A 57,671-nucleotide genomic window follows, 5' to 3' on the forward strand; every position below is an offset into this window, starting at 1 on the left:
TAGTCCCGACGACTTCCCCCGTTTCGCTATCTTCAAGTACAAACAAATAGCCTTCATCAAAAGGAATATCTGTCTGTTTTTTGAAAGACGCCTCAGAGCGTGCAATTTTGTTTTGCAACAACTCTTCATTAACAGGTAATGAAGTAAAACCATGGCCCGATTCATGGGCAATGTTTAAAAGCGCTGGATAATCGCTTTTTTGGATTGGGCGAAGGATCATCATGAGCCCGCTTACTCCTCAAGTTATAACACTAGACGGTAAATCAGGACCAAGTACTACTTGGTCCCACCAAGATTAGGCGTTATTTGCTACAACACTGGCAACCGCTTTTTCAAAGCGCGCCATACCTTCGCGAATATCCGCTTCAGGGATAACCAAAGATGGAGTGAAACGCACTACATCTGCACCCGCTACCAACGACATAACACCTTCTTTGATACCTGCCACTAAAAAGTCCTTTGCACGACCTTTATACTGCTGTGCAACTACACCACCTAATAGTAGGCCTTTTCCGCGAATTTCACTAAATACCTTGTACTTGTCATTAATCGCGCTCAGAAGCTCTCTAAATAGTGCTTCTTTGGCCTTCACACCAGCAAGTACTTCTGGTGTGTTTACTGTATCGAGAGCTGCTTCAGCTACCGCACACGCCAATGGATTACCACCGTAAGTAGAACCGTGCGTGCCAACTTTCAGATGCTGTGCAATTTCATTCGTGGTGATCATCGCACCAATTGGGAAACCACCACCTAGTGCTTTCGCAGTGGTTAGAATATCAGGAGTAACACCCAAGCCTTGATACGCATATAGCTCGCCTGTACGTCCAACACCCGTTTGTACTTCATCAAAAATTAATAACGCATTGTGCTTGGTACATAAGTCACGAACACCTTTGACGAAATCAGCATCCGGTGAAACAATACCACCTTCACCTTGCAGCGGTTCCATCATAACAGCACAGGTTTTATCAGAAATAAGCGCTTCAAACGCAGCAAGGTCGTTATAATCACTATGTACAATGTCACCTGGCTTAGGGCCAAAACCATCTGAGTAAGCAGCTTGCCCACCAACTGTAACGGTGAAGAAAGTACGACCGTGAAATCCTTTGTTAAAAGAGATGATCTGTGATTTTTGCTCACCGTAATTATCAAGCGCAAAGCGTCGAGCTAACTTAAGTGCAGCTTCATTTGCTTCTGCACCTGAATTGGCAAAATAGACTTTGTCAGCGAATGTTGCATCGACGAGTTTTTTCGCTAAACGTAGCGCTGGCTCGTTTGTCATAACATTTGATAAGTGCCAGAGTTTTTCACCTTGCTCTTTTAAGGCCGAAACTAAAGCAGGGTGACAATGACCTAAACAATTAACCGCGATACCACCAGCAAAGTCAACGTATTCACGTCCCTCTTGGTCCCATACGCGCGACCCTTCGCCTTTCACCGGAATCACAGCTGAAGGTGCATAGTTAGGCACCATTACTTGATCGAATAATTCACGATTTATAGTCATTTTAACTCCTCACTTTGTTGAGTACGGCACCGTAAACGGCTGAACTTAAGCGTGCAATTTGCATATTTCAGCCAATACATTTTTTGATTTGGTGCAAAATTCATTCACTTATTATTTCAGAAAAAAATATGAAAGTCTCATAGAAAACTTTCATTGAGGCCTTTATATTCAAGGGATTGAGATAATATTTCAGTCGCAGTGAATAACTATTTGAAGGAAAATAGATAACATAGCAAGCACGCAAGCATCTTAGCCTAATTCTAAGAATTTAGTGCTGAATGAATAGTCGTAAAAAAAATGTCTAAATATTATGAAATTGTTAGCTGCATACCGTGGAATGAACAAGTAGAGAGCATTTTTTGTTCTGCTTTGGTCAATTCCAGATACGAAAACCATAACTTAGTTTCGTCTGGCTCAATAAAATGCTTGTCTGCAAGCAATAGATACAGCGCATAGCCGTGAGCTTTCTTTAAAACCTTCGTAAGTGGCAGTGGGTCAGATAATTTCTTATTCGAGTTTGGTAAATAACTAACCACAAACTCTTCCATCGCGGCTGAAAATGGCAAATATTTGAAGTCCATCTTATCAATAAGCTGTTGAGTCACTTGTGCAGAGCTTTCCAGCAGCAAATTTCTCAGAAATAACGGATCTGGGTCCAACTCAAGCAAAGCGGTATGTAAATCTTTATGTCCCTTATCTCGAGCTTTGCGCACCCTGTCTTGCCACACCTGTTCATGTGTACGCAAATACAAACGAGTCAGGGCGGCTTTACCAATATCCAACATCATTCCTAAAGTGTACGCATGCAGCTCTTTTACACCGTTACTCGGTGCTAACGCTTTAGCGGCTATCGCTGTAGACATGCTCAGCTCTCGCAGCTTTCGTTTCATCAGCGAAAAAGGCTCTGTTGAATAGGGCAGCCAATGCTTCATCGCATAGGTGGGTAACACCCACTGTAAATTTTCCAACCCTAAATAACGTATTGCCAATGCCGGTGTATCAACCTTCACAGCCATGCCTGTTGAGCTTTTCTTTCGATACTGAGGTAAATTCACCAAGGACACCAACTCTCGTCCGAGCCATGACAAATCATTTACTAATGGCTCCAACCTTCCAACCGAAGCTGATTTAACCGCCAATAGATCAAACACAGCTGGCACGCCATCCTGAATGCCCATCACCTCATAGTACAAACCATCTATATCATTAAGTTGCTTAGTGATTGACTCTTCAATAGCTTGATGAATATGCGCGCTAGCTTTAGCGATATACTTATGATGACTTGTGCTATTTTCTTTGCGCTTCGCGGAAGCAGCTATTTCCACTTCCAACATGGTACGCTGTGGGATTTTCTCACCTAAATTCATCTCTAAGGTGTGGATATAACCAATTTGCTCCTGAGCAAAACTGTGGCTAATCAGTAAGTCATGCGCTCGCTCTGTTAGCGCTTGTGCCATCCTTATATGCTTATTGTCTTCTGTCATAGACTCTCTACCAGCTCACAGTTAGTTATATAATTAAAAGATTAGAAGTGACGTATAAAGTTATCAAGTAAGCTTAGACCATGTTCAGTTAAAATTGCTTCTGGATGAAACTGAACCCCTTCCAGGGCCAGTTCGCTGTGACGCATTCCCATGATCTCATCAACGCCGTTGGTTTGCGTCCACGCTGTGATCTCGAAACATTCAGGCAGCGAATGTTTGTCGACAATCAACGAGTGATAACGACATACGGTTAGAGGATTCGGCAACCCAGTAAAAACGCCTTTCCCCGTATGTTGTATAGGTGACGTTTTACCATGCATGACCTCATTAGCCCTTATCACCCTCGCTCCAAGCGCTTGAGCAATAGCCTGATGACCTAAACATATACCTAAAATTGGTATTTTACCCTTGAATTGTTCAATTACCGACAGCGAGATACCTGCTTCGTTTGGAGTGCAGGGACCAGGTGAAATCACAATTTGATCTGGCTTTAGCGCTTTGATTTCAGCGAGGCTGATAGCATCATTGCGCTGAACTAATACCTCTTGGTCCAAACGTTGGAAATACTGCACTAAGTTATAGGTAAATGAATCGTAGTTATCAATCATTAATAACATAGAAATTTCCATAAAAAAGCCAGGCGCGAGCCTGGCTAACTGCAATACATAAACTTATGGACGAGGGATAAAGCCGACTGCATCGTATACAGCTTTCAAGGTTTTTTGTGCTCGTACACTCGCCTTTTCGGCACCTTGTCTCATAATATTATCTAATAGAGTACGGTCTTCGCGAATGGCTCTAAAGCGTGCTTGGATCGGTTCAATCATCGCAACCACCGCATCAGCTGTATCTTTTTTCAAGTGGCCATACATTTTGTCTTCATACTCTGGCACCAACTCTTCTACCGAGCGTTTTGTCGCCACAGACAGCAGAGTCAATAAGTTTGAAACGCCTGGCTTTTCTTCTCTATCGAAATAGATACGCGCCTTTTCATCCGAATCAGTGACCGCTTTTTTAAGCTTTTTCTCGATTTTCTTAGGCTCATCTAAAAGCATAATAAACGCATTTGGATTTTCGTCTGACTTTGACATTTTCTTTAACGGGTCTTGCAGGCTCATTACCCTTGCACCAAGCTCTGGAATGTAAGGTTCAGGTATGGTAAACACTTCACCGTATAAGTTGTTAAAGCGGGTTGCGATATCTCTTGTAAGCTCTAAGTGTTGCTTTTGGTCTTCACCAACAGGGACTTGATCTGCCTGATACAACAAAATATCAGCGGCTTGCAACACAGGATAAGAAAACAGTCCTACATTGACGTTATTTGCGTGTTTAGAAGACTTATCTTTAAATTGGGTCATGCGATTTAGCTCACCCATTTGCGCGTAGCAATTAAGCACCCATGCCAATTGCGCATGCTCTGGCACTTGTGATTGTACAAACAACGCCGCTTTCTCTGGGTCAATTCCACAAGCCGTATACAGTGCAATACCATCTAAAACCCGCTCTCGTAGTAAGTGGGGCTCTTGACGAACAGTGATCGCATGTAAGTCAACTAACATAAAGAAACTTTCATGATCTTGTTGTAAGTTAAGCCACTGGTTAATGGCACCCACATAATTGCCTATTGTCATACCACCGGTTGGCTGAATGCCACTTAACACTACTGGTTTAGTCATGATGTTCCTTTATTTAATATATTATCGCTGAGTTAAAATGGGGATTATATCTAAGAAATCGCCACAGAGGTACTGTGGATCAAGATCTTGTAAATTGACCCCTTGATGATAACCGTAGGTCAAGGCTACCACGTCAATGTTGGCGTTTTGGGCTGCCATAATATCACTTTTAGAGTCCCCAACCATCACTACATCTTGGGGCTGTAATCCCAAAGCCGTGCAGGCATTTAAAAGCGGTTCAGCTGCAGGTTTTTTACTGCCATCATCACCGCAAATCAATACCTCAAAATGTGAGGCTAGTTTGAGTGTATCTAGTAAAGACTCTGTAAAAGACCGATCTTTATTCGTAATCAATGCCTTAGGAAACCCAGCCAGTGCTGCTAGCCCAGTCTCAACATGAGGGTATAAAGTGGCATATTGCCCTGCCAGTTGCCCATAATGACTTCTGAAAGTCTGTATGGCAAGGTCAATTAATGCCGCTGGTAATTCAGGGTTAACCTCTGCACTACCACTGAGGCCTCGTTTAACGAGTGTATCAATCCCGTTCCCAACCCAACTACATACTTGTGTATAACTGACAATTGGAAAGGCTACCTCGGTCAACGTAAGGTTCAATGCAATGTACATATCTTGGGCACTATTAACTAAAGTGCCATCTAAATCAAACAAAATACCTTGATAACGCATTACTGCTATACCTTTGCCAACTCTTCACGCATCTGTGTGATCACCGCTTCATAATCCGGTTGATTAAAAATAGCCGATCCTGCCACAAACATGTCAGCACCTGCTTTTGCAACCTCAGCAATATTTTCTGCTTTAATGCCACCGTCCACTTCTAAACGGATATCTTTACCGCTGGCATCTATCAATGCTCTGACTTGACGAAGCTTGTCTAAAGTTTGTGGTATAAAACTCTGACCACCAAACCCAGGGTTAACGGACATCAATAAAATGACATCTAACTTATCCATAACATAATCTAAGTAGTGCAAAGGTGTTGCAGGGTTGAACACAAGTCCAGCCTGACAACCATGCTCTTTGATTAAGCCAATTGTTCGGTCGATATGTTCGCTGGCTTCTGGGTGGAAAGTAATAATATTCGCCCCTGCTTTAGCAAAGTCAGGAATGAGAGAGTCCACAGGTTTAACCATCAAGTGTACATCAATCGGTGCGGTGATACCGTAGTCTCTCAACGCCTTACAAACCATAGGGCCAAACGTTAAGTTAGGTACATAATGATTGTCCATTACGTCAAAGTGAACGACATCCGCTCCCGCGTTCAATACCTTTTCAACATCTTCCCCTAAACGAGCCAAATCTGCTGATAAAATAGATGGAGCGATTAAATAGTTAGATTTTTGCTGCACAATAAAGCCCTTATTCCTCGGTGTTATCGAGGCTACTTTACCTTATTTTGCAATTTCGACACAGCAAAAGTCTACGTAATGAACACTTGCTTAAATCAAAGTCACAAATCTGGTCACTTTTCGTTTGTTTAGTGAACAATTATTGTGTACTATCTAATGATAACCGTTAGGTGGAGTAATACTATGTTGGGTCGGCTTAAAACACGGATGCTTGTGCTAAGTGCCATTGTGGTTATGTCTGTGGGTGTGTTATCACAAGACGAAAGCACAACAGCATTAACCAATAATTATAATAGTTGCACATGTGAAACCTCACAAAAGAGTGATTCTAGATACTGCAGACAGGAGTCCGAGGTAAACTGGTACTCTTGGTTTAGAGGTGAGAGCGGTAGTGCACAATTTCATTATCTTGATCTGCTCGAATTGCTACTTGGCTCAGATAGAAAGAGCGATAGTAGTTTAACTCCAAACCTATAAACGATATGAACTTGCTTAGGGTCGTACAAAGCGTACTAGCGGCGCTGTTTGGTGTACAAAGTGGCAAGAAGTACCAAGAAGATTTTGAAAAACCCAGAGCTCTACCATACCTCATTGTTGGGATTATCTTAGTAACAACATTTGTGATTGCTCTAAGTGTCATGGTCAACTACATCGTCCCCTAGCGCTTGGGTTTGTTATACATTGCCATTAATTCATTTACTTTATTCCTGCCAGTTCCCTTTGGACTAATTGTTCGCTTAACCTGAATGACATCTAACTGAGCTTGACTGTATATTTTTCGTGTCCATACAGTATCATGATTTGAGATCAATACAGGCGTTTGATGTGAAAAGGCTGTTTGTTCCGCAAGATTAGCCAAGTTGGCTTGATCATCTAAATCAAAGCCACCCTTTGCGTACGAAGTAAATGACGCTGTTTTACTGAGAGGCACATAAGGTGGGTCACAATACACCACAGCATTTTTCGGCAATTGTCGAAAAACATCCGCATAACTTTGGCAAGTAAAGGTCGCTCTCTGCGCTTTGTTAGCAAACGCATATAGCTCTTTTTCTGGAAAGTAAGGGCGCTTATATTTTCCAAAAGGTACATTAAAAATACCTTTTAAATTATAACGACAAAGGCCGTTATAACCATGTCTATTCATGTACAAAAACAGTACTGCACGCTCGTAAATATCAATACTACCGTTGAATTGTAGGCGGTATGAATAGTATGCGTCAGGGTGATTATTCAGTTCAACAAACAACTTCTTTGCATCACTTACAAACTCTTCAGGCTGACGCTTAAGCTCGTTATATAGGTTAATTAGATCAGCATTAATGTCATTTAAATAATAGTGCTTAAAATCTGTGTTTAAAAATACCGATCCGGCTCCAACAAATGGCTCGACTAACGTATCGGCATCTTGACTTGCGACTTTCAATCGTCGAGCAATATCTTCAACCAAACTGTATTTGCCACCTGCCCACTTTAGGAAGGCCCGAGTCTTTTGTTGCATGCTGATTCTATTTATAAAAATTGTGGAGCGATCTTACACTAAAAGTCGATAATTACCGAGTGGACTGGTTAATTTCCTGTTTTATTTTATCCACTTTTTTGAAAAATGGCTGACCGCTCAAGACATCTTCGGAAAGAGTTGCTTTTATCAACTGAGCCTCTTCCAACGAGGCGTAGGGCCCTAGTACAGCAACCCACCAGTGACTGTTGGCTCGCATCATGCGATAAACCTTCACATCAGTTAAGTTGTGTAAGGCAATAAACTCAATGGCCACCTGAGCATCTTTCACGGCTAGCAGCTGGACAACCCATTCATTATCATTTCTAGTCACAAACCACTCACTATCATCTTGAAGTTGCTGCTTTTGTGATGGCTCACTGAGATGCTTATTCGCTGTATCAGTTTGTGTTTCTGCCTTAGTTTCCTTTCGCTGCTCATCTACTGGTGCCAGACTTTGTGGCTCGCTTGACTTGGTATTCACGTCGACTTCAGAGGCAACCGTTAGCTGCTGAGGCAACTTTGTATCGAGCGCAGAGACTATTGCGGAAATATCTTGCTGACTCTCAGGCGCATCGTTTTGTGTGGTATCTAGTTGTTCATCTGCTTGCTCGGGCACAACCGAGTCATAAGCTTGCTTTTGAGGAGCTATTTGTGACACATCAGACTCATTTATCGCTGCTGATTCTATAGGTTCAGCTTGCATTGCCGCTGAACTTGGCAAGACAGTCTCTACCTCACTGTCTTGCACCGCTGTGGGGAGTAGTGCCACCAACTCTTTTTGATATATCAATGCGACCATTAACAAGGCCAACAGCACACTAAACAATGCTAAATGCCATGACGTTCTCATTGATTTGTTTTTTTGGGGTCTCAATTCTACTTGCTGTTCATTTTGCCATTGTAGCAATAACGCTGGATTACCTTGGCATGCTTTCAAGAAGGCTTGGAATACTGGGTCTTCTCGCATAGGTAGTTGCTTGAAAAACATGCTCATTAGCTTTACGGATTCCATCGACGAAAGTGGTTCAAGATGAATATCCAGAGCGTTAGGCAGCATATTTGGCGCTTGTGCGGTAACTAAGATATAAAGTGTTGCTGGAGACTTTTTCGCAAGTAAAGCAAGTTGTACAGCCATTTCTTCTGACAAATGCCTGGCCCCATCGAGCACCCATAAGCACGGGCCACAAGGGTTCTGCCGATACAAATTAAAAAAATTCTGACTTAAAGATAAGTTATGATCAACCAAAGGCCCGCGAAAGCTGTGTTGTAACAGCTCAGTCATTAAGTCTAAATCTTTGGTGGTAGCTGATAACTGGATATAAGCTTTATTAAATTCTGGATACTTATCGGTAATAAAAGACTCAGCAATATAACTTTTGCCTAAGCCTGAGGACCCGACCAAGCAGATAAGGTTCTGCCCATATTCAAACTGCATAGCAATTCGATCTACTAGGGCAGATCGACTAGGTAAAATTTGCGACTGCATCAGCGGCCTATTAGCAAACTCACCGTGTCATCAGACACATCATCCACCAAGGCACATGTACCCAATGCCGTTGGTACGATAAAACGAATGCGCCCCTGCTTATTTTTCTTATCTTTGCGCATGTGCGCTAAAAACTGTTGAGCTGTCATATCCGTAGGCACCTCTGTGGGTAGCTGATAACTGGCTATTAATGCTTCAATTCTAGCAACTTCTGCGCCAGTTAAAGCCTCTCGTAACGCCGCCAGTTTCACCGCTAGCATCATACCCGCGGCAACGGCTTCTCCGTGCAACCAATTACCATAGCCCATTTGCGCCTCGATGGCATGACCAAATGTATGACCAAGATTTAACAATGCGCGCTGTCCTGCTTCAGTTTCATCCTGCGCCACTATCTGTGCTTTGATCTGACAACAACGATATATCACTTGCATCAAAACATCTTGCTGTAAGCTTGATAACTTGTCGCGTTGCTCTTCTAACAAGGTTAAAAACTGAGCATCATAAATCAGACCGTATTTGATGACTTCCGCCATACCAGCTGCAAACTCTCTAGCTGGAAGTGTTGCCAAACTATCCGTATCAATGAATACCGCTTTTGGTTGGTAAAAAGCCCCTATCATGTTCTTGCCCAGAGGGTGATTCACGGCAGTTTTGCCACCGACGGAAGAATCCACTTGTGATAATAAGGTCGTGGGGATCTGAATAAAAGGCACACCTCGTTGGTAACAAGCGGCAACAAAACCGGTTAAGTCACCAATAACGCCACCACCTAACGCAATCAAACAAGTATCACGTCCACAGTTATTCTCTAATAAGAAGGCATTGATCTGCTCAAACGAGCTTAGAGTTTTGTATTGCTCACCATCAGGTAAAATGAAATGTAATGGCTCATAGCCATCAAGTGCTGTTAAAAGACCATCTAGATATAATGGTGCTACGGTGTGATTGGTAATGATGACAGGACGGCATTGGCCAATATACTTGGTAAGCCGCCCAGCATCAGCTAGTAAATTTTGACCTATGTAGATAGGATAGCTTCGCTCGTTTAAATCAACCTTCAACTCAAGCATCTATCCCTCCTAGGTTATCAAAATTAAAAATCTAGCTTTTCTATGATTTGATTTGCAACAACCTTTGCGCTTTGCTCATCGGTGCGTACCACAAAGTCTGCTACTTCTTTGTACAGAGGTTCACGCTCCTCTGCTAAACGCTCTAGTACATCGCGCGGCGCCTCTTCTGTTTGTAGCAGAGGACGACGTTTATCACGTTGAGTACGAGCAACTTGCTTTTCAATCGGTGTTTCCAAGTAAACGACAATACCGCGTGCCGATAACTTGTTACGCACCTCTTTACTTACCACAGACCCACCACCGGTAGCTAAAACTATACCTTGCATTTCTGTCAGATCTGAAATTACGCTTTCTTCACGTACTCGGAAACCTTCTTCGCCTTCAAGATCGAACACCCAGGCAATATCTGCCCCAGTACGGCGTTCAATTTCTTGATCCGAGTCGAAAAATTCAAGGTGTAATTGATCAGCAAGGTGACGACCAATTGTGCTCTTACCAGCCCCCATCGGGCCTACTAGAAATATATTACGTTTCTCAGCCATATCTTTTTAGTACTAACGAACTCTAAAATTTGAAATAAAACCCCGCCTAACGACCTGGCCCCAAAATTAAGGAGGGGATTATCTCAGTAATCCACGAACGATTTCAAGTCAAATAGTATAAAAAGCAACTACAGTACGTAAATTCGTTCAACTATTTAACAATTACTGATTGTCCAGCATTATTTTTGGGGTAACAAAAATCAGTAATTCCTTTTTCTCGTTTATTTCACGTGTATTTCTAAACATTGCACCCAAGTAAGGAATATCACCCAGTAATGGAATTTTACTTACTGCGCTGGTAATTTCTTGTTGATAAATTCCACCTAATACCACCGTTTGACCATTATCAACCAATACTTGAGTTTGAATCTGCTGGGTGTTGATAGCAACAGCAGGACCATTTGGTGTCTGCACGTTGTCTCCCCGAGTATCTTGCGTTATCACTAAGTCTAGAATAATTTTGTTATCTGGTGTTATTTGTGGTGTCACTTCCAAACTTAGCACCGCTTTTTTGAAGCTTACTGAAGTCGCACCGCTGGATGCAGCCTCCACATATGGAATCTCCGTACCCTGCTCAATACGTGCCTTTTTCTGATTGGCCGTAGTAATGCTGGGCGTGGCGATAATTTCCCCTTTATTCTCTTGCTCTAAAGCTGACAACTCAAGATCAATCAACGTACCATCCGCAAGTTTTGCGATATGCATTCCTATGGTACCTGCTGACGTACCTGACACAGGTAGGTTCACATTCAAACGATTTGCGAGATCTGGGATTTGACCATTTGAAAGCTGCTCGGCACCAGTCAAGTTACCAGCAATAGCATCGGTCCCCTGCTGATCACTAAACCCCCAGCGCACACCTAAGTCTTCCTGTACGTTATCTTTAACAGTAACCATGCGAGATTCGATACGTACCTGCTTTACGGGCACATCCAGTGTTTCAACCATCCTGCGAATACTTTCTATACTGCGCGCGCTATCTTTGATAAGTAAAGTATTGGTACGCTTGTCAACCGATACACTACCGCGCTCACTCACAATACTATTGATGTCTGTCTTTAATAAATCAGCAAACTCTTCTGCTTTGGCATAGTTTAGCTGAATATATTCACTATACAGAGGCTCTAAGTCTTCTACCTGCTTACGAGCTTGTAATTCCTTCGCCTCTCGAGCCGCAAGTTCCTCAGATGGCGCAACCATAAGAATGGAACCATCCATCCGCTTATCCAACCCTTTGATCCTTAGAACAACATCCAATGCCTGATCCCAAGGTACACCGTCCAAACGCAAGGTGATATTTCCAGCCACTGAGTCACTTGTCACTAAGTTAAAATTATTGGTATCAGCAATAATCTGTAACACTGAGCGTACTGGTATATCTTGAAAGTTCAGTGTGATTGGTTGGCCTTGATAATTTTTACTCAGACCAAAACTTCGTTCTTCAACATCTTTTTCCACCGTCAGTGTGAAGATATTTCCCAACTGCTGATAGGTGTACTTAAATGCACCATTTGGTTCAATGACCAAACGACTCTTATTGCTTTCTCTGAAGGTTTCTACCCGACTAACAATTGTGCCAAAATCCAGCACATCCAACTCATAAAGAAGGTCATCAGGAATTGCTATATGATGAAAATCAGCGTAAATCTTACCACCACGCTCTTGCACATCTATCGCAGCCTGTGGGTTGTCTAGAAATGCTAGAACTTTAGCTTCACCTTTCTCGCCACGTCTAAAGTCTATAGATTGGATCTGGTTTTTGTGTGTTTTAGCTGTTGCACTGTCCTCAGATGCGATTGGATTGTCTGAAACTTGCAGGTAAGCAATATTATTCTTCACGTACGTTTTATAGAGCTTCAATTGCTCCATATGCACACTAACTGTGAGCCCTTCGTCACTCAAAGCACTCTCGATGATAGTGATACCTGCTTTATTGACTTCCAATGTTTTGAGACTTTCTTCAAACTCAACGCCGGGAAAAAATAACTCCAAGCGAGCAGGGTCGGTTAATGCCTGAACTTCTGGCTGTGCTGTGAGCTGCTCATCAAATACCAATTCCAGTTGTGTTTCACCATCAGGTATTGGGTTATAGCGAACATCATAGAGCATAGGAAGCGCATGGACCCACCCTGTCGTCATCAGTAACAAGCTTAAAAAAACATCTTTAATGCTCAATTTATTCCCTCTAAGGGCCATATTCACACTACCTTTGTTGTTATTCACTCGCGTCGCTCTCTTGTACTTCACGGATTTCTACCCGCGACAAACGCTCTTTCCAGCAACCGCTACCATCGGGGATAAGTTCCAATAATTCTATAAATCCCGGCTGCACATTTATCACCTCTCCATGGTAGAGCCCCATATATTGACCACGTTTAATTTTATATAAACCTTGATCAGAAGCCTTGATCAACGCCCATGTGACATTCTTCGTTGCTATTGTACCTTTCATTGACAAAGTGTCTATGGGGTACTTTTCTAACGGATCCCTCGCTCTGTCAGGGTCCGGATGTAAACAGTTTTGCACCTGAATCATTTTGCTTTCTATAACTTCAGGTTCTGGTGCCACGAATGGACTTCGCAAATTATGTGCCGTGTAAGCAAAGTGAGTGAAATCACGCATATGCGGTACAGGCTCAACCTGTGGTGTTGCACTTGCTTGGATCTGATCGATAAACTCTTTTTGCTCGGCTGTATCATCATTACAGGCTGTTAGTAGCAATACCGTTGCAAGTGCCCAAATGCTGCGCCCTATCATGACTCATCACCCTGCCCATAGCGATAAGTCTTGGCAACCACACTAAATATCAAATTATTATTGCCCGCATTCTCAATTCGGAAATCGTGTAGACTGACAATTCGAGGAAGCTGCGCCACCTTACTCACAAACTCACCGAATTCATGATAAGTGCCAATGACTTCTAATTTTATAGGTAACTCGGTGTAAAACTCTTTTTTATTTTCCGACAACCAACCAATTTTTAAGAATGTTAATCCACTCGATGTTCCAACATAGGTTAAATCGTCCAGTAACCCTGGTGTTTCATTCGATGAGGGTAACTGACGCAACAGCTGCGCAAACTGTGCTTCCATGTCTTTCATCTGCTGACGATACAAATCAAGGTTGTTGGCACGGGCATACTTAACTCTATAACTGTTACGCAACTGAGCCTCTTGCTTTACCGCGTGTTCATAGCGCTTAATTGAAGTAGACACTAATAAGCTATAGCCAACCGCAAATGTGATCACAACCACCAGCACACAACACATCAGCTTAACAGCAAACGGCCATTCGCCTATGTTATCAAGCTCGATCTCATTCCAGTCTATGTTTTGTAAAGATTTTAAATCAAAGTTCACTATGTAGTCTCACTGGTAACGGATTACTGAGCACGTGCATTGGTGTCTATCTCACGAAACGGCTTCACGTAAAAATGCATCGTAAAGTCACTTAATAAGCGAGAATTTTGCTCACCTGTGACAATGCCCTGAATGGTTGGTCGTTCAAGTAGATATGAACTTTCAACCCCGCGTAACATTTGTGACAGACGATTATTTGATTCACTGCGTCCAACCACTTTAATTAAGTTTTCTTTACGTTCCAAACTCGTTAAATAAACACCCGCAGGAACAACCCGTACAACTTCATCGATGATTTGCGTGCCCAAATTTCTATTGCTCTGTAGCTCTTCAATCAAATTTATCCGTCGTTGCAGATTTTCTTTTTGCTGACTCAAATCATTGATCTCTACAATACGACTATCTAATTTCGCCACTTCCGAACTCAAGAAATTATTTTTGACTTGCTGCCCCGCTGTGAGGCTGTCGTAAAACGAACCTATTAAATACAAAATAAACATCACCACGACAATATTCACCGCAATAATGGTTAAAAACTTTTTCTGGGACGCCTGTCTACGTTGCTCACGCCAAGGTAATAAATTTATATGTGGCATGAAGAAAAACTCCTCAATGCTAGTCCTGTGGCAATCGCAAACTGTGGTTTATGGCGCTCCAACACGTTACGATCAACTTTAGGTGCTATCTCCATATCGGCAAATGGGTCAGCAACAATAGTGTGAATGCCTAATTCTTCAATTAACAATCGATCAAGGCCTTCTACTAACGCCGTGCCACCCGTGAGCACAATATAATCAACCTGCTCCTTACCGCTACTGGTCATGAACATCTGCACCGCTCTTCGGATCTGCTGTAACAACGAGGTTTGAAATGGAGCCAATACTTCAAAAATATAGTTAGGAGGTAAATCTCCAGTTGTTTTGGCTATCTCAGCCTCATCAAACGACTTGTTGTAATAAGCTACAATACTGTTTGTGTACTGCTCCCCACCAAACACTTGATCGCGGGTATAAATTGTTTTACCCGACAGTACCACACTCACAAGACTGATCACCGAACCAATATCAAAGATGGCTACTGTTTTATCGAAAGCATCGGCTGGAAGCTGCCCGTACAAAATACTTAATGAACGACTCAAGGCATAGTTTTCAACATCTACTACTTTTGCTTGTAACCCACCTTCCTCTAAAGCACCAACTCGCGCTTCAACACTTTCAGTGCGTGCTGCTGAGAGCAAAACATTCATCTTAGAAGGATCTGCTTCATTGACTGAGATTTTTTCAAAATCAATACTCACTTCATCCAAAGAGTATGGGATCAAGCTGTCTGCCTCGATCGCAATTTGCGACTCCAATTCAGCATCCGTTAATGACACATCCATAAAAATCACTTTCGTGATCACCGTTTGCCCAGACACGGCCACCGCTGCATACTGGGTCAGTCTTGGGATACGCTTTTTAATTTTGCCTATGACTCGACCGATTGCTTCAATATCTTGAATAGCACGCTCTGCCATCGCTCCTTTAGGAACAGGCTCAATCGCTACTGCCTCAACACGGTAGCCAGCCTCCGATTTCGATAACAGCACAGCCTTGACGCAATGAGAGCCGATATCAATACCAATCATCATTGGAGCCTGCTTCTGGAATAAATTACTGAGCATGCGTGTGGTCTTTACCCTTTGTTTTAACTTTGAACAAGTTATAATTATAACGACAAAAAATATTAATCGTTTTTTATTCAAGATATACTAGCAGTGTCTACCTATAATTGGGAGTCTAACTAGGGAACATTCCGTGACTTTATTGAGAAGAGCAACACAATTTTTCATCGTTATGAGCATTTTGGCTCTGCTAACGTTAATCAGTCTTTATTACTATGTCAAATCAGATATACCAAGCGTAGAAGTGCTACGTGACGTACAGCTGCAAACCCCTATGCAAGTCTTCACTCAAGATGGGAAATTAATCAATCAATTTGGTGAAAAGCGTCGAATACCGGTCAAAATAGAAGATATTCCAACTCCCATGTTGCAGGCCTTTTTGGCAACCGAAGATAACCGTTTTTATGAGCACTTTGGTGTTGATCCCATCGGGATTGTTCGCTCAGCATTTGTATTGATCAGCACCGGTCAGAAGAAGCAAGGTGCCAGTACCATAACCATGCAATTAGCACGGAATTTTTTCTTAACCCGTGAAAAAGCTTATATCAGGAAGGTTAAAGAGATTTTTATTGCGCTTCATATCGAACAATTACTGAGTAAAGATGAAATTCTCGAACTGTATTTAAATAAAATAGAACTAGGCAATCGAGCCTTTGGTATAGGCGCGGCGGCACAGGTTTATTACGGCAAACAGTTACATGAACTCACCTTAGCGCAAATGGCGATGATTGCAGGTTTACCCAAAGCTCCTTCAGCACTGAATCCAATTCGCAATCCTACACGCGCAAAGTTGCGTCGTAACGTCGTATTAGGGCGAATGTTTAGTGAAAAGTATATTACCAAAGCACAATATGACGAGGCTCGAAGAGCACCAATCACAGCTCGCTTTCACGGTGCCGAAATTGAGCTTTACGCCCCCTACATTGCGGAAATGGTTCGTAGTTATATGGTGGAGACTTACGGCGAAGATAAAGCTTACAACAGCGGTTTTAAAGTCTTCACGACCGTAGAATCTTCCATACAAAAAGCCGCACAACAAGCATTAATCAATAATTTGCACAGTTATGATATGCGTCATGGCTACCGTGGTCCGGAACGTATCCTTTGGAATACAGAGCAGCCATCAATGAGCACAAACAAAATTTTAGATACGCTGCGTAATGTTAAAGAAATTGACCCGCTTCAAGCAGCTGTTGTGGTAGATGTCGCCGAGCAAAGTGCAACTGCGCTATTAAAGTCTGGTGATTACATCACACTCCCTTGGTCAGGTTTAAAGTGGGCAAGAGCCTACATTTCCGATACCCGTCAAGCTATGCCACCAAAAACGGCAACTGAGATACTCACACCGGGTATGCAAATCTGGGTACGTCACCATGAGCAACAATGGCAACTTAGTCAGTACCCAAGACCAACCAGTGCGTTAGTATCGATGGACCCACAAAGTGGTCGAATAAAAGCTCTAGTTGGCGGATACAGCTTTGCGCAAAGCCAATATAATAGAGCCACTCAAGCCAAAAGGCAGGTTGGTTCTAATATTAAACCTTTTATATACTCTGCAGCATTTGAAAATGGCTATACCTTAGCAACCATCATCAACGATGCCCCTATCAATCAGTGGGATAAAAGTGTTGGCGTAGCCTGGCGCCCAAAAAATAGTCCAGAAGTGTACAACGGGCCTATTCGCATTCGCCGAGCATTAGCGCAGTCTAAGAACGTTGTTTCAGTACGTCTTCTCAAGGGCGTAGGACTTGAGCGCACCGCCGATCACCTACTGAAGTTTGGTTTTCAGGATCAAGACATTAACCGCAGTGAGTCATTGGCACTTGGTAGTGCGGCTATTACCCCTTTAGAGATGGCACGCGGAATGAGTACCTTTGCAAACGGTGGACATTTGATCGAGCCATACTTTATCAAAGAGCTACAGGATGCTTTTGGCAAGACACTAGGTAAAGCAGAGCCTCTCATTGCCTGTGACGAGCAGCAACTGGAGACACATCCACAACGCTGCGCACCTCAAGTGATCTCAGAGCAAAATGCCTTTCTAGTCGCCAGCGCTATGCATAGTGCGATTTGGGGCGGAGGCAGTTGGCGTCATAAAACTGGGTGGACGGGCACAGGCTGGCGCGCACAAGCGTTAAAACGCCGTGACTTGGTAGGCAAGACGGGGACCACCAATGACTCCGTTGATACTTGGTTTAGCGGATTTAATCGCAATGTGCTGACCACTGTCTGGGTTGGTTTCGACGATGCGGGTAAACCACTTGGGCGTGCAGCATACAACGCCAACTTAGGGAGTAATCAAATTGTTGGGGCTGAGTCGGGGGCAACCACGGCGCAACCCGCATGGGTTGATTTTATGCAGGTGGCATTAGCCGACCAACCGGTGGCACCAATTGAGCCACCGCCAGGTTTGATCTCTACTCGTATTGATTTAAAAACAGGGCTTTTAAGTAACAAAAATGATCACACTAGCCGCTTTGAGTACTTTGAATCAGGCACTGCCCCTACAAAATACGCGTTGGATGAGGATAACAGCACACCATTTGACAACGAACCGATACGTGAAGAGTTATTTTAAATACAAAAAAGGCGATAGAAATATCGCCTTTTTTGTATGTTTATATTGCTTACTTAAGCCTTTGTATCAGCCAATATAAATCAGAGTGAATACCGGCTGCAGTGACCTCTTTACCAGCGCCTGGGCCTTGTAATACCAAGGGGTTATGTTCATACCAAACACTCTTAATCACAAAAATGTTGTCACCTGGAGTAAGATGAGCGATGGCTGAGTGCGCGTCTACAAAAGCGATACCTACCTTAGCAGTGACCTTGGCGTGCTCATCCAAGCACAGTGAGCCGGTGTAACGTAGCACTTTATTCTGCGCTTTCGCCTGTTGGTATTGATCAGCATAGAAAATATCAAGTTGCTCGCGACGTGCTAAAAACTCATCCCAGCTGCCATGGGCCATATCAGCAGGCATTAGCGGCTCCAAGGCAATATCTTCTATGTCTAATGTCAGGCCAATGTCACGCGCCAAGATAAGAAGTTTACGCTGCATGTCTCTGCCAGATAAATCTTCACGAGGATCAGGCTCGGTATAACCCATCGCTTGCGCCTGTAAGACCAATTCAGAAAACGCCGTTGAACCATCAAAGCTGCTGCATAACCATGAGAGTGTCCCTGAAAAAACACCTTCAATCTGAGTGATTTTATCGCCACTGTGCTGTAGATCAGCCAAGGCAAAATTGATCGGTAGTCCCGCGCCCACACTGGTATTATAACGCCAATAAAGGTTGCGCTCACTTAGCTGCTCTCGTAGCTTCTGGTACCAAGCATTGTCAGCTGTACCAGCATACTTGTTGGCACTAATCAAATGACAGTCTTGCTTAATAAACTGCGGATAAAGCTGACTAAACGCTTCACTAGCCGTAATATCTATTACCACTTTATGCTCGTAGTCTAATTCACCAATGCGCTCAATTAACTCAGCATTACCATACGCAACGGCTTCATTTTGCCATTGCTGTTGCCAAGTATTAATTGCAATCCCGCTGGCCGAAAACAACATCTGCTTGGAACGAACCAAAGCGACCACTTTTACATCAAACTGCTGTTTTAGCTGTTCGATTTGACGCTGACACTGTTCGACAAACACCTCACCTACATTACCTAAACCAGCAATGATCACTGCAAGCTCTCGACCTTTGTTAACTAATTTGTCATGTAGAATAGCCAGAACATCACTATCAATCGCCTGATCGGTTAGAAATAACACATACTCTTTATCACAATGCAAAAATCTAACAACTACATTTTGCTCACTCAGCAGCTGCGTGGCTTGTAATTGCAACTGAGCTATATCACTCGGTGACGCAACCACTGCAAACCCTTGCAGAGCGCTTTCAACAATATTCGCGCGCCCGGATAACGCCTGAAGCACCGCGTGAGTATAATCAGCAGGTACTAATAGGTAACATTCACCTTGGGCATTAAAGTGATGAATACTATGCTGTATCAGCTGACTTAACTCACCCACCTCTCCTTGCTGCAGAGCATCAACACGAATTAAATCTAAATCTTCGAAAGTCGTGATAAAACGCTTTGCTTTACTGTAGCCTTCTTTGACTATTTCAGTTGGCGCAGCCTCGACATCAAAGCTGCTGCGCACTTGCAGTTTAATCTTTGTATTTTTCAAAGGTGACAAAGTTTTCGCATGCAACACAGGGTTACCCAAACGTGCCAACAAGTGTGCCTGAGACCTGCATACCTTGGGGTATTTTATGGCACTTGCCACTTTACGTGGGTCAGTACTAAAAACCCCTTGTGTATCTGTCCAGATTGATACCTTATCAGCATCAAGATAACTCGCTAGTAGTGTCGCGCTATAGTCACTACCATTACGTCCCAGTGTCACTGTTTTGTGATCTACATCACTGGCGATAAAGCCTGTCACAACAAACAATACATTAGCCTGTAACAGCTCCTTACAAGCTTGCTTATTTTGCTGATGCAACAGCTGACCATTGTGCAAAGTAAATAATCGTCTCGCATCAACGTGCTGAGCTGTAAACCCCTGTTGGCTCAGAAGGTGCGCCAAAACTCTCGCAGACCACAACTCTCCATGAGCAAGCAAAGTAGCTTCATGTAGCACACCTTGTTTAGCCTGCTCTGTTATAGCTTGTAGTTCAGTGTCTAACTGCGCGATTAAGTCTCTTCTATTGTGACCCACAAGCAAGGCTTCAATTAATTCATTCTGATGGTTTTCCAGCTGTAATAAAATATCGCTGAATCCTTGGTTATCGTCTTGCTTATAGCTTTGCCAAAGCTTTACTAGTGTATTGGTAGTTTTACCAGCAGCTGACACCACAACGCAGTCTCCTGCTAGGCATTGACCCAACACTATTTGCGCAACAGCTTGATAACGCGCGGCAGAACTTAAGCTTGAACCACCAAATTTATGCACTACTTTTGTCATCGTCTTACCACAATGCCGTATGAGCCGGCGTTAACTTAAATGCTTTGCCTTCATCTGATGCGTGTGCAGAGCCAGGCTGTACTTTTGCAAAAGCTTGCTCAAGATCGTCAATTAGATCCTGTACATCTTCGATGCCGACTGAAATGCGGATCAAGGTATCACCTACACCAGCCTCTAATCGGGCTTGTGCTTCCATTCCTGCGTGCGTCATGGTTGCTGGGTGACATATTAAACTTTCAACCCCACCCAACGACTCTGCCAATGAAAACTGCTTTAGGCTAGTTAAGAATGCCGCTGAATCTTTAATACCACCTTTAATATCAAAACTCACCATTCCTCCAAACCCTGACTGCTGTCGCTTTGCAAGCTCATGCTGAGGGTGAGATTCTAAACCTGGATAATAAACTTGGCTCACATAGGGTGACTGTTCAAGGTATTTAGCAATAACAAGTGCATTTTCTTGATGCTGCTTTAAGCGAACGTTTAACGTACGCAACCCCCTTAAAGTTAGGTAGCTGTCAAAAGGTGCGCCCGTAATGCCGATATTGTTCGCCCACCAAGCAAGCTCTTCACCTAGTTCAGCTGTTTTGGCAACAACAGCACCACCAACAACATCCGAGTGTCCATTGATATACTTGGTTGTTGAGTGCACTACAATATCTGCACCAAGCTTGATTGGGTTTTGTAACACAGGAGATAAAAACGTGTTGTCAGCCGCAACTAACGCCCCCGCTTGCTTGGCAACTTTTGCCACCGCAGCAATATCGGTTAATCGTAAAATTGGATTACTTGGTGTCTCAATCCAAACCAACTTAGGTTTTATCGCCAAGATCTGCTCATAACTTTGTTCTTGTGTGAGATCTAACACAACCAATTTCAATAAGCCGCGTTTTTGTAGTGACGTAAACAGACGGTAACTGCCACCATAACAGTCGTGCGGAATAACTAAGGTGTCATCGTGATTAAGTAGCTGAGTCACCAAGTGAACAGCTGCCATACCTGTTGCAGTAATAATACCTCGTTCTGCACCCTCTAATTGTGCCAGTGTTTGTGCCAAAATATCTCGATTTGGGTTACCGCTGCGACCATAGTCATAATCACGCTTGGTATCAAAATCAGCAAACGAATAGGTCGTAGACAAATATAGTGGTGGCACAACGGCACCATGATGTTTATCAGCATCAATGCCATAACGTACTGCGATGGTAGACTTTTCACTCTCACTCATATCATCACCTAGATAGTTGGATGTTTAGACGTCTAAAAGGTTAGATGATTAAAAGTTAGAAGTCAAAACATTTATACCTCTACATGGCTATTTAACTAGTATTTGACTATCTTATTTAAACCGATAAAATTTCGCCACTTAACAAATTAGTATTGCTAATAAGACTGCGTTTTTGAATAAACTATCATAGGTACATCTAGTAGTTTATGCCACATAGTTAATAAACGCGTTGACGAACCCAGTCTTATTAGCATTCCCAACACTGAGGCAACAACAACACTATGGCTAAATGGAATGGTGAGTATATTCACCCATATGCAGAGCACGGTAAAAAATCTGAGCAAGTAAAAAAAATTACCGTCTCTATCCCGCTAAATGTATTAAAAGTATTAACTGATGAGCGTACTCGCCGTCAGGTAAATAATCTGCGCCATGCCACCAATAGCGAACTACTATGTGAAGCTTTTTTACATGCTTTCACGGGCCAGCCACTACCCAGTGATGAAGACTTGAGAAAAGACAATCCTGAAAAGGTGCCTGAAGAAGTGCGTAAGATTATGGAAGACATGGGACTTGAAGTGCCGATAATCAACGAAGAATAAAACGCATTAAATGAAGCCCTTGTTCTACCAATAGGGCTTCGTGGTCCCTCGCTTCCTTCAGCACACTAAAATATTTACTCTCTTTTTCAAAGATTATTTTGAGCCACACACGTAGCACAAATAACTACGCTATTTTTACGAGCTACGCAGGCAATCCATATTCATACCTAACGAATTGTGAGAGGCTTAATCCGAAAGCGTTACCAACTTCGCTTTTTAGTAAACAACAGTAGCATTCGCACAAATTTCATACAAACTTAACTGTTCTGCACAACTAAATCAGGACACTTTTCTTAAAGGATTTCGTTCATATCCCGCTGGCGACAAATCACCATTAGCAGTATGCAACCTTTCTAAGTTGTAATAGCGCATATACGCAGTGACGTCTTCTCCCATATGTTCACATGTAGGAGGAGGCACTTTCAACAACCAATCAAGCTTAAGCTACCGAAGCTGTGCTCTACAACCACGTTATCCCAGCAAGCCCACCAATAAATGACGGTAACGCTTACTGGTATATTGTGATCCACGAGCAAAGTGGAACACTAAACCTATCGGTGGTTGACGCAAGTTATACGCTTTTATCATAACTTTACTTACTAAATCAGTCGTCATGCGCTTATCTGTATGCCAACCGATAACTCGCCTGGAGTATAAATCGCTAAATACATCCAGCCTTCAAGCGTTCTAAAGTACGTGACATAACCAGCCCAAACTTGACTTGCTGCAACAGGATTAAACTTTTGATTTAATAGGTTATCAGCTACACTATCACCGCGCTCACGCTTCGTCGTCAGCTTATAAGCAACCCGTTGTGACACGGTTAAGCCGAGTTTTTTCATGGGTTGTTGAATACCATAGTTGCTCACCTAAAAGCCCTCCTTGCATAACCGTTTCTTTAGCTCACGGTAAACCAAGCTATTTCGATACGTTTAAAAATAGCCTTGGCACTTCGATATAAATTAGGCTGCTCAAGTGCAATATGCTTAACTAGCCGCTTCAGCCAAGCATAATAAGCGCTGCGACTCACACCTATTATTTTGCAAAGCTGCGCAACAGGGAACATCGACGAGAGCTGTTTAATTGTTCTAAACGTTACTTGGTTTCCTTTAGCAAGAGGCTATTGCATAGAGCACGACAGGCATATTTTAGGATTTCTTTTTTCATCCTAAGCTCTTTATTTTCTTTGCGAAGTTTCAACAACTCAGCTCATTCCAGATTGCTCTGCTTCAAACTTAGCTTTCCAGCTGTATAGTAACTTGTCAGTGTTCTCCAAAGATACTGCGGCCTTTGCAACGCTATAACCTTGTTCTGTGACCAATGCGACGGCTTCCAGCTTAAACTCAGGGATGGCTTCTATTCGTTCTTTTTGTCATTTTACACCTCGATATTTGGATTATATTCCATTATCAATGGTGTGAGCATACTCAATTTGCACTTGCGGGCAATACAATTCCATCTGTAGGAACTTCTGATTACTCATGGATAGGCATGTTAACTGGCCTTTATGCTGACACATTGGAAGAAATTAAGCAGTTTTCTATTGATACGAGTTTAGGACTCGTCAAACCTGAGTTTGTACTCGCTGACTAAATTTATAAATCTACATAGCTTGCTAACTGAGTCATAGAAATGATTTGAGTCAGCAGCTATTTTGAGCTTTTTTGAAAGAGCATTCACTACGGTGCTCACAACTCTAAAACTGACAGCTAAAGCGAATATTTCAACACAACCGTATTTCTTGAACCTGATGTTCTACGCTGTGGGTCAAAATACGTTTCAACAATATCAAAACCAACCTTCCTCATCATACCCGCAGACGCCAGGTTTTCTTCATGGCGTTCGACAAAAACCGTTTTTACTTTTTGAGCTGATGCGAGTTTAATTGCACCTTTGAGTAACTGTGAGCAAGACCTTTGCCACTATAATCACTATGCACGACAACATCGCCGATATATGCGGCAGCTTTCAAATCATCATATTTTGCCAAGCTTGTAGGGCAGGCATCACCGAATAAAATAGCTGCAAACCCAATAATTAACTCGCCATTTTGTGCTATCACCGCACTAGCCTTGCCTATTGCGATACAATTAAATTGCATATCAATACTATCATCAGCTAGGTAATTCCACTGATTAGGGCCATGTGTTAGTAGCAATGCTCTGATACACTTGAGCTCTTATGACGATAAGGTTTTGGAATGAACTTGCACAGCTCTTTGCTCATCTGCAATCCTATGTATAGGCAAAACACACATAAAAAGCGCAATGCTCAAGACACCCGATAACTGATATGGTCCCCGCCAATTATAAAACGATAGCTACGACCAATTTCATAATTAAAAGGCTAAGATGCAAAAAGCCCCGACCAAGGCCGGGGCTTTTGAAAACAAAGTTAAATTTAGTATAAAACTAAAATTAAGCTTGCTTAGGACGTGAAACTATTTCAACTAAAGTCCATGATTTCTTTTTAGAAATCGGCGCACATTCACGGATAGTAACTGTATCGCCTGCTTTAGCAGTGTTGCTTTCGTCGTGTGCGTGCATCTTAGTTGTACGCTTGATGAATTTACCATAGATAGGGTGCTTCACCTGACGCTCGATAGCAACAACGATAGATTTGTCCATCTTGTCGCTTAGTACACGACCTTGAAGAGTACGGATCTTATCGCTCATTATGCACCTGCCTTCTGGTTGATAACCGTTTTAACACGCGCAATATTGCGACGTACTTTTTTCAGCTCGTGAGTTTGAGCTAGCTGACCAGTGCTTACTTGCATGCGCAGGTTGAACTGCTCACGTAGTAGCTCTAGAAGTTCAGCATTTAGCTCTTCTACGCTTTTGTCTTTAAGTTCGCTAGCTTTCATCACATTACCGTCCGAGTTACAAATGTTGTTTTGAAAGGTAATTTACGAGCAGCTAGGTTAAATGCTTCGCGAGCAAGCTCTTCTGAAACACCTTCCATCTCGTAAAGTACTTTGCCTGGCTGGATTTCAGCAACCCAGTACTCAACAGAGCCTTTACCTTTACCCATACGAACTTCAAGCGGCTTTTCAGTGATTGGCTTATCTGGGAATACACGGATCCAGATTTTACCTTGACGCTTGATGTGACGTGTCATAGCACGACGAGCTGCTTCGATTTGACGAGCAGTCATACGACCACGACCTGTTGCTTTCAAGCCGAAAGAACCGAAGCTTACTTTGTTACCGCTGTTTGCAAGACCACGGTTGCGGCCTTTATGCACTTTACGGAATTTTGTACGTTTTGGCTGTAACATTAATCGCTACCTCTTACTTAGCACTTTTTTTGGCTTTCTTCGGCGCACGTTTAGCTGGCTTCTCTTGCTCTTGAACTAGTGGTAAACCACCAATTACTTCGCCTTTGAAGATCCAAACTTTAACACCGATGATACCGTAAGTGGTTAACGCTTCAGAAGTTGCATAATCGATATCAGCACGTAGAGTATGTAGAGGTACACGACCTTCACGATACCACTCAGAACGTGCGATTTCTGCGCCGCCTAGACGACCGCTTACTTCAACTTTGATACCTTTAGCACCAATGCGCATTGCATTTTGTACCGAACGCTTCATAGCGCGACGGAACATAACACGACGCTCAAGCTGAGATGCGATGCCATCTGCAACTAATTGTGCATCTAGCTCTGGCTTACGTACTTCAGAAATATTGATCTGAGCAGGTACACCCGCAATCTTTGTTACAGCTTGACGAAGCTTTTCAACGTCTTCGCCTTTTTTACCGATAACAACACCAGGACGAGCTGTGTGAATTGTTACACGGATTGATTTAGCTGGACGCTCGATAACGATTTTAGACACAGAAGCTGCTTTCAATTCCTTAGTAAGGTATTGACGCACTTTGTGATCGCCAAAAAGCTGTGCAGAGAAATCTTTTGTATTCGCGTACCAGGTAGAAACCCAAGGTTTAGAGATACCTAGGCGAATACCAGTAGGATGAACTTTTTGTCCCATTACTTATATCTCCTAGCTATCCGAAACCACAACAGTGATGTGGCTTGTACGCTTAAGGATGCGGTCTGCGCGTCCTTTAGCACGTGGCATGATACGTTTCATTGTAGGACCATCGTCCACAAAAATCGTAGCTACACGTAGCTCATCAATGTCAGCACCTTCGTTGTGCTCTGCGTTCGCAATAGCAGACTCAAGTACTTTTTTAACTAATACAGCCGCTTTCTTTGGGCTGTACGCCAGGATTTCTAGAGCGCGATCTACCGGTAGTCCGCGGATCTGATCAGCTACTAGACGTGCTTTTTGCGCCGAACCAGAGGCGAATTTGTGTTTAGCTAATGCTTCCATCATACCCTCCGATTAACGTTTCTTAGCTTTCTTATCCGCAGCGTGACCGCGGTAAGTACGTGTAGGTGCAAATTCACCTAGTTTGTGACCGATCATTTCGTCCGAAACAAATACAGGGACGTGCTGACGACCATTATGGACTGCGATGGTCAATCCGATCATATTAGGGATGATCATTGAACGACGGCTCCAAGTCTTTATAGGCTTCTTGTCACCGCTTTCCAACGCCTTCTCTACCTTCTTCAGCAAGTGTAGGTCAATGAATGGACCCTTCTTGAGAGAACGTGGCATGGCAATTCCTCAACTATTACTTAGTACGACGACGTACGATTAATTTATCAGTACGCTTGTTCTTACGTGTTTTAGCACCTTTGGTAGGCTTGCCCCATGGAGACACAGGGTGACGACCACCAGAAGTACGACCTTCACCACCACCGTGTGGGTGATCAACCGGGTTCATGGCAACACCACGAACTGTCGGACGAATACCACGCCAGCGGTTAGCACCTGCTTTACCTAGTGAACGAAGCATATGCTCAGCATTGCCTACTTCACCTAAGGTAGCGCGACAGTCAGATTCAACTTTACGAACTTCGCCTGAACGAAGACGTAGAGTCACATATTGACCTTCACGTGCTAGGATTTGAACGTATGCACCAGCAGAACGTGCAATTTGCGCACCTTTACCTGGCTTTAATTCTACGTTGTGTACAGTCGAACCTACAGGCATGTTACGCATCGGTAATGTGTTACCAGCTTTGATTGGTGCGTCAACACCAGACTGGATCTGATCACCGGCTTTTAGGCCTTTAGGTGCAATGATGTAACGACGCTCACCGTCTGCATATAATACAAGAGCGATGTTTGCGCTACGGTTTGGATCGTACTCTAGACGCTCAACAGTGGCTGGAATGCCATCTTTAGTGCGTTTAAAGTCAATTAAACGGTAGTGTTGCTTGTGACCACCACCGATGTGACGAACCGTGATACGACCGTTGTTGTTACGACCACCTGATTTAGAGTTTTTCTCTAAAAGCGGAGCGTATGGCTTACCCTTATGTAGATCAGGGTTAACCACTTTAACGACGTGACGACGACCCGCAGAAGTTGGTTTACACTTTTGAAGTGCCATAATTCTAACTCCCCTTATTACTCGGCGCCGCCGACAAAGTCTAGCTCGCTACCTTCTTTAAGAGTAACGTAGGCTTTCTTCCAGTCTGAACGACGACCGAAACGCATACCAGTACGCTTTGTTTTACCCTTAACATTTAAAGTACGAACACCAGTTACTTCTACTTCAAAAAGCTTCTCAACTGCAGCTTTAACTTCAGCTTTAGTTGCATTTTTAGCTACTTTGAAAACAATCGTGTTGTTCTCTTCAGCAGCAATAGTGCTTTTCTCAGAGATGTGTGGAGCAAGAATTACTTTTAAAAGACGTTCTTCACGGATCATGCTAGCGCCTCCTCAAGTTGCTTAACAGCACCTGCAGTAATTAGTACCTTATCGAAAGCGATTAGGCTTACTGGGTCAATGCCAGCTACATCACGTGTGTCAACCTTATAAAGGTTACGTGCAGAAAGGAATAGATTCTCATCTACTTCTTCAGTCACGATAAGCACGTCTTTAAGCTCAAGCTCTTTAAGCTTAGCTACTAGCTCTTTAGTTTTAGGTGCTTCTAAACCGAAGTTTTCAACAACAACTAAACGCTCTTGACGAACAAGCTCAGACAAGATGCTCTTAATCGCACCGCGATACATCTTACGGTTAACTTTTTGGCTGTGATCTTGCGGCTTAGCTGCAAAGCTCACACCACCGCTGCGCCAGATTGGGCTGCGGATTGTACCAGCACGAGCACGGCCAGTACCTTTTTGAGCGAATGGCTTCTTACCACCGCCTCTTACTTCAGAACGTGTCTTCTGAGCACGAGTACCTTGACGAGCACCTGCTGCATAAGCAACAACTACCTGATGTACTAATGCTTCGTTAAACTCACGTCCAAAAGTAGCTTCGGAAACTTCAAGCGCACCAGCGCCTTTAATTGCTAATTCCATCACTAAATCTCCAGGACTTATGCTTTAACAGCTGGTTTAACGATAACGTCACCGCCAATAGCGCCAGGTACTGCACCTTTAACTAAAAGCAGGTTACGCTCAGCGTCAACACGTACTAGTTCTAGGTTCTGAGTAGTTGTTTGCACATTACCCATTTGACCAGCCATTTTCTTACCTTTAAACACCTTACCAGGTGATTGGTTTTGACCGATTGAACCAGGAGCACGGTGAGACAAAGAGTTACCGTGTGTAGCGTCTTGCATGCTGAAGTTCCAGCGCTTAACACCACCTTGGAAACCTTTACCTTTTGAAGTACCAGTTACATCTACTTTGCTTACTTCGCTGAATAGTTCAACAGTAAGTTCAGTACCTACTTCAAAATCGCCTTCACCACCATTTAGGCGGAATTCCCACAGGCCACGACCCGCTTCAACACCAGCTTTAGCGAAGTGACCCGCTGCAGCTTTGTTTACACGGCTTGCTTTTTTCTCGCCTGCAGTAACTTGAAGCGCTTCATAACCGTCTGTTGCGTCAGATTTGATCTGAGTAACACGGTTAGGCGTCGCTTCGATAACTGTCACAGGGATAGATACACCATCTTCAGTGAAGATACGTGTCATACCCACTTTACGACCGACTAGACCTAATGCCATTTTCCTAAAACCTCTCTAATCTTCCGATTAACCCAGGCTGATTTGAACATCAACACCAGCAGCAAGGTCTAGGCGCATTAGAGCGTCTACAGTCTTATCTGTTGGTTCTACGATGTCGATCAGACGTTTGTGGGTGCGGATTTCATACTGATCACGCGCATCTTTGTTTACGTGCGGAGAGATCAATACAGTAAAACGTTCAAAGCGCGTTGGTAGTGGGATTGGACCACGTACTTGAGCACCAGTGCGTTTCGCAGTTTCCACGATTTCCGCCGTTGATTGGTCAATCAAACGGTGGTCAAAAGCTTTTAGGCGAATACGAATGCGTTGATTTGACATTCTTTAACCTCAATTAAAAGAGCATTTAAAAAGAGCATAAAAAAACTACCAGAACGAAATAAATATTAAATCGCCGGTTGTCTTCTTATTTCTACCATTGAATTCCAAATCGGAATTCCTGTTTTATAGGCTTGAAATCCAAGCCCTATATTGCTTTCAAACTACATTATAGTAGTAAGAAAGTCCGCACATTATAATGATATTGGTGATAAATGCAACAACTAATGCTAAGTTATTTTAAGTAAGTAGATTACTAAAATAATCCGCACGGGTAAGCGAGGCTACTAGAAATGGTCAGTCCAGTTAAAGCTTGCTATGCTATCGCAAATTTTTTGATGTGGTGTTGCCATGGGAATTGTTTCTCGAACCTTAAACTTGTTCGCTCATTGGGCTAATTTATTATTTGTAAAAACAAAATTATTACCAGACAACCCAATAGCACAATTTGATCTCAATCCAAACTTACCGACCTTTTATGTGGCCAGACTCAACTCACGTGCCGATTTGGCCGCATTAGACGCGGTCTGCAAAAAATTAGGATTACCTAGACCAACCCAACCTCAAGTATTGGGTGACACAGAAATAGATAGATTCCTTGGCTTGCAAAACCCGACCCCATTGTTCGCCAAAGTCGCAGCGCCAAGCAATGTATTAAGTACCGGAAGAGCTATTTTTACCGCATTACATGGCGATCCTCAAATCCAGGCGCAAATTATCCCTGTTACAATATTGTGGGGCCGTAACCCTGGTAAAGAGAAAGCGGGTATCGGTACATTATTTTCTCACTCACTGACGCCTAGCTGGCTACGTAAGTTTTTCGTTCTGATGTTTTCAGGTCGAGACAACTTGGTAAGATTTAGCCAGCCAATTGACTTAAAACAGTTAATTAACGACAAATCTGATGTGGATGAACTTCCGCAAAAGCTTGTGCGAGTGGCTCGCGTGCACTTTCATCGTCAAAAACTTGCAGCCACAGGCCCCAAACTACCTTCTCGTGATAAGCTATTTAGTTCATTACTGGCTGCCCCAGCTATCAAAAAGGCAATTGCTGATGAAGCCAAAAGCAAAGGACTTAGCTATGAAGAGGCGCGCCTGAACGCACAAGAGCTGCTTGATGAAATCGCTGCAAACTATTCAGATGCGATGGTACGTGTTGGTGATCGTATACTCACTTGGCTTTGGACCAAACTCTACAATGGCATTGAAGTTAAGTATGCAGATCGGGTGCATCAACTTGCCGACAAAGGACATGAAATCATCTACGTTCCTTGCCATCGTAGTCACATGGACTACCTATTATTGACATATGTTATATATCATCAAGGTCTCGTGCCTCCTCATATTGCCGCTGGGGTTAACCTCAACTTCTTCCCTGCCGGAGGCATCTTCCGACGCTCGGGGGCTTTTTTTATTCGCCGTTCATTTGCAGGCAATAAACTCTACTCGGCGGTATTTAAAGAGTATTTAAGCCAACTCTTTATAAAAGGTTATTCTGTCAAGTTTTACACCGAGGGAGGCCGTAGCCGCACAGGTCGTTTATTGCCTCCAAAAACCGGGATGCTCGCAATGACATTGCAATCTATGCTCAGAGGTATTGACCGCCCCATTTCTATCGTGCCAGTTTATATCGGGTATGAACATGTCATGGAGATCAATACGTATCTAAAAGAACTGGCAGGCAACCACAAAAAGAACGAGTCCATTTTTGCAGTTTTTAAAGCCATCAAAAACCTCAAAAACTATGGTCGTGGTTATTTAAACTTTGGTGAACCAATCAATGTTAATCATTATTTGAATGAGCACCAAAGTGACTGGCGTGATTCAATTCACCCAACCGATGTGCAGAAACCACAATGGTTAAACACACAAGTGGCTGAATTGGCTGATGAGATCATGACCAATATTAATAGCGCAGCTGCACTCAATGCCATCAATCTATTGGCCACCATACTGCTCAGCAATAGTCAATTTGCATTAAGTAAACGTAAGTTGCTTACACAATTATCGTTTTACCTGACACTACAACGTAGCGCCAAATACAACGCGCAGGTCACCGTGCCAGAAGACAGCGCAGAGCAGCTACTGACACATGCATTACAGCTCAACAAGTTAGATGTCATTGCCGATGAACTGGGCGAAATCATCGCCATTAAAGAAAAAGAACGCACCCTTTTTAACTACTATCGCAATAACATCTTACATCTGTTTGCAGTACCTAGTGTCATCGCACAACTGCTGTTTAATCGCTTCAACGTAAACATAAGCGAGTTCAAAGAGTTATTTACGACTCTTTATCCGTTGTTTGCAAAAGAATGGTTTCTAACACCACTAAGAGACGGCTATATTGAAGAAGTGTTAGCCAGCTTTGCTAAGCAGGGGCTTATTGATTTTGACGGCCAAACCGCTCAAGTCAATAAAGAAAGTAGTGCCATGGCTCAACTTGAAATGCTCGGTAAAGTCTGTCACTTAACACTGGAGCGATACGCTATTACAGTGAGCCTCATTCAAAATAATCACGGCATCACCCGCAAAAACCTTGAGGTTGAAAGCGATGTAATAGCCAACCGCCTAGGCACGCTGCACGGTATCAAAAGCCCTGAGTTTTTCGACAAAAAAGTCTTGATTGGATTTATCAGCAGCTTAAAAGAGAACCATTTTATCAAAATTTCTGATGAGCAGTGCATTCACGCTGAAGGTAAATTGGAACACTTACAGCATTATTTGAACGAGTTACTACCTGCCAGTATTTCCCATTCTATTCAAGATACACTATAACCAAAGCAACTTGGCCGCCTGAGCGGCCAAGGTTTTTAACTTCTCTGACGCATCACGCCTTCTTGGATAGTTGATGCCACCAGCTCTCCTTGACGATTGAAGAATTGACCGCGTACCAGCCCTCTCCCATTTGATGCGCTGGGACTATCAACACTATACAAAATCCAATCATCCATTCTAAACGGACGGTGAAACCACATTGCATGATCTATCGTTGCAACTTGCATATTGGGCTGCATAAACGACAAGCCATGAGGCTGTAAAGCGGTTGGTAGGAATTCAAAGTCGGATGCATATGCAAGCAGATAATTGTGGATCCGCCTGTCATCCGGTAGCGGCCCATTTGCCTTAAACCACACATGACGCTGTGGCTCAGTTACCTCTGGCTGAAACGGGTTTTGAAATTCAACAGGTCTGGTTTCAAGTGGCATATCGCACGTAAACTTATGGCGAAGCTTTTCTGGAATTAATGCTTTATTTTCGCGATAAAAATCCAACGAAGATTTTAATTCTTCAGGGCCAGGAACATTAGGCATGGTACTTTGGTGAGACAAGCCTGGTTCATCGCCCTGAAAAGATGCGGTCATGTAAAAGATAGGCTTACCATATTGAATCGCACGTACCCGGCGGGTACTAAAACTGCGCCCATCTCGGATCACTTCAACATCATAGACAATCGGCTTTTTGGCATCCCCTGGGCGTAAGAAGTATGAGTGTAGTGAGTTAACATATCGCCCTTCTGGCAAGGTATATTTCGCAGCGGACAAAGCCTGCCCCATAACCTGACCACCAAACACCTGTGGGAATCCTAAATCCTGACTTTGTCCTCGATAAATACCCTGCTCTATCTCCTCAAGCTTTAATAAAGACAATAAATCGGTAAGAACTTGACTCATCGAGACCTCTTATTTCATCAGTTTAATTAAATAATCATAGTATAATAGTAACCTAAGTGAGTCACTCAAGCCCAAGCTATTGCATAAAATAGTGGGTGATCCACAACAAAGTTATTTTTATTTTTGCAACATGATTAGGTAAAGCATGGCATATTGGTTATTCAAAACAGAACCAGATACTTTTTCGATTGATGATTTAAAGTCCGCAGGCGAACAAGGTAGCTTCTGGGATGGGGTAAGAAATTATCAGGCAAGAAACTTTTTGCGCGATGAAGTGCAGCTTGAAGACCGAGTGTTTATTTACCACTCCAGCTGCAAAGTACCCGCTATTGTAGGCATCGCCAAAGTGATCAACGCAGCACAGCCTGACCCTTATCAATTTGACCCTGACAGCGACTATTTTGACGCTAAGTCAACTCCTGATGCCCCTCGTTGGTTTGGAGTTACATTGCAATACGTGCAACACCTTAGGCCTATTAGTCTTGCGTCGATCAAAGCCAATCCAGCCATCATAGATCTCGCGTTAAAAAAGGCCAATCGCCTTTCTATCATGCCAGTAACTGAGCTAGAGTGGAATTTACTAACGCAAAATTAATGTCGACGCCGAGAACGCGGCTTCTTCTCTTTTTCTAACTGCACCCCTCCTTTGGGCACAATAGAAAAATACAGCAACAGCGTAAGCCATGAAAAAAGTAACGTGCCGATTAACCAGCCGTTTTTTTCATGGCCCTTAGTACGTTTACTACCAGAAATGATCGCCAGCGGTATTAAATAGCCGCATACTGCAATAAATAATAGTATTAGCTCATTCATGACAACCTTTGCCACGCCACTTCATCAGGCAACACCCGTTCAGCAGCTATATAATGTAAAATATCCCCAGCATTGACTGGATAGTCCAAGGGTGGGTTCAAATCCATATTCTGTGCACTTAAATCATGGGCTACACCGAGCAAAATTGCATCATGCTTTTCTTTAAAATAATGAAACAAAGCTCCAAACTGGCAAGTTTTCACATCTGCAGGCAACTTTAAACTAAATTGTGTATCGCCATGTAACGTCGACAATAATTCTTCTTGCACTCGGCTGGAACCTGGATCTTGCATTGCTCTAACCAGTATTTCTGCTGACTTACTTGAAGAACACTCCACGTTTTGGCAATGTGCTCGCAGCAGCGCAACTTTACTCTCATCTACAAAATGCGCACTGATATGAGCACCTTTTTGTATCATAGGGCTTAGTTTTAGAGCTGTGGTAAAGGTTTGATCATCATCCTGACCATCTATAATTATTTTATCGGCCGCAGTGATTGCGATACGTGCCAATTCATCATCATCGGTAAAGCTTGATAACCGTGCAAAGTCCACCTCAGAGTAACTTAACAAGGGGTGTTCAATTTCATCGACAACTGCCAAAACAATTCGCCTGTCCTGTCTTTTTGTATCGGCTAAAATATAGTCGATCATTTTTCTGGTGCGTATTGAGTGCCAGCCAAAAATGATGATGTGATTGCGTAGATGGTTAAAATTTTTATCGCCTGTCATTGCTCTTCTAATCCAAAATGTCATGAACTGACCTGCCTTACCTAGTAAAATACCAAATAAAGCGAGGCCGAACGGAATTTGCACCAATGCCACTATCCAGCGCCCCAAGTTGGTTGTCGCGCTGAAGTCTCCGTAGCCAACGGTTGATGTAGTCACTATGTAGTAATAAATAAAAGTGTCAGGCGCAATCAGTGCCTGCTCACCTGCGAAATACAGTAACCACCATACTAATAACAAGTGGCAAGTGGTAACCGTGATTAACAGTTGCCAGCTCGCTTTATCAACGTGTGCTCTTAGCAACACCATAAAACGTTTAAAAATTAAAGGCATAATCTAATGCTATGTATTGTTCCATAATGCCACCTTACTCTATCTCTACTAGCTTGAAAACCTTAAAAAATAAGCATTTATAAACCGTATCACCAAGAGTAAAACTTTTAATACAAAAGTAGCTATAATGCTATGTAATGCAAGACTCGTATTTTACTTCAACTTCAGTATACTGGAGTGAAGTAATTGGGAGAGAAAGGTGAAGTATGGCTGGCGTATTAGCTTCTGTTGATCAAAGAACACAGTTAGTGGGTGAAAACCGCTTGGAACTTTTGTTGTTTCATCTTCATAGTCGTCACTTCTTTGCCCTCAATGTATTTAAAGTGAAAGAGGTAGTTAAGCTGCCACACTTAAATATTATGCCCAATGCCCACCCAAAAGTCTGTGGTGTTACAACCATTCGCGGTGAGTCTATTCCCGTTATCGATTTACGTAGCGCTATCTGTATGCCCGAGTGTGAAAAAGACTCTGACAGTAATCTTGTGATCACTGAGTATAATCGCTCGGTACAGGCTTTTTTGGTCGGTAAGGTCGATCAAATCGTTAATACCACATGGCAAGATATTATGCCCACGCCAAGTTCAGTGGGTAAAAACCATTACCTTACAGCGCTGACTAAAATAAAGCGTGAAGGTATTGAGCATATCGTTGAAATAATTGACGTCGAAAAAGTACTGGCCGAAATTGTTGCATACGACGTAGTAATATCAGAGGATGTTCTGGATAAAAGCATCATCGACGAGTTTCAAGGTCGTAAAATTCTCCATGCTGATGACTCACCCACCGCGCGCCGACAAGTATCGGATACGCTGGCACAATTAGGCATTGAAATTATTCCTGCAACCGATGGCCAAGAAGCTCTCAATTTACTCAAACACTGGGCTGATGAAGGGATAGACGTTAACAAAGAACTCCTAGCCGTGATCACTGATGCCGAAATGCCGGCAATGGATGGCTACAGGCTCACCTACGAAATTCGTAATGACTCACGCTTAAAAGACCTATACGTCATTTTAAATACTTCACTCAGTGGTAGCTTTAACCAAGCAATGGTTGAAAAGGTGGGTTGTAATGCTTTTTTATCAAAATTCCAGCCCGATTTACTAGTAGAAGAAGTTCAAAATAGATTAAAGGCTGTACTCGATCACGAATAACTGTTTATTTATACAGTTCACTATTTTCTATTTATTCAATAAATTCAATTTGATAGCTTCTAGCGGTTCAGTTTTTAACACGTGTAACTGGGCAACGCCCCCCTAACACGGGTATACTTTGCGCTTATTTTACTGAAATAGGCGCGATAATGGACGTTTCTGAATTAATCGATGGCTTAAACGACAAACAACGTGAAGCGGTTGCAGCCCCTCTAAGCAATATGTTAGTTCTGGCGGGCGCAGGCTCAGGGAAAACCCGTGTACTTGTACATCGCATAGCCTGGTTAATGCAAGTAGAACACGCCTCGCCTTACAGTATATTTGCCGTTACATTTACGAATAAAGCAGCTAAAGAAATGCGTACGCGCGTTGAAGAAACATTGCGTATGCCTGTTGGGGGGATGTGGATTGGTACTTTCCATGGGTTGTCTCATCGAATCTTACGCGCTCACCATCGCGAAGCCAATTTACCTGAAGCGTTTCAAATCCTAGATACGGACGATCAAGTCCGCATGATACGCCGCCTACTCAAAGCAATGAATATTGATGAGAAAAAGTGGCCACCAAAGCAAGTTGCTTGGTATATCAGTGCTCGCAAAGATGAAGGGCAAAGACCAAAAGACATTCAAGCCTATGATGTGAATGAACAGCTACTACTGCGCGTTTACACCGCCTATCAAGATGCCTGTGACAGAGCGGGCTTAGTCGACTTTGCCGAGATACTGTTGCGCTGCTATGAATTATTGCGACAACAACCGACGTTATTAAGGCACTACCAGCAACGTTTTAGACATATGCTTGTGGATGAGTTTCAAGACACCAATAGTATTCAATATCAGTGGTTGAGACTGCTTGCAGGGCAAGAAAACAATATGATGATTGTCGGCGATGATGATCAGAGCATCTATGGTTGGCGTGGTGCAAAAGTCGAGAATATCAAACGCTTTTTAGACGATTTTTCTGCCCAAACCATTCGTCTTGAGCAAAACTATCGTTCAACAGCAAATATTCTTAATGCTTCCAACGCCTTAATTCAGAACAATTCAGAGCGAATGGGAAAAAGCCTGTGGACCGATGGCAATCAAGGTGAACCTATTTCAATTTATGCGGCGTTTAATGAACTAGATGAGTCTCGCTTTGTGGTTAGTAAAATTCGCTCTTGGCTCAATGCAGGTAATGCATTACAAGACTGTGCCATCCTATACCGCAATAATGCACAGTCACGAGTATTAGAAGAAGCCTTGCTACAAGAAGGTCTTAAATACCGAATTTATGGCGGTATGCGTTTCTTCGAGCGTCAAGAGATCAAAGACGCATTGGCGTATCTAAGACTACTTAGTAATCGTCAGGATGATGCTGCTTTTGAGCGGGTGATCAACACGCCTGCCAGAGGCATTGGTGATAAAACCCTTAGCCATATCCGCGACTGTGCTCGTAATGAGTCAATGCCACTTTGGTATGCAGCTAAAGCCGTACTTGAGCAAAAACATTTAGCAGGAAGAGCCGCCACCGCAGTGGCTCGCTTTATTGAGCTGGTCGAGCAATTAGACGACAAAGTCACTGAACTGGAGCTTTCTGAGCAGGCTAAAACAACCATTGAATATTCAGGCTTAATGGCAATGTATCAGGCTGAAAAAGGTGAAAAAGGTCGCGCACGGGTAGAAAACCTTGAAGAATTAATCAGTGCCTGTGGTCAGTATGAGCCACCCATTGACGAAGACTTTAGCTCTGCGCTACAAGGCTTTTTAGCTTATACCTCTTTGGAATCAGGAGAAGGTCAGGCTGATGAACATGAAGATGCGGTGCAAATGATGACTTTGCACTCAGCAAAAGGGCTAGAGTTTCCATTAGTATTTATGGTCGGCGTTGAAGAAGGCATGTTTCCATCGCAGCAAAGCCATGAAGAATCAGGTCGCTTAGAAGAAGAGAGACGCCTATGTTACGTCGGAATGACCCGAGCGATGGACAAGCTTTACATTAGCCATGCTGAGAGTCGTCGTTTATATGGCCAAGAAAAACATCACAGCCCTTCTCGCTTCTTGCGAGAACTTCCCGAAGAGTGTATCGAAGAGATCCGCATCAAAACGCAAATATCTCGACCCGTCAATAGTGGCCGTTTCAGTGCGTCAGTTACCCATGCAGCCTTTGAGGACAGTGGCTATAATTTAGGTCAGCGCGTATTACATGCAAAGTTTGGTGCCGGCACTGTACTTAATTATGAGGGCAGCGGCGCGCAATCTCGTATTCAAGTAAACTTTGATGATGTAGGAACCAAGTGGTTGGTCACAGCCTATGCCCGTTTACAAAGTCTCTGAGTTAGCACCGCTATTTTCCGAACTGGAAAATAATCAGCACCGCCAATTATTTTTGATATGTGGTGAGCATGATTGGGCTATTAACCAAGTTGATGAGTTATTTCAGTTAGCCGATGATGCTCTAGTGCTATCGAAACACAAAACGCTGAGTAACGCTTGTTGGCCAGAACATCTCCATCAAATCTTAGGCCAAGAATTTAAGTTAGCCGTCTACGACGGCTATGCTGGCATCCTTCCTAACAAACTAGCTGCACTTAGCGGGACAGTTAAAGCCGGCGGGCTGTTAGTATTACTTTTGCCTGAACTGGAAGAACTGACAGGCTGGTTGGACCCCAGCGTTTCCACTTGGTGTTCTTTTGGCTATACCGCCACTGTCAGCCCTTTCCTAAAACGCTGGCAGCATATATTAAGTTGCACTGACATATCTTGCTGGTCACAACGTGATGGCCTGAAACTAGCATTAAACGGTCTAAATCAACACTTACCCGCGACCTATGCTCAGCAACAAGAAGCTGTCTCAAGCATCTGCCATAGTCTAGATAATCAGACCCACATGCCCATCTTACTTAGCGCCGATAGAGGCCGAGGAAAATCAGCATCGCTAGGATTGCTAGCAGCTAATATGGGCCATAAGCAGTTTATTATTTGTGCTTTGCAATATAGTGCAGTTAAAAATAGCTTTAAGCATTTAGCACAGGCATTAGGCCTAGATTACCTTGGCCATGAGAAACAATTGGCAAACCTAAAGTTTGTGCCGCCAGATCAACTTCTGCCCCAAACTTTGGATGGGCAAGTGTTACTGATTGACGAAGCAGCATCTATTCCCGTACCAATATTAATCGCACTATCTAGCAAAACCGACCAATGCGTGTTTTCCAGTACCATCATTGGCTATGAAGGTAACGGACGCGGCTACACATTAAGGTTCCAAAGTTATCTGAAGAAGCACTACCCTCATCATAAGTCACTGAACTTGCGCCAACCCATTCGTTATCAAGACCATGATCCGTTGGAGTTGCTGACCAACCAGTTGTTTGCACTAGATTGCCAATACCCTAAGGTCGAGCATATTGAACAACACGAGTGTTACCAACTCGACAGAATGTCGCTTGCCCATGATGAACCTATGCTACAACAGGCCTTTGCTTTATTGGTATTGGCGCACTACCAAACAACAGTCAATGATTTACGCCAGCTTCTAGACAGTCCATCCAATGTCATTTTTGCCATGCGCAATAAAAATCAATTACTAGGCTTGTGCTTAGTCAATCTGGAAGGACAACTTCCGGATGAGTTACATCATGACATAGCTGCAGGTATGCGCCGCCCACAAGGTCACTTGCTAGCACAACAACTTTTCACTGCGCAAGGAAATAGTCACTTTCTTAAGGCAAAGATTGCTCGAATTGTAAGAATTGTCATTACCCCTGAGTCCCATAAAAAAGGGCTAGGTAGTGAGCTACTAAGCTATGTGGAGCAACAACTAGGCAAACAGGTTGACTATTTTGGTAGCAGCTTTGGCGCAACTTCTGGTTTGCTCAACTTTTGGCAGCAAAACAACTATGAGTTGGTCAAGTTGGGTTTTAAACAAGATAAAGCCAGTGGTGAATACGCAGCTATGGTCTTGAAAAGTAGTCATAACAATTCTCACATTGAAGAGCTTGGCGCTTATTTTAGAACTAATTTTAGCTACCAATTACTCAACCATTATCAGCGCTTACCGTGGCAACTCGTTAAGCAAATTCTCATAGTAATGCCCAGCCAACCTATTAAAAAGCCCTTGCTCGCTCAACTCAAACTCTTAGCAAACAGAGGGTCTATGCTTGAGCAAGATAGCGCTACGATATGGCAGATACTCCTCCTATCACCTAAATTATTAGTAAATATATCAGATATTTCACAACAATTAGGGATTAGACTATTATTACAAAACAATACTAAAGCGTGGCTTGAAAACGATTTAAATTTAACCTCGAAAAAGCAGTTTGCTCAAGCTCTTAACACTCTGGTGCATGAACTATATGGACAGCTCAAAACGCTACATTAAGATTATCTTTGCTCTGCTCCTACTAAGTGTTAGCGCAGTTAGCATGTCTGAGCAAAGCAGCATTAAGCTAGGAATGTCCATTGCACTTACAGGACCTGCCCAAGGTATTGGTAAACAACTACACGATGGCGCCTTACTGCACTTCGACGCCATTAACAGTGAAGGTGGTATCGCGGGGAAAGAGATCGAACTAATAGTGATGGATGATGGGTATGAACCTAATCGAACCGTCCACAACACACGACAATTTATCTATACACACAACGTTGATGCGTTATTTGGTTTTATGGGTACTCCTACTACAGCAGCGATCCGCCCTCTTTTAACCCACAGTAAAACCCCCCTGCTTATGCCGTTTACTGGCGCTGACTTTTTGCATCAAGTTGCGAATTACCATGTCTTTAATCTACGAGCCAGTTATCGTGATGAAGCAAACGAGCACATCAAGTTTCTAACCTTTGAAAAAAATCATCAAAATATCGCGTTGCTCATCCAAGCTGATGAGTTTGGTATCACCGTAGAAAAAAGCCTAACACAGGCGCTGGCACGACAAGGTCTCAAGCCCAGCATTATCTCTCGCTTTAAACGCAACACCACCGACGTAGAACGCGCTCATGAGCAAATCAAAGAGACTAATGCCACCGCCGTTATTATGATTGGCACATATGAACCCCTCGCTACTTTCATAAAGTTAGCTAATGACGCCAAACTCAACCTTGAATTTACTAGTGTCTCATTTGTTTCTAGTAAGGAGCTCTTTGCTAGGGTAGAGCCAGGTCAAGCCATTATGGTTACCGAAGTAGTGCCCAACCCAATCACCTGCCAGGCTAAATTATGTAAACAATTTCGCCAACGTGTAAAAAAGCATCCCGAGCTAAAAGTCGATCATATTCTGTTTGAGGGCTACCTTAATGCCGTGGTTTTTAGTCGTGCTGCCAAACAATGCCAAACAGATTATTCTCAGCAATGTTTACTCAACAGCTTACCTAGTGTGTTAGAGCATGATAGTGATTTGAAAGCCCTTTTTGGGCTAACCCCACAACAAAAGAAATTACCGGTGTATCGCTCATATTCACCATAATGTTCTATCCTTAAACAAAACCAATGCGCAAGTTGAGGAAAGTATGGATTTAATCAATTTCCGAGTCGGACAAAAAACAATTTCACTAAAGATTCTGGATATTCTGCTCACGGAACGTTACGAAGGAGATTTAACCTCATTACCCAATGAAAACCCGAGCTTTTTGGGTGTAAAAGACTATATGGGCACACCAACTCCCATATTCGACTTGGGTATTATTCTTAACAAGAAGTCTTCTTACGATACAAACAATGCGCTGGTTGAATTACTAAAGAACAGAGAAGATGAGCATAGACAGTGGTTACAAGCACTTGAGCGCAGTGTTGTTAAAGGGCAAGACTTTGATAAAGCAAGAGACCCAAAGCAATGTACCTTTGGGCAATGGCTGTCTAATTTCAAAACGGAAAATGAAGACTTAAAAGCCATATTAAGTCGCTTTGAAGAGCCTCATAATAGACTGCATGCATTGGCCGACAAACTGCTAACCTTGTGTGAGCAGGATAAAAAACAGCAAGCCATTACTATGTTGGAGAAAGAGCGTGCGACCACATACATTAAGTTAATGCGTTTATTTGAATCCGCACGGGAGCAGATAAGCCTAGATCATAAACCCATTATTGTGTTTACCACACAAGACGGTCAAAAACCACACATTGGGTTGTTGGTCGATCAAGTAGAAGACAACATTCACTGCGAAGAAGACGAAATAAAGTCATTAAGTGAAATTACCAATATCGGCTTTGAAATCGATCCGCAAACCAAAAAGATGATGCAAGGACTAATTAAGCGTGGCAATACGCATAGCGTACTCATCGACCCCAGTTCGATTTTCCGACCCGAGCACCTACAAGGATATGAACCAGAAGAAACCGAAAGCTACGGGTTATTTTAAAAAGGTTATTTTAGTGAATGCACGCATAAAAAAACGCCGCTAAATAGCGGCGTTTTTTTATTCACAATAGAAATTAATCTTTTGCTTGACGGCTCGCACGTTTACGCTCGCTTTCAGTTAGTAACTTCTTACGAATACGAATATTCTCAGGAGTTACTTCTACCAGCTCATCATCATCAATGAACTCAAGTGCTTGCTCAAGTGACATTCTGATAGGTGGTACAAGTGTTTGTGCTTCATCAGTACCTGATGCACGTACGTTGGTTAACTGTTTACCCTTCAATGCGTTAACAGTTAGGTCGTTATCACGGCTATGAATACCGATAACCATACCTTCGTACACTTCAACACCGTGGCCGATGAATAACTTACCACGCTCCTGTAGGTTAAATAGCGCGTTAGTTAGCGCTTTACCAGTAGCATTAGCAATCAATACACCGTTCTTACGCTTACCGATTGTGCCGCCTTTATGAGGGCCGTAATGATCAAACGTGTGGTACATTAGGCCAGATCCTGAAGTCAACGTCATGAAATCGGTTTGAAAACCGATCAAACCACGGCTAGGCATCATAAAGTCCAAACGTACACGACCTTTACCATCTGGAGCCATGTCAGTCATTTCTGCTTTACGTAAACCAAGCTGCTCCATAATTGAACCTTGGTGCTCTTCTTGTACGTCAACCGTTACCGTTTCAAATGGTTCTTCTAACTGACCATCTACATTACGTAAAATTACTTCTGGACGTGATACAGCTAGTTCATAGCCTTCACGACGCATGTTTTCAATCAAAATACCTAAGTGTAACTCACCACGACCTGAAACACGGAAGCTATCAGGGTTGTCAGTCTCTTCTACGCGTAACGCTACGTTATGAACTAGCTCATTTTGTAAGCGCTCAAGAATGTTACGAGAAGTAACAAATTTACCTTCTTGACCCGCAAACGGTGAAGTATTAACAGAGAAAGTCATGGTTACTGTCGGCTCATCAACAGAAAGCGCAGGTAGAGCTTCAACCGCATTCACATCACACACAGTATCAGAAATTTTCAACTCACCTAAACCTGTAATAGCAATGATGTCGCCCGCTTGCGCTTGTTGCGCCTCATGACGATCTAGACCTAAATAAGTCAATACCTGGCCTACTTTACCGTTACGCTTGCTACCATCAGCACCTACAACAGTCACTTGTTGATTCACTTTGACCGTACCGCGCTTGATACGACCTACACCGATTACACCAATGTATGAGTTGTAATCTAGCTGCGAAATCTGCATCTGGAAGCCGCCATCTGGATCCGCATCCGGTGCAGCAACCTGCTCTACGATTGCTTCAAACATTGGTTGCATGTTGTCAGACGGTGTGTCTAAATCTAGTGTTGCCCAGCCATTGATTGCTGATGCATAAATAACTTGGAAATCTAACTGGTCATCAGTTGCACCTAGGTTATCAAACAGGTCGAAAACCTGATCCATTACCCAATCAGGGCGTGCGCCTGGCTTGTCGATTTTGTTAATAACAACGATAGGCTTCAGTCCCAACGCGAACGCTTTTTGCGTCACGAAACGCGTTTGCGGCATTGGACCTTCTTGTGCATCAACCAGTAGTAATACTGAGTCAACCATTGACAGAACACGTTCTACTTCACCACCGAAGTCGGCGTGTCCCGGAGTGTCTACGATATTAATGTGGTAGTCGTTCCACTCAATCGCCGTATTTTTAGCTAGGATAGTGATACCGCGCTCTTTCTCGATATCGTTTGAATCCATTACACGTTCTTCGTTACCGCCGCGTGTTGCTAGTGTACCAGATTGCTCTAGCAGCTTATCAACTAGGGTGGTTTTACCGTGGTCTACGTGGGCGATAATCGCGATATTACGTAATTTTTCAATACTCATGTCTATAACTCAGATAATTACTCGAAAGAGTGGGTTAATCCTGTGCACCAAATTGCACAAAACAGTCCATAAAAGTAGACCGCCAGGATTTAAAGTGGCGTATTATCCCCTAATAACGCGGTAGATGAAAGTTTATGCAGCATTATTTTTTAATAGCCGAGCATAAACTGTGTATTTTATGGTCAACATTCAGTTTAGCATAGACTGACTTTGCCGTAATCGAAGCGCTTTAAGAGGCATTTTGTGTACAATTAGATTGCTACCATAAAATATAAAGATGTCTAAGATATGACAACACAAAAGCCCCTCCTAATGGACACCCATAAACTGGGAATATACCCAAGTTGCACTATAATCAAAACGCACCAATGCTGTGCATTTATGGATCATTTTGGTGCATAACTACGGTGCACCTCGATACACAGAAAATTAAAAACAATAAAAATCAATAAATTGCAAAAATGGCACAGATTAAGCTTACAAGAAGCGCAATCGCATTAGAATGCAGCAAGCTTACAAAACCCAACGAGTCGGAGGACACATGTCAAAATCGGTTTTAAATTTTATTAAAGAAAACGACGTTAAATTTGTTGACTTACGTTTCACAGATACAAAAGGTAAAGAACAACACGTATCTATTCCTCACCATCAAGCCGATGAAGACTTTTTTGAAGACGGCAAAATGTTTGACGGTTCGTCAATCGCTGGCTGGAAAGGCATCAACGAATCAGACATGGTACTAATGCCAGATTCAGAAAGTGCAAAACTGGATCCATTTGCTGAAGAAACAACACTTATCGTTCGTTGTGATGTTGTTGAACCAAACACACACCAAGGGTATGAGCGTGACCCACGTTCTGTTGCTAAGCGCGCTGAAGAATACATGCGTTCAACTGGTATCGCTGACACAGTATTATTCGGTCCAGAGCCAGAGTTCTTCCTATTTGACGATGTTAAATACAAAACAGATATGTCAGGTTCGATGTACAAAATCGACGCACAAGAAGCATCTTGGAACTCTGACAAAGACTACGAAGGTGGTAACACTGGTCACCGTCCAGGCGTTAAAGGCGGTTACTTCCCTGTTGCTCCTGTTGACTCATCACAGGATTGGCGTAGTGCAACTTGCTTAGTTTTAGAAGAAATGGGCCACGTGGTAGAAGCGCATCACCATGAAGTAGCAACAGCGGGTCAGAATGAGATCGCCACTCGCTTCAACACAATGGTAATCAAAGCTGACGAAATTCAGGAAATGAAGTACGTTATCCACAACATGGCACACTTATACGGCAAAACAGCAACATTCATGCCTAAGCCAATCGTCGGTGATAACGGTTCTGGTATGCACTGTCACCAGTCTCTTGCTAAAGATGGCAAAAACATCTTCGCAGGCGACAAATACGGTGGTCTTTCTGAAGAAGCACTTTACTACATCGGTGGTATTATCAAACATGCGAAAGCTATCAACGCATTTGCTAACGCGTCTACCAACTCATACAAGCGTTTAGTACCTGGCTTCGAAGCTCCTGTAATGTTGGCTTACTCAGCTCGTAACCGTTCAGCTTCTATCCGTATCCCTGTTGTACCGTCAGAAAAAGCGCGTCGTATTGAAGTACGTTTCCCTGACCCTACAGCTAACCCGTACCTTGCATTTTCAGCAATGCTTATGGCTGGTCTTGACGGTATTAAGAACAAGATCCACCCTGGCGATGCAATGGACAAAGATTTATACGATCTACCAGCTGAAGAAGCAGCTGAGATCCCAACGGTTGCGGCTTCGTTAGATGAAGCATTGGCATGCCTTGACGCTGACCGTGAGTTCTTAACTCAAGGTGGCGTTTTCACTGACGACTTAATCGACGCTTACATCTCACTTAAGTCTAAAGAAGTGGAAAAACTGAACATGACAACTCACCCTGTTGAGTTTGAAATGTACTACAGCGTTTAATCGCGCAATTAAATCATATGTGTTCTCAAGCCCGCTTCAGCGGGCTTTTTTATGGTAAATCTTTATGTTTCATACTAGAGTATTACCAAGCGAGTCGAGAGTGTGGGGTCTGATTAATGATACGGATTTTGTTGGTATTGAGTATGATACTGACGTTCTGCGCAACAGCTTCACAACCTCAAGTTTACCGCTGGAAAGACGAAAACGGTAATTGGGTTTTTTCTGACGTACCTCGTGCAGGCTCAGAAAAAGTGAGTTTAAATAAACCCTTGAGTATGCCAATTACCGATACCTCAATCCTTGAGCCTCGCAAAGTAAAAAAGGCTGTACAATACCAGTTGAAGATTTCATCTCCTGGACATAAACAAACGATCAGAGAAAACACCGGAACCGTATATGTGAGCGGACAAGTCAAACCTGTTTTTAGCAAAGGTTTGACGGTACAACTATCACTCAACGGTCAACTGGTCAGTGAAAAGCAAACCAACACCACCTTTGCCTTACGAAATCTAGAACGTGGAGAACACCATCTGGTTATGTACCTTTTTGACGAGCAGGGTACGAGAATTGCTACTAGTCCACAGAGTACATTTTATTTGCATAAAACCAGTCGTATCAACCCATAGCCCAATCAGACAGTGCATGTTATAGTGCACCAAATTGGTGCAAAAGATTCTACAGGTGACCCAATATGGTACAAAGTACCCACCCTATGCTGAGTGCCCTATGGCATAACCTATCCACATGTGTGTTAGTGTTAGACAAAGAGTTTGTGATCCATTATGCCAATAACAGCAGCAGTGAATTATTCGGGCTGGGCATTAAGCGGTTAATAGGCCAACCTATCAACGACATATTTAGCCATCATCACATTGACTTTGAACGCCTCAGTCAATATGCGCTCAACGATGGGGTTGATTGCCAACAGCACAGGGTAGACGTGGTGTTCATAGATAATCGCGCTGCCACATTGAACCTCCATGCAAGACGAATTAACCACCAGCAGCAAACCTATATTCTACTCGAATGTCGTCGTATCGATGATGAAGTACGCTTTGATCAAGCCTCCAATCAAATGCATCAATATCAGGCTGCACGAACACTGATACGCGGATTGGCACACGAAATAAAAAATCCTTTAGGCGGAATTAGAGGAGCGGCGCAATTATTGCAGTACGAGAGCTGTCAGCAGGAACGCGATCAATGTGCACAGTTGATCATAGAGCAAGCGGACCGATTAACCGAGTTGGTGGATAGGCTGCTTGGGCCCAATCAGTTGCCCAAAAAAGCGCCGTGCAATATTCACCAAACACTCGAGTCCGTTATCAAGTTGAGTATGTTGGACAACGCCAGTCAAATAACATTATTAAAAGACTATGATCCAAGCATACCCGATATCGTGATCGACCAAGCGAAAATACAACAAGTTGTGCTTAACATCGTGAGAAACGCTCAACAGGCGCTCGAAAGTTCAGGCAGCATCACCTTGACTACGCGGATCAAACACCGCATGAGGCGGGGTGAACGCTTGATGAAAAAAGCGTTGTTGGTAAAAATTACGGATGATGGACCGGGTATCGCCGAAGAACTCAAAGATACCCTTTTTTACCCCATGATCACCAACAAAGAAGGTGGTTCTGGATTGGGTCTATCCATTGCACAAACTATCGTCGAGCAACATGGTGGCATGATCGACTGTGATAGCTGGCCCGGACACACAGAATTTAATATTTACTTGCCGTTTGACGACGACGGCACGGGGAGCAAGTAATGAAAACAGTTTGGCTAGTTGATGATGATGCTTCAATACGCTTTGTTTTAGACAAGGCATTATCACGAGCGGGATTTAACACCGAGAGTTTTGCCAACGGTCAAGATGTACTAACAGCTCTACAATACAGCCAACCGGCTGTATTGATTTCTGATGTAAGAATGCCAGGATTGGATGGCATGGCTTTGCTCGAAGAGATAGTCACACAATATCCAAACCTGCCCGTGATCATCATGACGGCACACTCCGACTTAGACTCCGCAGTGAATGCATTTCAAAAAGGTGCTTTCGAATACCTAGCAAAACCATTCGATTTAAACGAAGCCACTTCCTTAGTTGAAAGGGCCTATCAAGCCAGCCAACAAGCTCGTAAGACTAAACGCCAAGCTCAAGAACAAAAACACCCCGATATTATTGGTGAAGCACCTGCCATGCAGGAGGTTTTTAGGGCTATAGGCAAGCTTTCCGCGTCGAGTATGAGTGTGCTAATCAATGGCGAGTCTGGTACTGGTAAAGAGCTAGTTGCCGGTGCACTGCACAATCATAGCCCACGCAAAGAAAATGCATTTATCGCACTTAACATGGCCGCTATTCCCAAAGACTTGGTTGAATCAGAGCTTTTTGGTCATGAGAAAGGCGCATTCACTGGAGCTGACAGCATGCGCCGTGGTCGCTTTGAGCAAGCTGATGGGGGCACATTGTTTTTGGATGAGATTGGCGATATGCCTCTGGATGTACAAACTCGTCTACTACGGGTGTTAGCTGACGGGGAGTTTTATCGAGTAGGCGGACATCAAAGTGTTAAAGTCGATGTACGTATCATCGCAGCTACACACCAAGACTTAGAGCAGTTGGTTAAAAAAGGCCAATTTAGAGAAGATTTGTTTCACCGCCTCAATGTGGTGCGATTAAAGCTCCCTGCACTTAGAGAACGCCCTGAGGATATCGCAAAACTTGCCCAACACTTTTTAGGCCGTAGTGCCAAGGAGCTACAGGTAGAGTGTAAGGTCCTCAATGACGACGCTATTAATGTTATGAAGCTGTACCATTGGCCTGGGAACGTACGTCAGCTGGAAAATACCTGTCGTTGGCTCACGGTAATGGCACCTGGTGACCTTATTGGGCCACACGACTTGCCCGATGAACTCAACCATACGGCAATCACCGATGAAACAACAGGTGACTGGTTAGATGCTTTTCAACAATGGTTAAATCAAGAATTGAAACAAGGTAAAGAAAATATCTGGCCCGCTGTGCAAGCTCAGCTAGAAGTACGCTTGATAAAGACCGCGCTAAGTGCCTGCCATGGCCACAAACAAGATGCCGCTTTGAAAATCGGTTGGGGCCGAAATACACTAACTCGAAAGCTCAAAGAGAGAAATATTCAAGATTAGAAGAAGTCGACTGGCACCTTAGTGTCAGTCTATGCCGACCTCTTGAAGTACCCAAATTGAATAATATTTGATTGAAAAGCATACAGTGGTTTCGTAGTTTAATATGTGCCGAAATACTCGGTCTAACCTACATTTGTAAAGGATTTCACATGAAAATTAAATTACACAAGAAACCGTTAAAAAAACTCAGCGAAAGCTCCACTTTACCACGAGAGCTTACACCTCAGGCCGCAGGTGGTATGTATGCAACTTCTCCCCATAATAAGGGTTGTATCAGCTACCTGGGGATGACCTGCCCAACATCTCCATATGATCCTGCCTGCTAATTGAGTATGTAGTTGGTCGCTCGCAGTATCAGCGACCTAGCAAAATATCGTTGACCCTGCCTATAAAAGTCGCCACTATTAGTGATAAACCATAAGGCGACTGAAACCCATGAAATTACTTGAGAATGTGCCTCTTATTAAGCAATTGGAGATCATTAATCGGCTCGATTTTTTCAAAGGCTTTAGCCTATCTGAACGACAAATTTTGTTAGAATCATTCGGTCGATTGTATTTGGTGAACGCGAATCGCCACGCTTTCAAACGCTTTGAGCTCGATAACCGCCTGTTTATCGTGCTCAGTGGCGAGCTGGTGATTTTTAAAAGTAGTCAGCTGCATGAATTAGGTCGGATCCGACCCGGTGAATTTATTGGGGAAGGAGCGTTTATTTGTCACCGTGAGCACTCAACTAGCGCCAAGGCGGTAAAAGACAGTATTTTATTAGCCATTACACCCGATGCGATGACACGCCTTCCTTCTGCCATAAGAGAAAAAGTCAAAGATCAAATTATTGAAGGGATGAGTGTGAGGATAAGCAACCTTAGTAGCTTTATTGAAGATAATATGTAGTTATCGGGCCTGCAGGAAAACAAACTGGCTGTGTGACTCATCACTTCCTATACAGTTAAAATAGCGTCTCAAAGCAAAAACAGAAGCAAAGATCGAAACCGCTTCGATCTTTGCTTTATATGATAGATATAGCAGTTAAGCTACAAGTAGTTGCTTAAAGGCACTAAACAACCTATCCAACTCCTCAATGGTATTGTAATGCATACAACCAATGCGTACCACGCCGCCTTTATCCATCACACCGAGTTGTTCACACAAGCCCTGAGCATAAAAGTTTCCATCCCATACACAGATATGTTGCTTAGCCAAAAATTCGGATACGGCTCGTGGCTCAAATCCCTCAAATGTAAGTGCAAAGGTAGGTGTTCGATCCGCCAGACGGGTTTTGTCAGAAATGCCAAACAATGAGATCTGTTCAAACTCAGCTAATCTCGTTAAGAAATGCTCACTGAGTGCCATTTCATGTTGCTTGGTTTTAGCAAACGCAACAGCCAAACGCTCACGACGTGGCGTATCTTCTGTCATGCCACTTAATTGAGCAATATAGTCAATTGCCGCGATAACTCCAGCAAGTCCCTCAAAACTCTGTGTGCCTGTTTCCCAGCGACCCGGTATTACATCCTTTGCTGGCTCCACCTTATAAGGAGTGAAGTTTTCCAGATGCTCGCGCTTGCCATACACAATCCCAACATGTGGGCCAAAGAACTTATACGCTGAACATGCCAAAAAGTCACAGTCCAGTGCTTGTACATCCACCAACTCGTGTGGCGCATAGTGTACGGCATCAACATATACCAATGCACCAAATTGGTGCGCCAGTTCAATTATCTGCTTTATATCGTTGATAGAGCCCGTGGTATTAGACGCGTAAGTTACTGCAACTAACTTGGTGTTTTCGTTGAGAAGGCTTTTGTAATGAGCAAGATCAAGTGTGCAATCGGCTTCGTTGATGCGCACCGCGTGTACTGTTGCCCCTTTATCTTCTGCCGCTAAGCGCCAAGAAGATACGTTAGAATAGTGATCCGCATTGGTTACAATCACTTCATCACCCGCTTGCCATTGACGAGAAATCGCACGGCTAAAACTAAAGGTTAGGCTGGTCATGTTAGCACCAAACACTATCTGCTCTTTGCTGGGTGCATTAACTAAATCAGCAACAGCCTGGCGAGCGGTGTCCATCAAAGTGACTGTTTTCTCACTTGAGAAAAATGCGCCACCCAAATTGGAATTAAAGTAACCTAAATATGCTGACATCGCACTCAGTACTGACTGAGGCACTTGTGAACCTCCTGGACCATCTAAGAACATGGGCGATTGGCCATTCACCTGTTGCATCAGGGCTGGAAATTGGCGACGAATTTGATTGAGTTCCATGTTTTGCCCTACGCTGTGAATACAAAACAATCTAGATAGCCTACTTTCTCGGTATCCAGCTTATTCATTGGAGTTGCATTGTGCCATACCTGACGGTCATTGATCAGGGCAAACAAGCCATCTTTGATCTCCATTTTAAAGCATGGCTCTGACTCTTTGTTTTCATAAACCAGTAGCTCACCACCGGCGATATTTTCATGAGAAACGCCACACACACACACATGATCGAAACCATCTTGATGAATTCCCTCTGGAGCTGGAGGTGTATCAGATTCAATGGCCAGCATACGGAATTGATGCACTTCAATATGGCGCTCATCTTCAATACCTGTCATCTGTTTGAACTCAGTCAGTAAATGTTTGAAGCCATCACTGCTGATCAAGTCTGCTTCTAGATTTTCATAAACACGCTCAACATTACCTTGGAAAGTGTTTATTGAATCATCCTGAACAAATGCCTTCGTTGGTTGCAAACTCACTACATCATCAACAAATTTAAGCACCGAATATCGACGCTTACGAAATGCACCATCTGCATAGGGATTGTCTGGAAGTTGGTTAAATGAGGGCTTAACTGCTTCGATATGCGCCTGTTGGATAAAACGCAGTTGAAGCAGATTCTGGTTGTTTACTGCTGTCATTTCGCTGTCGCCTATTAATGTAAAATTAGCGACAATTCTAATCGAAATTAAAATAAATTCTGTTTAATTTACCTATGATTTAGCGATAATATTGAATTAACAAACCTATTAGACATCATAATACAGCTATTTAATTCAAAAATCACTGCGCAAAATTCAACCTACTTATAGACACAAAAAAGCCGGTGATAACACCGGCTTTTTTAAGCAACTACCGCAATTAAACAGCTTGCTGGATGATTACACCATCAGCTTTTTTAGTATACTGAGGCATTTTGTGGAAGTTCAAGTAACGGTATGTATCAGCTGCCGTTGCGTTGATCTTCGCCGCGTATTCTTGGTACTCAGCTGGTGTAGGTAGCTTACCTAAGATAGCTGCTACTGCTGCAAGTTCTGCAGAAGCTAAGAATACGTTTGCACCTGTACCTAAACGGTTAGGGAAGTTACGTGTAGAGGTAGACACAACCGTTGCTTTGTCAGCAACACGTGCTTGGTTACCCATACATAGTGAACACCCTGGAGTTTCGATACGCGCACCAACACGACCAAAGATACCGTAATAACCTTCATCAGTAAGTTGGTCTTTATCCATCTTAGTCGGCGGAGCAACCCAAAGTTGAGTTGGGATACGACCTGTAAAGCCATCTAATAGTTTACCCGCTGCACGGAAGTGACCAATGTTAGTCATACAAGAGCCGATGAACACTTCGTCTATCTTCTCGCCAGTTACATCAGAAAGAAGGCGTGCATCATCAGGGTCGTTTGGTGCACAAAGAATTGGCTCTTTGATGTCAGCAAGGTCGATTTCTAGTACGTGCTTGTACTCAGCATCTTGGTCCGCTTCCATAAGCTCAGGGTTTGCTAACCACTCTTGCATCGCTGTGATACGACGCTCAATAGTACGCACATCGCCGTAACCTTCAGAGATCATCCACTTAAGCATTACAATGTTTGACTCAAGATATTCAGAGATAGACTCTTTAGAAAGCTTAACTGTACAGCCTGCAGCTGAGCGCTCAGCTGACGCGTCTGATAATTCGAACGCTTGCTCAACCGTTAAGTGTTCAACACCTTCGATTTCTAGTACGCGACCAGAGAATTCGTTGATCTTACCTTTCTTCTCAACCGTTAGTAGGCCTTCTTTAATACCGTAGTAAGGGATAGCATGTACTAGGTCACGTAATGTGATACCCGGTTGCATTTCACCTTTAAAGCGTACCAAAATTGACTCTGGCATATCCAATGGCATAACACCCGTTGCCGCTGCGAATGCTACCGCACCTGAACCAGCTGGGAATGAAATACCTAGAGGGAAACGTGTATGCGAGTCACCACCAGTTCCTACCGTATCTGGTAATAACATACGGTTTAACCAAGAGTGGATTACACCGTCACCAGGGCGAAGCGATACACCGCCACGGTTCATGATGAAATCAGGAAGCGTATGGTGTGTATTTACGTCAATCGGCTTAGGATAAGCTGATGTATGACAGAATGACTGCATGGTTAAATCAGCAGAGAAACCTAGACAGGCTAAGTCTTTTAGCTCATCACGTGTCATCGGGCCCGTCGTATCCTGAGAACCAACCGTTGTCATCTTCGGCTCACAGTATTGACCAGGACGAACACCAGGCATGTTACATGCCTTACCAACCATCTTCTGAGCAAGCGTAAAGCCTTTACCAGAATCGGTGATAATTGCAGGTTTACGGAAGATATCTTCTGCTTCCATACCCAAAGATGCACGCGCTTTGTCAGTTAAACCACGACCGATGATCAGTGGAATACGACCGCCAGCACGTACTTCGTCAAGAATTACGTCTGACTTAAGTGCGAAAGTAGAGATCACTTCATCAGTACCGTGACGCTTCACCACACCTTCGTATGGGTAGATGTCAATTTGGTCACCCATGTTGAACTCATCAACATTTAGCTCAATTGGTAACGCGCCAGAATCTTCCATTGTATTGAAGAAGATAGGTGCAATTTTACCACCTAAGCAAACGCCACCAACACGTTTATTTGGTACGAATGGGATGTCGTCACCCATGAACCAAAGTACTGAGTTAGTTGCTGATTTACGAGAAGAACCAGTACCAACAACATCACCAACATAAGCCAGTGGTAAACCCTTTGTTTTCAATTCATCAAGCTGTGAGATTGGACCGATTTCACCGTCTTTATCAGGCGTGATACCATCTCGTGCGTTTTTCAGCATTGCTAAAGCGTGTAGAGGAATATCTGGGCGTGACCATGCATCTGGTGCTGGTGATAGATCATCAGTATTAGTTTCACCCGTTACTTTAAATACAGTAACAGAGATTTTCTCTGCAACAGCTGGTTTGTTAAGGAACCACTCAGCCTTCGCCCATGATTCAATAACTTGCTTAGCAAATTCGTTACCTGCTTTAGCTTTTTCTTCTACGTCATAAAACGCATCAAACATTAATAATGTATTTGAAAGACCTTTAACAATGATAGGCGCAAGTGCTGCATCATCAAGTAATTCAATCATAGGTGCGATGTTGTAACCACCTAGCATAGTACCTAGCAATTCTGCCGCGTACTCTTTGCTCACTAGTGGTGATTCAGCTTCTCCCTTAGCAACCGCCGCTAAAAAGCCAGCTTTAATATAAGCTGCGTCATCCACACCAGGTGGTACACGGTTAACTAAAAGGTCTAGGATAAATTCTTCTTCACCTGCTACTGGTGACTTTACTAATTCGATAAGATCTGCAGTTTGTTGTGCGTCTAACGGCTTAGGTACGATCCCTTGCTCTGCGCGCTCTTCTACATGTTTACGATATTCTTGAAGCACAATTTTGCCCTCTTGGTGACGTGAATCGTCTGGTCTATGTGATTGTTCATACAGACAAGACCGATAAATTCCGGTGGTTAATTATAAGGCCTTTGAGTATAGATGAAAATCTTGCAACTGAAACTGGCGCTTAATAGTGACTATAAATACTATGAATGGCCCTATTGAAACAAGTATATCTCCATGAATGTTTAGTAAGTAGGAATCATTTGCAATTACAAGTTACCAAATTCGGGCTTATTGTGTGTGGGAAATTAATAACTCCGCTACGCGCTGTTTGACCGCGCGCTTGTCATCTGCATCTACACCAAAACGCTCAGCGAGTAATGCGATTTCTTCGTTACTGAGATTAAAAGATAAACGTTGCCGAGTCTTTTTTGATTTCACTTCCAAGTTGAGGATTTTACGGATCATATCTGATGGAGTCAGTTCCTGATCTATCGCCTGCTTCTTAATAGATTTTTGCACTTCACTACTGAGATCAAACGCCATTTGCGTCGCTCTGACAGCTTGCTCTTGGCGTTGCCATTTAGCTTTTGCATCACTCACTTAGTCACTCCCAGGGAACAGTTCTACAATATCAGATATCGGTCTGCTAAGGGTTAGTGAAACATCGGTTTCTCCACCATCCCAAATCTCAATGTTAAGGCTGTGTTTGTCATCATCTGAAGCCAAAGTAATTATTTCACAAGGCTCACCACCTTCTTGCTCAAACTGCGGCAACGTCTGCTGGCGAAAATCACGCTGATGAAAGTAACACACAAAAGGTGCTTGCGTTTGCTGATAGCTGTTTCCTAGAAACTGACTAAATCGCTCAGGTGCGTTGACAACACTGATTTGCGTCAATGAGTCTTCGTCAAATATTCTCGCAAATTCATCCAGTGTGAAAATGTCGTCCACGTCTTCACGTTGAACCTTTATTGAGAAGTTTGCCCATTGCTCACCATCTTCTTGCTCTATTTGCAAAAACACAACTTGCCCTGACTGATTTTCTAACACCATTTCATACTCAGCACCATATTGATATTGGTAAGTATGCACGGCGACCACTCGCAAGCTCTGTCCTTTGAGCCATTTTGGATAAGCAAACGAGTCAATGAGCGTGAGCATATCACCAACCTTTAACTGTGAAGGTTCAGTTAGTTGGCGTGTCGGCACTGTTTTTTTCTTAAAAAAGTTAAACATATCTCACCTAAAAAAATGGCTGGGGCTAACTCAACAACCAGTTCACCCCCAGTTGGATCACTTACCCTGTTTCGCTTTGATACGAGCCAGAATATCTTCACCTTTTGGGTTACTTGCACCTATTCCTGCTTGGGCCAATTTCGCTTTCAGATCCTCTCCATTGGTCTCTGCTTCAAGGGCCTTTGCTGCACCGAGTTGATCTTGACGATCTTGCTGGCGCTGTCTAATTCGCTCCAATGAAGCTTTCGCCGACGTCATCGATGAGCTGTTGGTGTTTAATGTACTGTTCACCGCCATTGTTGCTTGCTGAACACTCTCGGTAGTTTTAACCATACTTAATTGACGTTGATTTTCTTTTATCGACTTTTCCGCATCTTTAACTTGCTGCTTTAAGCTCACGATATGCTGACTAAAGCCATTAAGCACGTCTTCATGCTCAGCTTTTTCCGTTTCGAAATCACCAATTTTTTCTGCAATTTCTAATGCTAATGTTTCATTTCCTTGCTCTAGAGCTTGCCCTGCATAACCTTCATGCTCTGCAATTGAATCCTCTAGCGCTTTGATTTTTCGCGATGTTTGCATTTCTTTGGCCATCACTTCAGTCAGGCTACGTTTCGCTTTTTGTAGGGCGTTTTTCGCATCGGCAATTTCTTGTTCAAAAATGCGAATGCCGTTGGCATCAACGATTGCTTCGCCGGCTTCGCGCGCGCCACCACGGACAGCAGTGAATAATTTTTTTAAAATACTCATAATCTTAACTCCTAAAAACTTATTTAATCATTTAAATAAGGGGTAACGGCATCTAGCGCTTCTATCGCATTATCTGCAAGTGTCACTAACTCGTGAGTGATATCATCGAATGAAGAGTTAA

57 protein-coding genes and 1 pseudogene (2 of these 58 running past the window's edge) are annotated in these 57,671 nt (G+C 43.2%); 16 read left to right on the forward strand and 42 right to left on the reverse strand.

Annotation, left to right across the window (positions count from 1 at the left end):
- From astA to rpe, 7 genes are all read right to left on the reverse strand, one after another.
- A protein-coding gene (gene astA, locus BIW53_RS07055; RefSeq protein WP_070991159.1) for an arginine N-succinyltransferase crosses the window boundary here: on the reverse strand, positions 1-223 show its start. It extends 794 nt beyond the left edge of the window; 223 of the gene's 1,017 nt are visible here — the first part of the coding sequence; its start codon is at positions 221-223; its stop codon lies off the left edge, out of view.
- A gap of 72 nt (positions 224-295) precedes the next feature.
- Positions 296-1,507 carry an aspartate aminotransferase family protein gene (locus tag BIW53_RS07060; protein ID WP_070991160.1) on the reverse strand — a complete coding sequence of 404 codons (1,212 nt, stop codon included), beginning with the start codon at positions 1,505-1,507 and terminating at the stop codon, positions 296-298.
- A 308-nt stretch (positions 1,508-1,815) separates the two neighbouring features.
- Entirely contained in the window at positions 1,816-2,991 is a 1,176-nt protein-coding gene (locus tag BIW53_RS07065) for an HDOD domain-containing protein (RefSeq protein ID WP_070991161.1), read from the reverse strand.
- 41 nt (positions 2,992-3,032) lie between these two features.
- Positions 3,033-3,608 carry an anthranilate synthase component II gene (locus BIW53_RS07070; RefSeq protein WP_070991162.1) on the reverse strand — a complete coding sequence of 192 codons (576 nt, stop codon included), beginning with the start codon at positions 3,606-3,608 and terminating at the stop codon, positions 3,033-3,035.
- 54 nt (positions 3,609-3,662) lie between these two features.
- The gene (gene trpS / locus BIW53_RS07075; protein ID WP_070991163.1) at positions 3,663-4,667 is read right to left on the reverse strand and encodes a tryptophan--tRNA ligase; all 1,005 of its coding nucleotides are present in this window, start codon (positions 4,665-4,667) and stop codon (positions 3,663-3,665) included.
- Positions 4,668-4,688: 21 nt separating this feature from the next.
- On the reverse strand, positions 4,689-5,354 hold the full coding sequence (locus BIW53_RS07080; protein ID WP_070991164.1) for an HAD family hydrolase: 666 nt from the start codon (positions 5,352-5,354) through the stop codon (positions 4,689-4,691).
- A gap of 5 nt (positions 5,355-5,359) precedes the next feature.
- Positions 5,360-6,037: a ribulose-phosphate 3-epimerase gene (gene rpe / locus BIW53_RS07085; RefSeq protein WP_070991165.1), complete on the reverse strand. Its 678-nt coding sequence runs from the start codon at positions 6,035-6,037 to the stop codon at positions 5,360-5,362.
- 482 nt (positions 6,038-6,519) lie between these two features.
- Between rpe and BIW53_RS07095 the strand changes: the two genes are divergently transcribed.
- The gene (locus BIW53_RS07095) at positions 6,520-6,699 is read left to right on the forward strand and encodes a DUF2970 domain-containing protein (protein ID WP_070991167.1); all 180 of its coding nucleotides are present in this window, start codon (positions 6,520-6,522) and stop codon (positions 6,697-6,699) included.
- Here BIW53_RS07095 and BIW53_RS07100 read toward each other — a convergent pair.
- From BIW53_RS07100 to BIW53_RS07140, 9 genes are all read right to left on the reverse strand, one after another.
- Positions 6,696-7,535: a Dam family site-specific DNA-(adenine-N6)-methyltransferase gene (locus BIW53_RS07100; RefSeq protein WP_070991168.1), complete on the reverse strand. Its 840-nt coding sequence runs from the start codon at positions 7,533-7,535 to the stop codon at positions 6,696-6,698. The two genes, BIW53_RS07095 and BIW53_RS07100, sit on opposite strands and share 4 nt — an antisense overlap.
- Before the next feature lie 52 nt (positions 7,536-7,587).
- Positions 7,588-9,021: an SPOR domain-containing protein gene (locus BIW53_RS07105; protein ID WP_070991169.1), complete on the reverse strand. Its 1,434-nt coding sequence runs from the start codon at positions 9,019-9,021 to the stop codon at positions 7,588-7,590.
- Positions 9,021-10,091, reverse strand: coding sequence for a 3-dehydroquinate synthase (gene aroB / locus BIW53_RS07110; protein WP_070991170.1), 1,071 nt, complete (start codon positions 10,089-10,091; stop codon positions 9,021-9,023). Before aroB ends, BIW53_RS07105 begins: the two co-directional genes overlap by 1 nt.
- 23 nt (positions 10,092-10,114) lie before the next feature.
- The gene (gene aroK / locus BIW53_RS07115; protein ID WP_070986397.1) at positions 10,115-10,633 is read right to left on the reverse strand and encodes a shikimate kinase AroK; all 519 of its coding nucleotides are present in this window, start codon (positions 10,631-10,633) and stop codon (positions 10,115-10,117) included.
- A gap of 162 nt (positions 10,634-10,795) precedes the next feature.
- The gene (locus tag BIW53_RS07120; RefSeq protein ID WP_084228093.1) at positions 10,796-12,829 is read right to left on the reverse strand and encodes a type IV pilus secretin PilQ; all 2,034 of its coding nucleotides are present in this window, start codon (positions 12,827-12,829) and stop codon (positions 10,796-10,798) included.
- A gap of 19 nt (positions 12,830-12,848) precedes the next feature.
- Entirely contained in the window at positions 12,849-13,391 is a 543-nt protein-coding gene (locus tag BIW53_RS07125; protein WP_070991171.1) for a pilus assembly protein PilP, read from the reverse strand.
- Positions 13,388-13,993, reverse strand: coding sequence for a type IV pilus inner membrane component PilO (locus BIW53_RS07130; RefSeq protein ID WP_070991172.1), 606 nt, complete (start codon positions 13,991-13,993; stop codon positions 13,388-13,390). The genes BIW53_RS07125 and BIW53_RS07130 overlap by 4 nt, the downstream gene beginning before the upstream one ends.
- Positions 13,994-14,016: 23 nt before the next feature.
- Positions 14,017-14,589 carry a PilN domain-containing protein gene (locus BIW53_RS07135; RefSeq protein WP_070991173.1) on the reverse strand — a complete coding sequence of 191 codons (573 nt, stop codon included), beginning with the start codon at positions 14,587-14,589 and terminating at the stop codon, positions 14,017-14,019.
- Positions 14,577-15,656: a pilus assembly protein PilM gene (locus BIW53_RS07140; protein WP_070991174.1), complete on the reverse strand. Its 1,080-nt coding sequence runs from the start codon at positions 15,654-15,656 to the stop codon at positions 14,577-14,579. The genes BIW53_RS07135 and BIW53_RS07140 overlap by 13 nt, the downstream gene beginning before the upstream one ends.
- A 133-nt stretch (positions 15,657-15,789) precedes the next feature.
- Between BIW53_RS07140 and BIW53_RS07145 the strand changes: the two genes are divergently transcribed.
- Positions 15,790-18,234, forward strand: a complete 2,445-nt coding sequence (locus BIW53_RS07145) for a penicillin-binding protein 1A (protein ID WP_070991175.1) — start codon at positions 15,790-15,792, stop codon at positions 18,232-18,234.
- 49 nt (positions 18,235-18,283) lie between these two features.
- Here the strand turns inward: BIW53_RS07145 and metL are convergent, their stop codons facing one another.
- Entirely contained in the window at positions 18,284-20,632 is a 2,349-nt protein-coding gene (gene metL / locus BIW53_RS07150) for a bifunctional aspartate kinase/homoserine dehydrogenase II (RefSeq protein ID WP_070991176.1), read from the reverse strand.
- Positions 20,633-20,636: 4 nt separating this feature from the next.
- Entirely contained in the window at positions 20,637-21,860 is a 1,224-nt protein-coding gene (gene metB / locus BIW53_RS07155) for a cystathionine gamma-synthase (protein ID WP_070991177.1), read from the reverse strand.
- 281 nt (positions 21,861-22,141) lie between these two features.
- Between metB and metJ the strand changes: the two genes are divergently transcribed.
- Positions 22,142-22,462, forward strand: a complete 321-nt coding sequence (metJ, locus tag BIW53_RS07160) for a met regulon transcriptional regulator MetJ (RefSeq protein WP_070991178.1) — start codon at positions 22,142-22,144, stop codon at positions 22,460-22,462.
- A gap of 279 nt (positions 22,463-22,741) precedes the next feature.
- On the opposite strand, the pseudogene BIW53_RS07165 reads toward metJ, so the two are convergent.
- From BIW53_RS07165 to rpsJ, 13 genes and pseudogenes are all read right to left on the reverse strand, one after another.
- Positions 22,742-23,822, reverse strand: a pseudogene (locus tag BIW53_RS07165) (IS3 family transposase).
- A gap of 498 nt (positions 23,823-24,320) precedes the next feature.
- Positions 24,321-24,563 (reverse strand): GNAT family N-acetyltransferase, encoded by a 243-nt coding sequence (locus tag BIW53_RS07175; protein WP_139158794.1) that lies wholly within the window; start codon positions 24,561-24,563, stop codon positions 24,321-24,323.
- Positions 24,564-24,879: 316 nt separating this feature from the next.
- A complete protein-coding gene (gene rpsQ / locus BIW53_RS07180) occupies positions 24,880-25,137 on the reverse strand; it encodes a 30S ribosomal protein S17 (RefSeq protein WP_070991181.1) in 258 nt (85 codons plus the stop codon).
- Complete coding sequence (gene rpmC, locus BIW53_RS07185; RefSeq protein WP_070986408.1) at positions 25,137-25,328, reverse strand: 50S ribosomal protein L29; 192 nt, start codon at positions 25,326-25,328, stop codon at positions 25,137-25,139. Before rpmC ends, rpsQ begins: the two co-directional genes overlap by 1 nt.
- Entirely contained in the window at positions 25,328-25,741 is a 414-nt protein-coding gene (gene rplP, locus BIW53_RS07190) for a 50S ribosomal protein L16 (RefSeq protein ID WP_070986409.1), read from the reverse strand. The genes rpmC and rplP overlap by 1 nt, the downstream gene beginning before the upstream one ends.
- A gap of 13 nt (positions 25,742-25,754) precedes the next feature.
- On the reverse strand, positions 25,755-26,456 hold the full coding sequence (gene rpsC, locus BIW53_RS07195; RefSeq protein ID WP_070986410.1) for a 30S ribosomal protein S3: 702 nt from the start codon (positions 26,454-26,456) through the stop codon (positions 25,755-25,757).
- Between the two features lie 12 nt (positions 26,457-26,468).
- A complete protein-coding gene (gene rplV / locus BIW53_RS07200) occupies positions 26,469-26,801 on the reverse strand; it encodes a 50S ribosomal protein L22 (protein ID WP_058031283.1) in 333 nt (110 codons plus the stop codon).
- A 12-nt stretch (positions 26,802-26,813) separates the two neighbouring features.
- Positions 26,814-27,092 carry a 30S ribosomal protein S19 gene (rpsS, locus tag BIW53_RS07205; RefSeq protein ID WP_010561269.1) on the reverse strand — a complete coding sequence of 93 codons (279 nt, stop codon included), beginning with the start codon at positions 27,090-27,092 and terminating at the stop codon, positions 26,814-26,816.
- 16 nt (positions 27,093-27,108) lie between these two features.
- A complete protein-coding gene (rplB, locus tag BIW53_RS07210) occupies positions 27,109-27,933 on the reverse strand; it encodes a 50S ribosomal protein L2 (RefSeq protein WP_070991182.1) in 825 nt (274 codons plus the stop codon).
- A gap of 17 nt (positions 27,934-27,950) precedes the next feature.
- On the reverse strand, positions 27,951-28,253 hold the full coding sequence (rplW, locus tag BIW53_RS07215; protein ID WP_070991183.1) for a 50S ribosomal protein L23: 303 nt from the start codon (positions 28,251-28,253) through the stop codon (positions 27,951-27,953).
- Entirely contained in the window at positions 28,250-28,852 is a 603-nt protein-coding gene (gene rplD / locus BIW53_RS07220; RefSeq protein ID WP_070991184.1) for a 50S ribosomal protein L4, read from the reverse strand. Before rplD ends, rplW begins: the two co-directional genes overlap by 4 nt.
- 17 nt (positions 28,853-28,869) lie before the next feature.
- The gene (rplC, locus tag BIW53_RS07225; protein WP_070991185.1) at positions 28,870-29,505 is read right to left on the reverse strand and encodes a 50S ribosomal protein L3; all 636 of its coding nucleotides are present in this window, start codon (positions 29,503-29,505) and stop codon (positions 28,870-28,872) included.
- A gap of 27 nt (positions 29,506-29,532) precedes the next feature.
- Complete coding sequence (gene rpsJ, locus BIW53_RS07230; RefSeq protein WP_005495349.1) at positions 29,533-29,844, reverse strand: 30S ribosomal protein S10; 312 nt, start codon at positions 29,842-29,844, stop codon at positions 29,533-29,535.
- A gap of 348 nt (positions 29,845-30,192) precedes the next feature.
- Between rpsJ and plsB the strand changes: the two genes are divergently transcribed.
- Positions 30,193-32,619, forward strand: coding sequence for a glycerol-3-phosphate 1-O-acyltransferase PlsB (gene plsB, locus BIW53_RS07235; RefSeq protein ID WP_070991186.1), 2,427 nt, complete (start codon positions 30,193-30,195; stop codon positions 32,617-32,619).
- 35 nt (positions 32,620-32,654) lie between these two features.
- Here the strand turns inward: plsB and tesB are convergent, their stop codons facing one another.
- Positions 32,655-33,515, reverse strand: a complete 861-nt coding sequence (gene tesB / locus BIW53_RS07240; RefSeq protein WP_070991187.1) for an acyl-CoA thioesterase II — start codon at positions 33,513-33,515, stop codon at positions 32,655-32,657.
- A gap of 145 nt (positions 33,516-33,660) precedes the next feature.
- Between tesB and BIW53_RS07245 the strand changes: the two genes are divergently transcribed.
- Positions 33,661-34,110 (forward strand): EVE domain-containing protein, encoded by a 450-nt coding sequence (locus BIW53_RS07245; RefSeq protein WP_070991188.1) that lies wholly within the window; start codon positions 33,661-33,663, stop codon positions 34,108-34,110.
- Here BIW53_RS07245 and BIW53_RS07250 read toward each other — a convergent pair.
- A complete protein-coding gene (locus BIW53_RS07250) occupies positions 34,107-34,328 on the reverse strand; it encodes a hypothetical protein (protein WP_070991189.1) in 222 nt (73 codons plus the stop codon). The two genes, BIW53_RS07245 and BIW53_RS07250, sit on opposite strands and share 4 nt — an antisense overlap.
- Positions 34,325-35,389, reverse strand: coding sequence for a potassium channel family protein (locus BIW53_RS07255; protein ID WP_070991190.1), 1,065 nt, complete (start codon positions 35,387-35,389; stop codon positions 34,325-34,327). The genes BIW53_RS07250 and BIW53_RS07255 overlap by 4 nt, the downstream gene beginning before the upstream one ends.
- Positions 35,390-35,595: 206 nt before the next feature.
- Between BIW53_RS07255 and BIW53_RS07260 the strand changes: the two genes are divergently transcribed.
- The 5 genes from BIW53_RS07260 to BIW53_RS07280 all read left to right on the forward strand — a co-directional run bounded on the left by BIW53_RS07260 (position 35,596) and on the right by BIW53_RS07280 (position 42,878).
- On the forward strand, positions 35,596-36,543 hold the full coding sequence (locus tag BIW53_RS07260; RefSeq protein ID WP_070991191.1) for a chemotaxis protein CheV: 948 nt from the start codon (positions 35,596-35,598) through the stop codon (positions 36,541-36,543).
- 149 nt (positions 36,544-36,692) lie between these two features.
- Positions 36,693-38,858 (forward strand): DNA helicase II, encoded by a 2,166-nt coding sequence (gene uvrD / locus BIW53_RS07265; protein WP_070991192.1) that lies wholly within the window; start codon positions 36,693-36,695, stop codon positions 38,856-38,858.
- Complete coding sequence (locus BIW53_RS07270; protein ID WP_070991193.1) at positions 38,836-40,905, forward strand: tRNA(Met) cytidine acetyltransferase TmcA domain-containing protein; 2,070 nt, start codon at positions 38,836-38,838, stop codon at positions 40,903-40,905. Before uvrD ends, BIW53_RS07270 begins: the two co-directional genes overlap by 23 nt.
- Before the next feature lie 43 nt (positions 40,906-40,948).
- Positions 40,949-41,986: an ABC transporter substrate-binding protein gene (locus BIW53_RS07275; RefSeq protein ID WP_245699377.1), complete on the forward strand. Its 1,038-nt coding sequence runs from the start codon at positions 40,949-40,951 to the stop codon at positions 41,984-41,986.
- A gap of 43 nt (positions 41,987-42,029) precedes the next feature.
- A complete protein-coding gene (locus tag BIW53_RS07280) occupies positions 42,030-42,878 on the forward strand; it encodes a CZB domain-containing protein (RefSeq protein ID WP_070991194.1) in 849 nt (282 codons plus the stop codon).
- Between the two features lie 73 nt (positions 42,879-42,951).
- Here BIW53_RS07280 and typA read toward each other — a convergent pair whose 3' ends face one another.
- The gene (gene typA / locus BIW53_RS07285) at positions 42,952-44,775 is read right to left on the reverse strand and encodes a translational GTPase TypA (protein ID WP_070991195.1); all 1,824 of its coding nucleotides are present in this window, start codon (positions 44,773-44,775) and stop codon (positions 42,952-42,954) included.
- Positions 44,776-45,316: 541 nt separating this feature from the next.
- Here typA and glnA point away from each other — a divergent pair.
- From glnA to BIW53_RS07310, 6 genes are all read left to right on the forward strand, one after another.
- Positions 45,317-46,723, forward strand: a complete 1,407-nt coding sequence (gene glnA, locus BIW53_RS07290) for a glutamate--ammonia ligase (RefSeq protein ID WP_070991196.1) — start codon at positions 45,317-45,319, stop codon at positions 46,721-46,723.
- A gap of 116 nt (positions 46,724-46,839) precedes the next feature.
- Positions 46,840-47,349, forward strand: a complete 510-nt coding sequence (locus BIW53_RS07295; RefSeq protein WP_070991197.1) for a DUF4124 domain-containing protein — start codon at positions 46,840-46,842, stop codon at positions 47,347-47,349.
- A 65-nt stretch (positions 47,350-47,414) separates the two neighbouring features.
- Positions 47,415-48,494: a nitrogen regulation protein NR(II) gene (gene glnL, locus BIW53_RS07300; RefSeq protein ID WP_070991198.1), complete on the forward strand. Its 1,080-nt coding sequence runs from the start codon at positions 47,415-47,417 to the stop codon at positions 48,492-48,494.
- Positions 48,494-49,888: a nitrogen regulation protein NR(I) gene (gene ntrC / locus BIW53_RS07305; RefSeq protein WP_070991199.1), complete on the forward strand. Its 1,395-nt coding sequence runs from the start codon at positions 48,494-48,496 to the stop codon at positions 49,886-49,888. Before glnL ends, ntrC begins: the two co-directional genes overlap by 1 nt.
- A gap of 149 nt (positions 49,889-50,037) precedes the next feature.
- Positions 50,038-50,214, forward strand: coding sequence for a hypothetical protein (locus BIW53_RS20860; protein WP_175442102.1), 177 nt, complete (start codon positions 50,038-50,040; stop codon positions 50,212-50,214).
- Positions 50,215-50,323: 109 nt separating this feature from the next.
- A complete protein-coding gene (locus BIW53_RS07310; RefSeq protein WP_070991200.1) occupies positions 50,324-50,782 on the forward strand; it encodes a cyclic nucleotide-binding domain-containing protein in 459 nt (152 codons plus the stop codon).
- A 135-nt stretch (positions 50,783-50,917) separates the two neighbouring features.
- Here the strand turns inward: BIW53_RS07310 and BIW53_RS07315 are convergent, their stop codons facing one another.
- The 7 genes from BIW53_RS07315 to BIW53_RS07345 form a co-directional block, all read right to left on the reverse strand.
- The gene (locus BIW53_RS07315) at positions 50,918-52,156 is read right to left on the reverse strand and encodes a cysteine desulfurase-like protein (protein WP_070991201.1); all 1,239 of its coding nucleotides are present in this window, start codon (positions 52,154-52,156) and stop codon (positions 50,918-50,920) included.
- A gap of 8 nt (positions 52,157-52,164) precedes the next feature.
- Positions 52,165-52,797, reverse strand: a complete 633-nt coding sequence (locus BIW53_RS07320; RefSeq protein ID WP_070991202.1) for a 2OG-Fe dioxygenase family protein — start codon at positions 52,795-52,797, stop codon at positions 52,165-52,167.
- Between the two features lie 220 nt (positions 52,798-53,017).
- Positions 53,018-55,615 carry a bifunctional aconitate hydratase 2/2-methylisocitrate dehydratase gene (acnB, locus tag BIW53_RS07325; protein ID WP_070991203.1) on the reverse strand — a complete coding sequence of 866 codons (2,598 nt, stop codon included), beginning with the start codon at positions 55,613-55,615 and terminating at the stop codon, positions 53,018-53,020.
- Between the two features lie 237 nt (positions 55,616-55,852).
- Complete coding sequence (locus BIW53_RS07330) at positions 55,853-56,164, reverse strand: hypothetical protein (protein ID WP_070991204.1); 312 nt, start codon at positions 56,162-56,164, stop codon at positions 55,853-55,855.
- Positions 56,165-56,800 (reverse strand): hypothetical protein, encoded by a 636-nt coding sequence (locus BIW53_RS07335; RefSeq protein WP_070991205.1) that lies wholly within the window; start codon positions 56,798-56,800, stop codon positions 56,165-56,167.
- Positions 56,801-56,857: 57 nt separating this feature from the next.
- Complete coding sequence (locus BIW53_RS07340; protein WP_070991206.1) at positions 56,858-57,550, reverse strand: PspA/IM30 family protein; 693 nt, start codon at positions 57,548-57,550, stop codon at positions 56,858-56,860.
- A 23-nt stretch (positions 57,551-57,573) separates the two neighbouring features.
- Positions 57,574-57,671: the 3' end of a DUF2170 family protein gene (locus BIW53_RS07345; RefSeq protein WP_070991207.1), read on the reverse strand. It continues 316 nt past the right edge of the window; the window shows 98 of its 414 coding nt (coding positions 317-414); its start codon lies off the right edge, out of view; it ends in the stop codon at positions 57,574-57,576.

The organism is Pseudoalteromonas byunsanensis (assembly GCF_001854475.1).
In the GTDB taxonomy this organism is placed as follows: Bacteria; Pseudomonadota; Gammaproteobacteria; order Enterobacterales; family Alteromonadaceae; genus Pseudoalteromonas; species Pseudoalteromonas byunsanensis.

Bases quoted from the DNA above. Each gene is read 5' to 3' on its own strand.
- BIW53_RS07060 (WP_070991160.1), bottom strand. From the start codon at position 1,507: ATGACTATAAATCGTGAATTATTCGATCAAGTAATGGTGCCTAACTAT.
- BIW53_RS07065 (WP_070991161.1), bottom strand. From the start codon at position 2,991: ATGACAGAAGACAATAAGCATATAAGGATGGCACAAGCGCTAACAGAG.
- BIW53_RS07070 (WP_070991162.1), bottom strand. From the start codon at position 3,608: ATGTTATTAATGATTGATAACTACGATTCATTTACCTATAACTTAGTG.
- trpS (WP_070991163.1), bottom strand. From the start codon at position 4,667: ATGACTAAACCAGTAGTGTTAAGTGGCATTCAGCCAACCGGTGGTATG.
- BIW53_RS07080 (WP_070991164.1), bottom strand. From the start codon at position 5,354: ATGCGTTATCAAGGTATTTTGTTTGATTTAGATGGCACTTTAGTTAAT.
- BIW53_RS07095 (WP_070991167.1), top strand. From the start codon at position 6,520: ATGAACTTGCTTAGGGTCGTACAAAGCGTACTAGCGGCGCTGTTTGGT.
- BIW53_RS07100 (WP_070991168.1), bottom strand. From the start codon at position 7,535: ATGCAACAAAAGACTCGGGCCTTCCTAAAGTGGGCAGGTGGCAAATAC.
- BIW53_RS07105 (WP_070991169.1), bottom strand. From the start codon at position 9,021: ATGCAGTCGCAAATTTTACCTAGTCGATCTGCCCTAGTAGATCGAATT.
- aroB (WP_070991170.1), bottom strand. From the start codon at position 10,091: ATGCTTGAGTTGAAGGTTGATTTAAACGAGCGAAGCTATCCTATCTAC.
- aroK (WP_070986397.1), bottom strand. From the start codon at position 10,633: ATGGCTGAGAAACGTAATATATTTCTAGTAGGCCCGATGGGGGCTGGT.
- BIW53_RS07120 (WP_084228093.1), bottom strand. From the start codon at position 12,829: ATGGCCCTTAGAGGGAATAAATTGAGCATTAAAGATGTTTTTTTAAGC.
- BIW53_RS07125 (WP_070991171.1), bottom strand. From the start codon at position 13,391: ATGATAGGGCGCAGCATTTGGGCACTTGCAACGGTATTGCTACTAACA.
- BIW53_RS07135 (WP_070991173.1), bottom strand. From the start codon at position 14,589: ATGCCACATATAAATTTATTACCTTGGCGTGAGCAACGTAGACAGGCG.
- BIW53_RS07140 (WP_070991174.1), bottom strand. From the start codon at position 15,656: ATGCTCAGTAATTTATTCCAGAAGCAGGCTCCAATGATGATTGGTATT.
- metL (WP_070991176.1), bottom strand. From the start codon at position 20,632: ATGACAAAAGTAGTGCATAAATTTGGTGGTTCAAGCTTAAGTTCTGCC.
- metB (WP_070991177.1), bottom strand. From the start codon at position 21,860: ATGAGTGAGAGTGAAAAGTCTACCATCGCAGTACGTTATGGCATTGAT.
- metJ (WP_070991178.1), top strand. From the start codon at position 22,142: ATGGCTAAATGGAATGGTGAGTATATTCACCCATATGCAGAGCACGGT.
- BIW53_RS07175 (WP_139158794.1), bottom strand. From the start codon at position 24,563: ATGCAATTTAATTGTATCGCAATAGGCAAGGCTAGTGCGGTGATAGCA.
- rpsQ (WP_070991181.1), bottom strand. From the start codon at position 25,137: ATGAGCGATAAGATCCGTACTCTTCAAGGTCGTGTACTAAGCGACAAG.
- rpmC (WP_070986408.1), bottom strand. From the start codon at position 25,328: ATGAAAGCTAGCGAACTTAAAGACAAAAGCGTAGAAGAGCTAAATGCT.
- rplP (WP_070986409.1), bottom strand. From the start codon at position 25,741: ATGTTACAGCCAAAACGTACAAAATTCCGTAAAGTGCATAAAGGCCGC.
- rpsC (WP_070986410.1), bottom strand. From the start codon at position 26,456: ATGGGACAAAAAGTTCATCCTACTGGTATTCGCCTAGGTATCTCTAAA.
- rplV (WP_058031283.1), bottom strand. From the start codon at position 26,801: ATGGAAGCATTAGCTAAACACAAATTCGCCTCTGGTTCGGCGCAAAAA.
- rpsS (WP_010561269.1), bottom strand. From the start codon at position 27,092: ATGCCACGTTCTCTCAAGAAGGGTCCATTCATTGACCTACACTTGCTG.
- rplB (WP_070991182.1), bottom strand. From the start codon at position 27,933: ATGGCACTTCAAAAGTGTAAACCAACTTCTGCGGGTCGTCGTCACGTC.
- rplW (WP_070991183.1), bottom strand. From the start codon at position 28,253: ATGATCCGTGAAGAACGTCTTTTAAAAGTAATTCTTGCTCCACACATC.
- rplD (WP_070991184.1), bottom strand. From the start codon at position 28,852: ATGGAATTAGCAATTAAAGGCGCTGGTGCGCTTGAAGTTTCCGAAGCT.
- rplC (WP_070991185.1), bottom strand. From the start codon at position 29,505: ATGGCATTAGGTCTAGTCGGTCGTAAAGTGGGTATGACACGTATCTTC.
- rpsJ (WP_005495349.1), bottom strand. From the start codon at position 29,844: ATGTCAAATCAACGCATTCGTATTCGCCTAAAAGCTTTTGACCACCGT.
- plsB (WP_070991186.1), top strand. From the start codon at position 30,193: ATGGGAATTGTTTCTCGAACCTTAAACTTGTTCGCTCATTGGGCTAAT.
- tesB (WP_070991187.1), bottom strand. From the start codon at position 33,515: ATGAGTCAAGTTCTTACCGATTTATTGTCTTTATTAAAGCTTGAGGAG.
- BIW53_RS07245 (WP_070991188.1), top strand. From the start codon at position 33,661: ATGGCATATTGGTTATTCAAAACAGAACCAGATACTTTTTCGATTGAT.
- BIW53_RS07250 (WP_070991189.1), bottom strand. From the start codon at position 34,328: ATGAATGAGCTAATACTATTATTTATTGCAGTATGCGGCTATTTAATA.
- BIW53_RS07255 (WP_070991190.1), bottom strand. From the start codon at position 35,389: ATGCCTTTAATTTTTAAACGTTTTATGGTGTTGCTAAGAGCACACGTT.
- BIW53_RS07260 (WP_070991191.1), top strand. From the start codon at position 35,596: ATGGCTGGCGTATTAGCTTCTGTTGATCAAAGAACACAGTTAGTGGGT.
- uvrD (WP_070991192.1), top strand. From the start codon at position 36,693: ATGGACGTTTCTGAATTAATCGATGGCTTAAACGACAAACAACGTGAA.
- BIW53_RS07270 (WP_070991193.1), top strand. From the start codon at position 38,836: ATGCCCGTTTACAAAGTCTCTGAGTTAGCACCGCTATTTTCCGAACTG.
- BIW53_RS07275 (WP_245699377.1), top strand. From the start codon at position 40,949: ATGTCTGAGCAAAGCAGCATTAAGCTAGGAATGTCCATTGCACTTACA.
- BIW53_RS07280 (WP_070991194.1), top strand. From the start codon at position 42,030: ATGGATTTAATCAATTTCCGAGTCGGACAAAAAACAATTTCACTAAAG.
- typA (WP_070991195.1), bottom strand. From the start codon at position 44,775: ATGAGTATTGAAAAATTACGTAATATCGCGATTATCGCCCACGTAGAC.
- glnA (WP_070991196.1), top strand. From the start codon at position 45,317: ATGTCAAAATCGGTTTTAAATTTTATTAAAGAAAACGACGTTAAATTT.
- BIW53_RS07295 (WP_070991197.1), top strand. From the start codon at position 46,840: ATGATACGGATTTTGTTGGTATTGAGTATGATACTGACGTTCTGCGCA.
- glnL (WP_070991198.1), top strand. From the start codon at position 47,415: ATGGTACAAAGTACCCACCCTATGCTGAGTGCCCTATGGCATAACCTA.
- ntrC (WP_070991199.1), top strand. From the start codon at position 48,494: ATGAAAACAGTTTGGCTAGTTGATGATGATGCTTCAATACGCTTTGTT.
- BIW53_RS20860 (WP_175442102.1), top strand. From the start codon at position 50,038: ATGAAAATTAAATTACACAAGAAACCGTTAAAAAAACTCAGCGAAAGC.
- BIW53_RS07310 (WP_070991200.1), top strand. From the start codon at position 50,324: ATGAAATTACTTGAGAATGTGCCTCTTATTAAGCAATTGGAGATCATT.
- BIW53_RS07315 (WP_070991201.1), bottom strand. From the start codon at position 52,156: ATGGAACTCAATCAAATTCGTCGCCAATTTCCAGCCCTGATGCAACAG.
- BIW53_RS07320 (WP_070991202.1), bottom strand. From the start codon at position 52,797: ATGACAGCAGTAAACAACCAGAATCTGCTTCAACTGCGTTTTATCCAA.
- BIW53_RS07335 (WP_070991205.1), bottom strand. From the start codon at position 56,800: ATGTTTAACTTTTTTAAGAAAAAAACAGTGCCGACACGCCAACTAACT.
- BIW53_RS07340 (WP_070991206.1), bottom strand. From the start codon at position 57,550: ATGAGTATTTTAAAAAAATTATTCACTGCTGTCCGTGGTGGCGCGCGC.